The organism is Paraburkholderia sp. UYCP14C (assembly GCF_004197395.1).
Taxonomy (GTDB): Bacteria; Pseudomonadota; Gammaproteobacteria; order Burkholderiales; family Burkholderiaceae; genus Paraburkholderia.
In genome coordinates, this window is the sequence record NZ_SELS01000005.1 from 56,922 (window position 1) to 113,458 (window position 56,537).

Here is a 56,537-nt window from a genome sequence, read left to right on the forward strand (position 1 = left end):
CCGAACGTGCCGAGCCCGGCGAGGATGACGACCACTAGCGCGGCAAGCGCCACGCGGCGGCGGGAAAGAGGAAGGATAGTCATGTGTAGCTCCCGGTATCGTTGCTTGAAGTTCTGTTTATCGATGAGCGCGCGCATCGAAGCGCCACTGGAAAAAGCGCACCGCTTCCTGCAAAGCGGGCGGATGATCGGCGAGCGCAGCGTGCGACACGCTCGGAAAGCGCACCACCTGGGTCTGCACGCCCGCGTCGATCAGATTGCTTGCATACTTTTCGGCCTCGACGTGCAGCACGTCGTTCTGCGCCGTCGCGATCAGCGTGGCCGGCAAGCCGGCGAGCCGCGACGACTCGAGCGGCGCCGCGTACGGATGCATGCGCTGCGACGCTTGCGGCAGATACGCCCGATAACACGCGGCGCACTCGCGCGCGGTGATGTCCGAACCGAGACGCTTCTCGTCGCCCAGCCGCGTCAGGCTCGGATCGAGCATCGGCCCGAACAGTGCCTGCGCGCTGATCTGCACGTCGCCCCGATCGCGCGCGATAAAGGCCAGACAGTTGGCGAGCTGACCGCCCGCGTCATGGCCCGCCACGCCGATCTTTCTGCTATTGCCACCAAACGCGCGCGCCCGCGTCTGCACCCACAGTGCCGCGCGATGCGCGTCTTCGGGCGCGGCTGGAAACGGAAACCGCGGCGCGAGCGAATAGCCGACCGACACCACGAGCGCCGGTAAGTGTTCTGCGAAATACCGCGCGGCAAAGTCCGCGCATTCGATCGAGCCTTTCGTAAAACCGCCGCCGTGAAAATAAAGCAGCACCGGCAATGCGGTTTTTTTCGTCAGCCGATACAGGCGCAGCGTAATGGGCTGAGCGTGCCCATCGATACCCACGTCGGTGACTTCGAGTGTCGTGACATTAGCCTCGGCGCCAGTGTCTTCGGCGCAAACGCCGGTGGAAACAGGCGGGAACGGCAATTTGAATGCAACCATGTCGAGCCGCGCAAATGCGCATAGAACTTCAATGGTGCGAATTGTGGGTTCGGCAGACTCGCAAATAAATACCTATAATGCGGCAACACAATTCGGTGCCTTTGAACAATCCCGTTGCGATTGTTTTCGCGGACTCCATTCCCGCCCTGCGCACCTGCCCCTTCTGGAGGTTTGCAATGGACCGGCTTCAGGCCATGCAAGTGTTCACGCGCGTCGTCGACACCAACAGCTTTACCCGCGCAGCGGAGACGCTCGATCTGCCGCGCGCGTCGGTTACTACGATTATTCAGAACCTCGAAGCGTTTCTCGGCACGCGGCTGATGCACCGGACCACCCGCCGTCTGTCGCTGACGCCCGATGGCGCCGCGTACTACGAGCGCTGCGTGCGCATCCTCGCGGACGTCGAAGAGACCGAGGCAAGTTTCCAGAGCGGCAACAAGAAGCCGCACGGCAAGCTGCGCATCGACATGCCGGGCTCGATCGGCCGTCTGCTCGTGATTCCCGCGCTGTGCGAATTCCACACGCGCTATCCGGACATCGATCTGCAACTTGGCCTGACCGACCGGCCCGTCGATCTGTTGCAGGAAGGCGTCGATTGCGTGGTGCGGGTCGGCGCGCTGCAGGATTCGTCGCTGGTCGCGCGCCGCATCGGTCTGTTCGAGGGCGTGACCTGCGCGGCACCCGACTACATCAAGCGCGCGGGCATGCCCACTTCGCTCGAAGATCTCGACAATCACAAAGCCGTCAATTATTTCTCGAGCCGCACGGGACGCACGATCGATTGGGCGTTCCTCGTGAACGGCAAAGAAATGGAAGTGAAGATGAAGAGCATCGTGTCGGTCAACGACGCGGATGCCTACGTGACCTGCGGACTCGAAGGCTTCGGCCTGATTCAGCCGGCGCTCTTCATGGTGCTGCCGCATCTGCGCTCGGGTCAACTCGTCGAAGTACTGCCGGAGTTGAAGCCCTTGCCGATGCCGATTTCGGCAGTCTATCCGCACAGTCGTCATCTGTCGCCGAAAGTCCGCGTTTTCGTAGACTGGATTGCGGAGCTATTCGATCGTTGCCCATTGCTGAGCGGACGCGGCAGTCTCGACGCCACCTGCTCGAAGCGCACGTTCGAGGAGCTCGAGTCGGCGCCGGCACTCGACACGCCGGTGATGACCGAATGGGTCGCCTGAAGTACGGTAAATGAAACAGTGAATTCCAGCCGCGGCGCCAATGCCGCGGCAATCGTGCGATTGCACGGCTTTTTGAAGCCCCTGCCCGCGATTGTTCCTGAATCGCGACAATTCATTTCGCAAAACCGCGATTTATCCGCACCGCGTTGACGTCTACATTTCACCCTGTCGCAGCGCCACCGCGCTGCCAGCGAATCGACAGGAGTGAATCATGAAACGCAATCTGTTGGCAGGCCTCGCCCTGTCGCTGCTCGTCAGTGTTCCGGCATTTGCGGAAGGCGGCGGTGGCATTGGCCGCGCGGGAACGTATGACACGCAACCGGCGCCCCGCGCGAGCACGAAGACACGCGCCGAGGTCAAGGCCGAACTGGTCGCCGCGTATCGCGACGGCTCGCTACCTTCGCTGAACCGCACCTCGTATCCGGACAAAGGCCTGGTCGGCCAGACGCAAGCCGCGCGCATCGCGTTGCAGGAAGGGACGAATGGTGAAGTGACGCGCGTCGCCAAAGCCCAGTAACTAGTTGGAACCCGGCGCGCTTGAGCGCGCATTTTGATCAAGGAGCACATCATGACCCCATCGGAACTCGATAACTGGGATACCGACACGCCCGTGTGGACACCGTATCGCCCGGTACAGCATTGAGCGTCAGCTGTCGTTCACAGCACTCGCCGTCATGCGCCCGCGAAGTGGCTTCGCGGGCGCATTTGCATTGAAGCGGTCGAAAGCGGGTGCGGCCCGTGACGACGCGCTTGCCGTCGTTTCCCTATAATCGAAGGTCCTTCCCTCGCAGAGGGATTGTGCGCTTCACCATAGGAGCAACACGATGGATTATGTGAAACTCGGCCGCACCGGCCTCGATGTATCGCGTCTCTGTCTCGGCTGTATGAGTTATGGCGTGCCCTCGCGCGGCACGCATGCCTGGACGCTCGACGACGAAGCCGCGCGCCCTTTCATCAAGCAGGCGCTCGATTACGGCATCAACTTCTTCGACACGGCCAACGTCTATTCGGACGGCACCAGCGAGGAAATCGTCGGCCGTGCGCTGAAGGACTTTGCGAAGCGCGATGAAATCGTGCTCGCCACCAAGGTCAATAGCCGCATGCATGCGGGGCCGAACGGCGCGGGGCTGTCGCGCAAGGCGATCATGGCGGAGATCGATCATAGCCTGCGGCGTCTCGGTACCGACTATGTCGACCTGTATCAGATCCATCGCTGGGACTACGGCACGCCGATCGAGGAAACGATGGAAGCGTTGCACGATGTCGTGAAGGCCGGCAAGGCGCGCTATATCGGCGCGTCGTCGATGTACGCATGGCAGTTCGCCAAGGCGCTGCAGGTGGCCGAGCGCCACGGCTGGACGCGCTTCGTGACGATGCAGAACTACGTGAATCTGCTGTATCGCGAGGAAGAGCGCGAAATGCTGCCCCTGTGCGAAAGCGAAGGCATCGGCGTGATTCCGTGGAGTCCGCTGGCACGCGGACGGTTGACGCGCGACTGGGACACCGAAAGCGCGCGCTCGGAAACCGATGAATTCGGCCGCACGCTGTACGCTCATACGCAGGAAGCGGACCGGCGTATCGTCGAGCGCGTCAGCGAGATTGCGAAAGAACGCGGCGTGCCGCGCGCGCAGGTCGCGCTAGCGTGGGTGCTGCAAAAGAAGCCGATTACCGCGCCCATTGTCGGCGCGACCAAGCTGCATCATCTCGACGATGCGGTCGCCGCGGTGTCGTTGAATCTCAGTGACGAAGAGATTCGCCGGCTCGAAGAACTGTATGTGCCGCACGCGGTGGCGGGGTTCAAATAAGCAACGGCATGCGTCCTCGCATCCAGTCAGGACAGGCGGAATGACGCGCGATTGCAGCGCACGTCGTTTCGCCCCATCTCTCCTTGTCTCGCCCCCAGCGTTCAAGGTCCCAGTTCATGCGCGCGCTGCCGTTCGGCTTGCGTCGGAAATAACTTCACCCGCAACGCCTGAAGCTGCGCGTTGCGCTGCGAGGCGTCGAGACTGGCATCGCCAACGATCTTTCGAGCGTCGTTCTGATAGCTCGAATAGCGCTCGGCCCAATGCTGTCCTTCCCGGCTACGCTCGCTGAAGCTCGTCACCGTTTTTTGCAGTAGTCCGAGCAGGTATTGGATGTGCTGCTCTTCGTCGTGGCTGTTTCGCCAATGAGGAACCGGATAACGCGGTTGCTCCCCGGCGGCGGCTATCCCGTCCTGATCGGCCGTGCGTTGCCGCCATTCGTCGATGGCCTGCGTCAATTGCGAATCGTCGTTCTGATACCACGCCTGCACGACCTGGTCGCCCAGCATCCGTTGCCGCAACTGGTCGCGCTGCTGACGCCACGTCACGATACGGTTGATGTCGACGTTCGATGCACTCAGGTTCTGCGCACTCAGGTTCTGCGCGGCGAGCAGATCGTCGTGCGCTTTCATATAGGCCACGTAATGCTCGGCGATTTGCACCGCTTGCTCCGAAGCAGGAGGACTCAGCCGGGTTCTCAGATACAACTCCAGTTGCTCCGCACGGTCGTCGGCCGTCTGTTCGAGAAGGTAGAAGTCGACCAGGTCACGCAATGCGTCGTTGACGATCAGATCGTGGCTGTCCGTCATCGCCAGACCGTTGGCGAGGCTCGAATCCCCGGGCCAGATGCGCAACGAGGTATCGGCATCGGCTGCGGGCGCGAGGACTGAAGCCGCGGCAGCCCGGTTGTTCTGACTATCCGCGACGACGTTCGTTGCTGCCGCCGTTGCTGGCGCCGCATGCCGGAAATACAGCACGCCGCTCGACAGACCCAGCGCCGCCGCGCAGATCACGCTAACAGGTCCCAGCCATTTTTCCGGCATGCCTATCCTTGACGACGATCGCTTGAGAGAGCGATGCGGATGAGCCGATGACGCGCCTCTCCGCACCGCTAGCCGCAACGCTACTCCGCCGTTAGAACGAGCAGCTCGGCACGCTGCCGCTCAGCGTGAAGCTCGACGTGGTCACACCCGTGCCGGATGGCGTGACGTTCGAGTTATACAGACCGACGTTCGCGTACTGGTCGCCGCTTTGCGCGGTCGCATCGAGGCTGACGTTGGCCAGATACGCCGTCACCGGAAAGCTCGAACTGCGTCCATCGATCTTCGTATAGGCACCCGATAGCGACGCCGTCGAGTAAGCGCCATTGACGATGATGTTGGACAACGTCGGCGTGCCGCCGGTACTGCAACTGCTGTAGTTGGTATCCGTCACGATCAGATGCTTCGCGTTGGTGATGCAGGTATTGACGTAGCTGACCTGCTGCACCGTCAGCGAACACGGATCGGCCTTCACGTTGATCGCGTTCGCGTCGGTCGAGGCCGTGCCGCTCAGATCGTTGCCGTACACGTAGTTGTTCTTGAACAGCACGTTCGACACGGTGTTCTTCGCGATGCTGCCGACCGACAAACCATGCGTACCGTGCAGCTTCGTGTTCGATACGGTGACGTTCGACAGGTTGCCCGAGTTCGTCTTGACCGCGACACCATCGTCGCCGGCTTCGATGTCCGAGTTGGTCACCGTCGCATTGGTCAGGCTGTCGATGTCGATCCCGTCGGCATTGGCCCGCGTGGCCGGCGTGCGAATCGACACGTTCCATGCGGTGAAGCCGCTGCCGCCTTCGACGTAGAGATTCGGATGGGCCGCCTGAGACAGCGTCACGTTATAGACGACGAAGTTCGTGATATTGCTCGCCTGCACGAGCCGCGGCGTGCCGCTGATGATATCGCCGCGGCCGTCGACGGTGCCCGGCCCCATCAACGACGCATTCGTGCCCGAGAACGACAGCAGGTTCGCGTTGCCCGAGTAGCTATTGTTGCCATACAACGTGACGCCCGAATTGACCACGATGCCGGCGCCGCTGATCGTCAGACTGTCGGTATAGAACGCGTTGTTCGATCCCGAAGACGCCAGCACGACGCTGCCGCCCGTACCGGCGCAGCTGTTCAAGGCCGCTTGCAGGCGGCTCGTGTCGTCGGTGGTCGGCGGCGATGCGCGTTGAGAACTCGTGAATTGCGCGGTGAGCGTGGTGCAAACGGTGGGATAAGCTGGCTGCGTCACGGTTCGGCTATCGCCGGTCGCCAGTGTTTGCGCATGAGCGGCAATGGCAAACAGACAGGAACATGTAAGTACAACGGAAGAAAAGGCGCGACTGATTTTTTTCATCGACATCTCCGATGTGACGCACGTTTTTATGGGAGCCTGAGACGGAAATTGGATAGGTGGCCTGACTACTGTGTAGTCGTATGACCAATTCCCGGACGAATACTAGGTTCCGGGCTCAGGCCTGTCAAGCAAACGGGATGTCGATAGGAGCGGCGCAATCGGCGTGGTGCGATGCGCCGGTTCAGCGAGTCGTTGCGGGCAAAGACAATCTGCATGCAACGAGCATTGAAACAGTGAGAAGGAAAACGCCGGGCGGCAGAACGCGCTGCCGTTATGAATGGAAGACGTTCTTAATTACGCGGCACATCCGGTTCGAAGAACACCCAGCGCACCTGCGGGAACGTGGCCTGGAGATCGGCCTCGATGATGTTGATCGCATCGACCATCGCGCGGCCGCTCGCGTAGTCGATCATTTCCGCCTGCACCGCCACCACCACATGACGTCCCCACTGTAGCGTGATCATGTTCATGATGCTGCGAATCTCGGGACGCGCGCGCAGATGCGCGTCGATGGCGCCGCGCACTTCCGGGCTCGCCGATTCGCCGACGATCATCGACTTCACTTCACGCGCGACGAGCCACGCGATCGTCATCAGCAGCAGACCGACCCCGACCGAGCCGAGCGCGTCGTACACGGGGTCACCGGTCAGCATCGTCGATAGCACCGCGACGAAGGCGATCGCGAGACCGAACAGCGCGGCGATATCTTCGCCGGCCACGACCAGCAGATCCGATTCGCGCGTCTCGCGAAACCAGCGCCACAGATTCTTATCCGGATGCGTCTTGCGAATCTCCTTGACCGCGCCCCACAACGATAGCGCTTCGAGCACCACCGATACCCCGAGCACCGCCAACGCGACGAACGCATACTGCAACGGCTCGCGCGCAATCAGTCGATGCACGCCCTCATACACCGAAAACGCACCGCCGACGAAAAACAGCAGCAGCGCCACCAGCAACGAATAGAAGTTGATTTCGCGGCCGCTGCCCATTGGATGCAAAGGGCTCACCGGCTTGCGCGCTTCGCGCAGTCCGAATAGCAGCAGCAGTTGATTGCCGCAGTCGGCGGTGGAGTGAATTGCTTCGGCGAACATCGAACCGGAGCCAGTGAACGCCGCCGCGGCGAACTTGCAGACGGCGATGCCGAGGTTGGCGGCGAGTGCGTAGAAAATGGCTTTCGGCGATTCTTCTGTCATCTGCGGGCGGGCGTCCGTGAGTGGTCCGGATATTGGCCGGGTATTGGCTGGTTACCGTTGGGTATTGCACGATCGAAGCTCTCGGCAAGTACCCGGTATTATGGATGACAACCACACACCAGGTCGCGGGAATCGGACCTGATGTGTCGTCGTGCCGCCACTTCCCCAGGCGTCCTCTACGCCATTCGCGCCGCTCACGCCCTCTCTAGCGCCGCCATCTCCCGCACCACCACCAGCAGCACCGAAAGACTCGCGCCGCCGGTCGCGCGCAGATCGGTCAGCAGACGCGTATAGCGCTCGAGCTGCGCCGCGCGTTTCTCGCGCCACGTTTGCACCAGCGAATCGGGCGTCGACGAATCGGTCGCGCCGGCCAAGGCGCTGGTGGTCAGCGCGCGCTTGAGCCGCGCGAGTTCGGCCAGTGCCGACGCGCGCGCGAGCATGTCCCAATGCGTCGGCGCCGGCAGCGACGCGGCGCGCTCGCTGATCCAGCTGTAGTTCAGCAGCGTGCCGAGCGCGAAGTAGACGCCCGCGACCTGTTCGAGATTGCGCCCGCAGGTCGACGCGACTTCGGCGATATCGAGCAGCGCGGCCGACACCTCGCCGCTCGCGATACGCACCGCGAGATCGCTATCGACACCCGCATCGACGAACACCCGTTGCCGCTCCGACAACGCTTCGAGATCGGCGGCGGGCAATAGCGCCGGCCATTGCGGCGCGAGACGCTGCGCGGCATCGCGACAGCGCGCGAGCAGGCCGGTCACGTCGCCGTTGGCCGCGCCGGTTTGCAGATGCCGCAGGAACCACAGCGCCGAGCGTTCGACGAGCCGCGCGACCTCCACGAACATGCGTGCCTGCACGTCGTCGGCGACACGGTTGTCCAGCGCGTCGATACTGCGCCAGATCTGATCGAGATCGAACACGTCGCGCGCCATGATGCACGCGCGCACGATGTCGCCGGGCTGGGCATCGGTCTCCTCCATCAGCCGATGCACGAACTCGCAGCCGACGCGATTCACGAGCGCGTTGGTCAGATACGTCGCGAGGATTTCACGGCGCAGCGGATGGCGCTGCATCGGCTCGCGGAAACGCTGCCGCAGAGGTTTCGGGAAGTACACGATCAACATGTCGCTGACGAGCGGGTCTTCCGGCATCGACGATTCGAGCAGCGCGTCATACAGCCACATCTTGCTGTACGCGAGCAGCACCGCGCGTTCCGGTGTCGTGAGACCCTGCTTCGCGGCCGCGCGCTCGGCGACGTCTTCGTCGGTGGGCAGAAACTCGATCACGCGATTGAGCCGCCCTGCTTTCTCCAGATAGCGCATCAAACGCGTTTCGGCATCGAGCAGCTCGACGCCGAAGCGGCCCGCGATCGACAAAGCCTGAGTCTGATAGTAGTTGTCCGTCAGCACGAGCAGACCGACTTCATCGGTCATTTCGGCAAGCAACGCATTGCGCTGCTTCTCCGTCATCTCACCATCGGCGACGACGAGGCCCAGCAGAATCTTGATGTTGACTTCGTGATCCGAGCAATCGACACCGGCCGAGTTATCGATGGCATCGGTATTGATGCGGCCGCCGCGCTGCGCGAACTCGATGCGCCCGAGTTGCGTCAAGCCGAGATTGCCGCCCTCGGCCACGACCTTGCAGCGCAGCTCCGCGCCGTTCACGCGGATCGCGTCGTTCGCGCGATCGCCCGCCTGCTGATTGGTTTCGCGACTCGCCTTCACGTAGGTGCCGATGCCGCCGTTATAAAGCAGATCGACCGGCGCCTGCAGAATCACCCGCATCAGCTCGGCCGGCGACAGCGCCGCCGCGCTGATGCCGAGCGCTGTCTGCACCGCCGCGGACAGTGGAATCGTCTTCGCGCTGCGCGGGAACACGCCGCCGCCTGCCGAGATCAGCGACGGATCGTAATCGGCCCAGCTCGAACGGTCGAGCATGAAAAGCCGCGAGCGCTCCGCCATGCTCGCGGCGGGATCCGGATTCGGATCGAGAAAGATATGCCGGTGATCGAACGCGGCGAGCAGCTTGATATGCGGCGACAACAGCATGCCGTTGCCGAACACGTCGCCCGACATGTCGCCGACACCGACCACCGTGAAGTCCTGGCTCTGCGTGTCGACGCCCATTTCGCGGAAGTGCCGCTTGACCGACTCCCATGCGCCGCGCGCGGTGATGCCCATTTTCTTGTGGTCGTAGCCGACCGAGCCGCCCGACGCGAACGCGTCGTCGAGCCAGAAACCGTATTCCTGCGAGATCGCGTTCGCGTAGTCGGAGAACGTGGCCGTGCCCTTGTCGGCGGCGACGACCAGATACGGGTCGTCGGGGTCGTGGCGCACCACGTCCGGCGGCGGCACGATGTCGGTGCCCGCGAGGTTGTCGGTGACGTCGAGCAAGCCGCGCAGGAAGGTCTGATAGCACGCGACGCCTTCGCGCATCCACGCATCGCGCTCGCTCTGCGGCGGCGGATTCTTGACGACGAAGCCACCCTTCGAGCCGACCGGCACGATCACGACGTTCTTCACCATCTGCGCCTTCATCAGCCCGAGCACTTCTGTGCGGAAGTCCTCGCGCCGATCCGACCAGCGCAGGCCGCCCCGCGCGACGCGCCCGCCTCGCAGATGCACGCCCTCGACGCGCGGCGAATAGACCCAGATCTCGAACATCGGTTTCGGCTCGGGCAAGCCGGGCACCTGCGCGGGATCGAACTTGAACGACAGATACGGCTTCGGTTGCCCCTGAGCGTCATAGCGGTAGTAGTTGGTGCGCTTGGTCGCCTTGATCACGCCGAGGAACTGCCGCAGGATGCGGTCTTCGTCGAGATTCGGCACCTGGTCGAGCGCACTGTCGATCGTTTCCAGGCAAGCGTTGACGCGCGCCTCGCGCACGGCGCCGAGCGCCGGATCGAAACGCGCGACGAACAGCTCGACGAGCATGCGCGCGATCGCCGGATTGCCGGTCACCGCGCGTTCGATATACGCGTCGCTGAAGGTCGAACCGACCTGCCGCAAGTACTTCGCATACGCGCGCAGAATCGTCACCTCGCGCGCATTGAGCTGCGCGCGCAGCACGAGGCGGTTGAAGTCGTCGCTTTCGATCGTGCCGGTCCACACCTGCTCGAACGCCTGTTCGAACAGATCTTTCACGCGCTCGATGTCGAACTCGGCATCGTCCGCGAGCTCGAGGCCGAAGTCGTGGATCCACGCGGGCGTCGCGCCGATTGCTTCGATCAGATAAGGCCGCTCTTCGTCGACACGCACGCCCAGATGTTCGAGCATCGGCAAGCTGCGCGACAGCGCGATCGGCAAGCCCGCGCGATACACCTTGAAGCGGAACGCGCGCGGCCCCGATTCGATCGGCCGGTACAGGTTCATGGCGAGCCGCTCGCTGCCCTGCACGCGCTCGATCAGTTCGATATCGCGCACCGCCGTGCGCGCCGGGTAGTCGTCGCGATAGCCAGCCGGAAACGAAGCGCCGTAATGTTGCAGCAAACGGTTGCCCTGCTCTTCGCCATAGGCGTCGAGCAACGCGTCGGCAAGATCGTCTTGCCAGCGGCGCGTGACCTGCACGAGGCGCGCTTCGAGCTCGCGCGTGTCGACGTCCGGCATCCCACCGGGTTTGGCATGGACAACGAAGTGAATTCGCGCGAGCGTCGACTCCGACAGCAGCGGTGTGAATTCGACGTTCTCGCCATTGAATGCGTCAGCGAGCAGGTTTGCGGTACGTTGCCGCATATCGGTGTTGTACTTGTCGCGCGACACGAACACGAGGCACGACACGAAGCGGTCGAAGCGATCGCGCCGCACGAACAGCCGCGTGCGCTGGTGCTCCTGCAAGCGCAGCACGCCGAGCGCGGTGTCGTACAGCTGGTCCTCGTCGGCCTGGAACAATTCGTCGCGCGGATAGGTTTCGAGCACCGTCACCAGCGACTTCGCCAGGTGGCCTTTCGGCAGGAAGCCCGCCCGTCTGACGATATTCGCGCATTTGCGCCGCACGATCGGAATCTCCGCGGCCGACACGAAATAAGCGGTCGACGTATACAAGCCGATGAAGCGCCGTTCGCCCGTTATCTTGCCATCCGGGCCGCTCAGCTTGATGCCGACATAGTCGAGGTAGCCCGGCCGGTGCACCGTGGCGCGCGAATTGGCCTTGGTCAGAAAGATCGGCAACGACCCGGAGATGATCTCCGTGGCCGCCGGCGGCAATGGCGTGACTTCGGCCGCGCTGCCCGGCTGCTGCGCATCGCGCAGAATGCCGAGACTGGAGCCCGTCACCGCCCGCAAACCGTAGCCGCCGCCGTGCTGCACCAGTTCGTAATCACGCTGGCCGAGGAAGGTGAAATGATCGGCGACCATCCATTCGACGAACGCGCGCGCTTCGACGCCCTCGGGCCCGGTCTCGCGCACTTTCATATCCTGAATCGTCTGCTTCGCGCGCTCGATGATCTTCGGCCAATCCTCGACCGCCGCGCGCACGTCGCCGAGCACGCGCGCGATGTCGTCGCGCAACGCGTCGAGTTTTGCGGCATCGCCACAACGATCGACTTCGAAATGGATGCACGAGGTCAGATGCGAGCCGGTATCGCCCGCCTCTTCGGCGCCCTGGCTCACGCGCGCGATGCTGCCGTCCGGCGCGCGCCAGATCCGGAACACCGGGTGCACGACCGAATGCAGCGCGAGCCCGTGCCGGTTGACCGTCATCGACACCGAGTCGACGAGGAACGGCATGTCGTCGTTGGCGATCTCGACGACCGTGTGATCGGAATGCCAGCCGTGCTGTTCGAGGATCGGGTTATACACCCGTAGCCGCTGCTGGCCCGGCACGAAGCGCTGCACGGTCTGCCAGTGGGCGAGCGCCGCGCCGTACAGATCGGCGATCGAGCGGCTTTGCAGATCGCCGGCGTCGCCGAAATCGTAGTAGTGCCGCAGGAAGGGTTCGACGATATTGAAGGTCGGTTCCGGCAACCGCCCCCGCGCAAATTCGACGACATCGTTCAGCAGGTGCGTGACGGCTTCTTCGTTCTTTGCTTGCATGATCGACTCCCCTGGCTGGCGGCAATGGTGAGTATCGCGTGATTCGCAGGCAACGTCTGAGTTCGAATTATGCGCCTGCCGTGCGCGATGCGGCCGATTCGCGCAGTCAGGTAATACCCGCTGACGAATCGTCGAAGCGTCGCAACAACTCCGCCGAACGAGGTTGCGTCGCTGCGGCGCGGCAACGCCGTCCGCGGTTCAACGAGCGGGTTTTGCCGGCGCCGGTGCCGGTGCCCTTGCTGCTGCATCCCTGTCTTCGGCGCGTTGCGTGAGCCACGCGTGAATCTGCGCGGCGGTCCACGCCGGATCGTCGTGCGGCAGATCGTGACCGGCCCACGGATGCTCGCGATGCGGCACGCCCCACGCCGCCGCCAGCTTCGCCGAGCAGACCGGGTTGACGAGCCCATCGGCTCGCGAAGACAGAAGCAGCATCGCGCAGCCCGGCGCGGCGGCCGCCGCGCGAAAACGTGCGGCAGCCCACAATTGCCGCAGCGCATTCGCGCGGCTCACCGGCGCGCTGTGGCGGATCGCGGTCCACGCGGCGAGATCCGCACCCAGGCTGTCGACGTTGTTGCATGTCAGGCGATGGATACCGCTTTCCGCATCGGCCGCATCGCCCCAATGCGCGGCGACGCCGAGCAGACCCGGCCACGCCGAGGGCCGCAGCCGCTCGTGTGCGCGGCTGAATGGCCGCATGCTCGTATTGATCAGCACGAGACGTCCGATTTCGCCGGGATGACGCTGGGCCCAACTGGTCGCGACCATGCCGCCGAGTGACATCGCGATCACGTTGTAGGGGCCCGGCACGCCGGTTTGCAGTGCAGCGCGCCGCACGAAGGCGACCATGCCCGCGACGCTTGCGGGTGCGCGCCGCTGCACGAACTCGCCGTTGCCCGGCAGATCGAGCAGCAGCAAACGCACGCCCGTCGCGCTCGTCGCAGTTGCCGTTGTGATTGCTTCGCGCAAACACCCGGCCGGGTTTTGACCCAGGGTTTCGCGCAACGCCGCCGGCAAGCGCCCCCAATGCCGTGTTTCGCGCGTGAGTCCGCGCAGCAGGATCCACGTGCTCATACGCTATCCGGCCTGTACCAGTGGTCGAGCGCGCGCTGCAGCAACTGCTCGCGACGATTGCCTTGCGGCAGCCAGCGCTGCGACGAAAACGCCGCGCGCGCGAGGAAGTCGAACAGGTTCGCATGGCGCCGCAGCACGCGCGCGGTGCGATGCTCCATCACCGGATTGAACATGCCCTGCCGTGAAAACAATTGGCGCGGATTCTTCTTGATCCACAGCCACGAGCCGAGCTCGAGCGTCATCGGCAGGAAGATGTTCGGCACCGGCGTGCGGTCATATGCGTAGTCCCACAGATCGCCGTGCAGCAGGTACTGATGGCTTTGCGGCTCGAACGTGTAGCCGTGATGCGGATGCGCGTGTTCGAACATGCTTTTCAACACGTACATTTCCGGCAGATGCGGCATCTGGCTGCGGGTTCGCGCGTACGGAAACCAGATGCTGTCGCTCCAGCCGTAGCCGGAATGGCAATCGAGCGCGATGCTGAGCGGCCGCGCGGCGAGTTGCGTTGCGACCACTTGCAGCAATGCCGCCGCCTCGGGCTCCATCGGCTCGCCCTCGCGGCCGCGATACCACGGCAGCCACGCGCCGACGCGCTGGCCGCCCGCAAGCAGCGGCACCCGCGCGTCGGCGTTCTGCGGCGCGTTGCGCATCAGATCGACACCGCGCGGATTCGCGCGCGTCGATGCCCACATGCCGCCGGGATTCGCGATCGGTAGAAAGATCAGCCGGACGGACTGCAATTGCCGCACCAGCAATTCGTCCCATTCGAGCCGCGCGAGCAGCGCGCGCATATAGTCGAGCACAAGTTGCGAGCCGATTCGCTCGAGCCCATGAATGCCGCCGAAAAACCCAATGGCCGGCGCGAGCGGATCGGATGAACCGATGCTCGCGGTGTAGACGGAAAAGTGCCGGCCGCGTACCTCGGTTTCGCAAACCGCGCGGATTTCGAAGCTCGCCCTGCCTTGGTCGAGTATCGACTTGAGATCTTCATATTCGGCAAAACTGTCCGGAAGAAAGCTCAAAGGAGTCGGCATGACGGCGTGACCGGAGTGTCGGGATTATTAATGGCGGCCGGAAAAGACGCACTATAGCCTGGCTGTGTGTCAGCACGCGCGAGCGCGCACGTGTGCAGGCGAATCGCGTCATCCGTATGTCATTTTTCGTTCAAGTTACTGACTTCGCGCTGACTTCGTTTTGCCATCCTGACGACACATGACACAGCGGAAAATTCGCACTCAAAGATGTAGTCGTCTAGACGTTGCGATGCCTTCACTCAACCGTCACAGTCGCTTCCTAGAATGAGCCCCACACATGCCGGCAGTGTCCGGATGCAGCGAGGAAACACAGATGGAAGCGATCCGTGAAGCTATTCGAATCGAACGTTTGAGCAAGACGTTTGGTAACGGCCGCAAAGCGCTCGACGAGATCGATCTGCGCGTCGCGCCCGGTGAGATGGTTGCGCTGATCGGCGCATCAGGCTCGGGAAAATCGACGTTGCTACGGCATATCGCGGGTTTTACCGCGTCCGACGCGCAGCCGTCGCAGATCGAGATTCTCGGCCGGCCGATCCAGCAGAACGGCCGCATCGTGCGTGAAGTGCGCAGCATTCGCCGCGACATCGGCTTCGTGTTCCAGCAGTTCAACCTGGTGAACCGGCGGTCGGTCGAAACCAACGTGCTGATCGGCGCGCTCGCGCGCCTGCCGTGGCGGCGCCGTCTGTGCGGCCGCTTCCCGCGTGCGGAACGCGCACTGTCGCTGGCTGCGCTACACGAGGTCGGTATCGGCGAACATGCGCGCGAGCGCGCCGCGAACCTGTCGGGCGGTCAGCAGCAACGCGCCGCGCTCGCACGAGCGCTCGTGCAGCGTGCGCAGATCGTGCTCGCCGACGAACCGATCGCGTCGCTCGATCCCGAGTCGTCGCGCCGCGTGATGGACATGCTGCAAGCGCTGAACGTCGAGCATCGGATCACGGTGCTGGTGTCGCTGCATCAGGTCGACATCGCAATGAAGTACTGCCCGCGCACGGTCGCGCTGCGTCGCGGCAAGGTGGTGTACGACGGCCCTTCGAGTGCGCTGACAGCAGCGCTGCTGAAAAAACTCTACGGCGACGACGCGCGCGAACTGCTCGACGACGCGACGCACGGCGCAGACCACGCTCACGATGCGCCCGACGCGGCCAACTCCGCCACCGCGCCGGCACGTCCGGACACCGGCCCCGCCGCCGCGCGCCACGCGTTCGCGCTAAGCGCCGCGCCGTCGAACTGAACCGCGCGCGCTATCGCGCGCTCCTGATTCTCTCCGTCCACCAAACCGGATCTCAACCGATGAAATTCCTGCGCTCCCTGATCACGCTCGCGGCCGGCGCTGCCGCTTTCGCCTGCGTCGCCGCGGCCCACGCCGAGGACATCAACCTCGGCATCATCTCGACCGATTCGTCGGCGGTGCTCAAGCAACGCTGGGAACCGCTGATCGACGACATGAAGAAACAGACCGGCCTGGACGTGAAGGCATTCTTCGCGACCGACTACGCCGGCATCATCGAAGGCATGCGCTTCAACAAGGTGCAGGTCGGCTATTTCGGCAACGCGTCGGCGATCGAAGCCGTCGATCGTTCGGGTGGCGAAGTATTCGCGAAAGCGCAGCACGCGAACGGCGACAGCGGCTACTACTCGCTGCTGATCACCAACGTAAACAGCCGCTTCAAGACGCTCGACGACGTGTTCAAGGACCCCAGGAGCGTGACGCTCGGCTTCGGCGATCCGAACTCGACGTCGGGCACGCTGGTGCCGGGCTACTACCTGTTCGCGAAGCACAACACGCCGGTCAATACGTCGTTCCGGAGCGTGCTGCCGTCGAGCCATGAGGCGAATCTGCTGGCCGTCGTCAACAACAAGATCGATATCGCGACCAACAACAGCATGATGATGGAGACGCTCAAGCGCGAGCACCCGGACAAGTTCGCGCAGGTGCGCGTGCTGTGGACCTCGCCGCTGATTCCGTCGGATCCGCTCGTGTGGCGCAAGGATCTGCCGCAAGCGACCAAGGACAAGCTGCGCAAGTTCTTCCTGAACTACGCGAAAACCGATCCGCACGAAAAAGCGGTGATGGCCGGCATCACCGAGTACAGCGGCTTCGAGGCATCGTCGGATCAACAACTGCTGCCGATTCGCGAGATCGTGCTGTTCCAGCAGAAGCAGAAGATCAAGAGCGATACGCATCTGTCCGATAGCGACCGCAAGACGCAATTGGCCGCGCTCGACGCGAAGCTGAGCGCGCTCAGCAACGCACAGTCGAAGCAATGAACACGGCCGATCTGATCACGTCGCCGGCGCACGCGAGCGAAGCGGCACGGGCCGAGCAGGCGAAACAGCAAGCCGGCAAGCGCAGCTGGCGCTCGCTGCTCGGCTGGATCGCGGTGCTCGCCGTACTCGGCGGCGCGTGGCACGGCGCCGACATGCGTCCGCTCGATCTGCTCAGCGACTCCGCGAACATGGGTCAGTTCGCGAAAGACTTCTTCCCGCCCGACTTCACCGAGTGGCGCAGCTACGTGCACGAGATGTACGTGACGCTCGCGGTCGCGATCTGGGGCACCGCGCTCTCGCTCGTCTGCGCGGTGCCGTTTGGTCTGATGTCCGCGCACAATCTCGCGCCGCAGTGGGTCGTGCAACCGGTGCGGCGTCTGATGGACGCATGCCGCGCGATCAATGAAATGGTGTTCGCGATGCTGTTCATCGTCGCGGTCGGGCTCGGTCCGTTCGCCGGCGTGCTCGCGCTGTGGGTGCATACGACGGGCGTGCTCGCCAAGCTGTTCGCCGAAGCGGTCGAGGCGATCGATCCGCGCCCGGCCGAAGGGGTGCGCGCGACCGGCGCGACGCGTCTCGACGAAATCGTCTATGCGGTGCTGCCGCAAGTGCTGCCGCTGTGGATCTCGTTCGCGCTGTACCGCTTCGAGTCGAACGTGCGCTCGGCGATGGTGGTCGGGATGGTCGGCGCGGGCGGCATCGGCGTCGTGCTGTACGAAGCGATCCGCTCGTTCAACTATGCTCAGACGGCCGCCGTGATGATCATGGTGATCGTCGTCGTGACGGTGATCGATCTCGGCTCGGCCTGGTTGCGTGAGCGGGTGATTTGAGGACGACGCACGGCGCGCCGGGCACGAACCCCGGCCGAAGTCAGGACGGCCAGCACGGGCGAAGCGCACTGCCGCTCCGCCCGTTTCTTTTTGGCGGCGATCAGCGGCACGACGGCAACACTTCTTGCGAGCCGCCAAACGCCGCGTTCTTTCACGCAAAAGCCCTTCGCTTTAGTCATCCACTCCCCATTCCGGCGTTCTGCTGGAATAATCACCGGCTTGCGACCGCCTTACGGTCTCCCCTTGCCCCCTTGGTCCAATCCCGTTGTCGATGGAACCCTTTGTCGTCCTGCTGGTGTTGTTCTCCGCGCTGCTTCACGCGACCTGGAACGCGTTTCTGCATCTGTCCGAAGACCGCGTCTGGCTGCTCGGCATGATGGCGATGCCGTATATCACGGTCAGCGCGATCGGTGTGCTGGCGCTGCCGCTGCCGGCGCCGGCGGCGTGGCCGTATATCGTTGCGTCGGCGGTGCTCGAATGGGGCTATCTGCTCGCGCTGATTCGCGCGTACAAGAGCGGCGATTTCGGCCAGATCTATCCGATCGCGCGCGGTCTTTCGCCGATGCTCGTGTTCGTCGGCGCGCTCGTGTTCGCGGACGAAGTGCTGAAGCCGCTCGCCGCGCTCGGCGTCGCGCTGGTGTCGTGCGGCATCGTCTCGCTCGCGTTCCGGCGCGGCATGCGCTTTTCCGGCGAGAGCGTGCCGTTCGCGCTGCTGACGGGTCTGTTCATCGCGACGTACTCGGTCGTCGACGGCGTCGGCGCGCGCGTCGCGGGCAATGGCCTGAGCTACATCATGTGGGTGTATCTGATCTGGAACATCCCGCAGTTCATGCTTGCATGGCATTGGCGCGGCGGCGCGAAGGGGCTGTTCATCGGCCGCGCGCTGGTGGTAAAGGGCATCGCGTCGGGTGTGCTCGCGCTCGGCGCGTATTGCCTGATCATCGAGGCGTACCGCTATCTGCCGATCGCGATGGTGTCCGCGTTGCGCGAGCTGAGCTCGATCTTCGCGGTGCTGATCGGCTGCATCTTCCTGCGCGAGAAGCTCACCGCGCGACGCATCGTGGCGTGTTTGCTCGTGACGCTCGGGGCGGTGTTGATACGGATTTGATGGCTTGCGGCGACGAGCGCTGAAGCATGCGGCAGCAACAACGCGCCGCATGCTTCATGCGTCAAACAGAGCGCGACGCGATCAAGCCGTCGCGCGCGGCATCAGAACCGATGCCGAATCCCCGCTTGCACCAGCGCTTGCGACTGACCACTCGAAGCGTTCGTCGTATAGATCTGCGCAAACGCACCCGGCCCGCTCGCGCGCTGACAGATGCCGGTGAGGAACAGATCGGTGCGCTTCGACAGCAGGTAGTCGGTCGCGAGCGTCACCCGGTTGTAGTGCGGCGAGCGGCCACCCGAATAATCGCCGGCCGTATACACGTACGACACGCCGATCTGGAGCGTCGGCGTAAAGCGCTTCCACACACCGATTTCGCCGTTCTGCAAGCGCAATCCCGTCGAATCCGAGTAGTTGAACAGCACGTTCGAATAGCTGACCAGCACGTTGACGAAGCCGAAATCGTAGGTCTCTCCGGTACCGATGATGCGCTGCTGGTCGGTATCCGCGCCAGTCGGGCTCACGACGAACGGTGAGCCGAAACCCCAGCCGGCGCTATCCACTGCGCCGTTCGTCAGGTTCGACGGCGTCGCGTTGCTGCACCGGTTGAACTGCGTGAACGCCACACCGGCCTTCAACGCGCCCTTCGCATACACAGCGCTGCCGGTGAAGCCGTTGTTGTTGGAGAACTGCGTCGAGTTCGAGAACGCGTAGCTGCCTGCGAACGTGAGCCCCGAGAACGTCGGCGACACGTAGCGCACCGAGTTGTTGAAGCGGTTCGTGAAGAACATGTTGTCGTTGTCGCCGATATGCGCGCCGAAACCCGCGAAGAGATTGGCGGACTCGGCCCACCACAGGCTGTTGGTCATTTCCTCGTATTGATGGCCCATGGTCACCGTATCGTAGCGTTGATTGCTCAGGCCGACGAACGCCTGCCGTCCGAACATGCCGCCGACCGATCCAGTCGCCGCTCGATGCGCTGCTCACGTTGCGCAAGCAGTACGACCTGACACCGGACAACGTGCGCAGCATCGTCGTAAGGATTCCGACCGATGCGGAGGGGATCGTCGGCGACAGTGCGATGCCCAATGTCAATTGCCAGCGCCTGGTGGCGCTGGCGCCCGTGAAGGGTGCGGTGTCGTTCGCCGACAGTCATGACCTCGCGTTGCTGCACGATCCGCGCATCGTCGCGCAACGCGCGAAGATCACGGTGACGCCCGACGCCGCGCTGATGGACCCGGCCGCGCCGCGCGGCGCGATCGTCGAAGTCACGCTCAACGACGGACGCAAGCTCGAACATTTCACGAAGTATCCGCCTGGCACCAAAGAAAACCCGCTGAATACCGAGGCCGTCAGCGCCAAGGCGCGCGACCTGATGGCGCCGGTCCTCGGTACGGGCAAAACCGAGCAATTGATTGCGCGGATCAACGGGCTCGAGGCGCTGGACGATGTCCGGGAGTTACGTGTGTTGTATACGCTGTAATCAACGCGAGTAATTCACCACCGGCACGGAATACGAAGTCGGCGCGAAATTAGTACGGCCACTGCGCTGCGACGAACCATTCGCCGGCGCACCGTAGCCGCTATTCTGCGCAGCCTGGTTTTGCGCCGCGACCTTTGCTTCGGCCGCCTGGATATTGGCCGGATAGTCCAGCGGATTCGCGGTGGACGGATCGTAACCGGCCTGTTCGAGCTGAATCAGTTCGGCGCGCACCTGCGCGCGCGAGATCGGCTGACTGGTCTGATTCGACTGCGCAAACACCGCGAGCGGCGTGGCAATGAGAGCGGCGATAACCCCTGCTTCGATCAGCGACCTGATGGACTTCATGATTTCCAACCTCCAGACATGGCTTCGTGCGATTGCCGCGGAGACTCGTGCGACCGATGAGCCATCCGCAGCGGTGAGGCCAGTTTAGGAGCGGGTCAGGCCGCGCAGTAAGCCCTGAACCATGAATTCACTATTGCTGTAACGACCACAATTCTCGGCCGCCACGTTCCGGCGCAGCCTCGTCGCGATGAACTACACTGATGACGCCAAACGAAGCGCCGCAGCCATCGCATTCGATCGAGGAGATAGACGCTCATGTCGCATCCCGTTGCCCTGCCGTGTTACCGCGACAGCGTGCGCGCCGAATGGGTCGATTACAACGGCCACATGCGCGACGCGTTCTACCTGCTGATCTTCAGTCTCGCCGTCGACGGGCTGATCGATCTGATCGGCCTGACCGAGGCGGTGCGCAAACAGCGGCATCGATCGATCTACACGCTCGAAGCGCATCTCAACTATCTGCATGAAATCAAACTAGGCACGCAGGTTCGCGTCGACATGCGCATGCTCGGCTACGACGCGAAACGTATGCATGTCTACTTCGAAATGTTCGCGCTGGCCCCGACGCAAAGCGAACGTATCGGCCCCGTGGCCGCGGGCGAGCAGATGCTGCTGCACGTCGATACCAGCGGACCGCGCGGCGTCGCTTTCGATCCCGACGTCAAAGCGCGCGTGCAAGAACTTGCGCAAGCTCATGCGGCATTGCCGCCGGCGCGTTTCGCGGGGCGTGTGATCGCTTTGCCGTGCGCAGCGCAACCGCAAACGCCACCCGAACGGAGTGACCGTGCTTGAGCCGGAAATCGCCGCTACTGGGAAACAGGCGGGACGACCCGCTACGCGACGACGCGCGCGTGTTCGTCGAACGGATTTGCGAGGCTGACGGAGATACCCGGCTGCTGATCGGCACGGGGCTCGTATATGGAAGCTGGGGTGCGCTTGAAACTAGCCCCGGCGTGCGGGCGATGCACAGGGCTGTATGCGATTTTCTTCGCGAACAGACTCACCGTTAGCGCGGCGATACGAACCGCCGCGCCCCGCCGCGTTATCGCGGCTCAACGATTGCGGTCGCTGCGCCACTGCGCAAACGTGACGAGATCGACGCCGACCTCCGCCGGCTCGATGCGGGTCCAGCCGAAGAACGCGTCGTCCCAGCCGGGAATGCTTTGGGGCTTCAGCGACCGGAACTTCATGCCGGAACGATACGCGAGGTCCGGCCAGAACAGCGGCATCACCTCGCGCGTGGCGAGCTGGCGCAGCAGATCGGACGGACCACCCTCGTCGGCGACGATCTCGCCCTGCGAGATCCAGTCGTTCTCGGCCCACGCGACAAACACGCTCGGGTTGCCCGCGGCGTCGAACATCAGGATCACGTTCTGGTCAGGCCGCCAGTAATACTCGACGATGCCCTGAGCGGCCACCACTTCATCGATCACCTTGCGCGTGCGCGGATCGCAGTAGGTCATGCCGTTTTCGCCGAGGGCGAGCCAGCCCGACTCCCCGCAATGGCGGCTCTTCGCGTCCTTCAGGAAATGCGTGAGGCGATTGGCCGAATCCGCGTCGGTCTTGCGCAGGTACAGGTCGACGATGCCGGCGTTGAACGCCTTCACCGCGACGGTTTCATCGGCGACACCGGTGAGCAGCACCTTCGCGCAACGCAGATGCGAGATCGACGACAGAAACTCGACGCCGCCGATGCCCGGCATGTCGTAGTCGACGACGACCGCCGCCACTTCCTCGAAGCGCGACGGCCGCGCGACGATGTCGCGCTCCGCCGAGGTCTCGACGAAGCGCTCGACGCCCGGCTCGCTCAGACACGCCGATGCCGCCGCGAATTCGAGCGAATTCTCGCGCGCGTGCTGGCGGATATAGTTGAGCGCCGCTTGCGGGCGCGTGAAAAACAGGTTCGTGTACGTGCCCGGGAAAAACCGGCGGAGCGCATCGAGGTAGCTGTCGTTGTCGTCGACGAAAACCACCGTGGACGGATAAAAAACGGGAGGTCGAATAAAGTTGTTCATTATCTTCACGTGTTTCCCACGCCGCCGCGAACGCCACGGACCGACCGGTCGTTCTGGCGTCTCGCAAAGCGACTGCCCAAGGAATGCCGGGCGATGTCTCGCCCGCGGGTCCGCATGATCAATGGGTTCTTGTCGCTACTTCCGGTCACCGCCTGCCGTCGCCGCGGTCGACGCGTTTTCACGCGTCCCGGTGGCGCAGTTTGGCGGGCCCGCCGGCGTGTGGATCGTGAGCCAGTCGCTGCAAGTCACTTTTACACGCCGGATCATCGAACCGGGGCTGCCGGTCGTCTGCAACGGTTCGTATAGTACAGGCTCCACGCATCGGCGGCACAACTTAAATCGCTTTCCTGCAGACGCCTGTCGCGCAAATGCGGCGCACATAATTGGTCGAAAAAGAAAGGCGCAATAACCGGAAAAAATGTCCGTTTCCGGCGTGGCGACGAATGGCGATAACGGCAACCGTGCGCCGTTTTGGTGCCAGCTCCATTCGGACATCAACCATCGTGTTGCGCCGCAATATGCGGGCGAAAAGCGTCGCTGGAGATATGGTCGTTTATCATCAAGCCATCGTAGTTGCTTAGTGGTTGTTGCTTAGATATGACGAATACCGGCAAGTTGATGATAGTCGGGCTGCTCGTGGTCGATGCGGGCGTCGCGGGCTACCTCCTTTACCCCAGGGACGATCAGGCGCCGGCCGTGACCGGCGCGGTGACCCGCAGCGTCACCGGCGAGGTGGAATCGGAACCGCAGACCGACACGACGCGCGCCGCCGGCGCCAGCTTGATGCCGGCGCAACCGGTGAGCCCGCCCGCACCGCGCGCGGACATCGCGAACAACGCCGCGATCGCGCCGCAATCGGCGCTTCCGCAGACGGAGTCGGCTGCTCCGGCGCCGGCACCGGCCCAGGCAATCGCGCCCGCACCGGCCCAGGCGATCACCCCGGCCCCTGCTCCCGCCCCATCGCTGCCCGCAACAGCGGCCGCGCCCGCGCCGGGCGTCACGCCCGATTCGGGCCAGTCCGCGAGCGGCCGCATCGATAACACGACGCCGGCCGCGGCCAATCCGGCCGCAGTCGCGCGCGCACCCTCGAAACCGCAGCCGTACGCCCAGCAAAAAGCCCAACCGAGGCCGCAATACGGGCCGCGCGTCGACCAGACCCAGGCGCGCCGGCGCGACGAAACGCATCCGAATGGCTCCAATCCCGTCGCCGCGATGCTGACCGACCAACTGGTCAAGGAATCGGCGAAACCCGATCCGTCGCTGCCGATGCCGCCCGGCGTCACCGTGCCGACGCCGTCTGCCAATGCCCCCGCGGCTGGCGCGGGTAGCGGCCGCGGCACGAACCCGGTCGGCTCGGCGATGACCGATCAGCTCGTGCGCGAATCGTCGAAAGTGACACCGACGCCGCCAGCGGCGCAGCCGCCGATCCTCAAGCCCTGAGCCGCGCCGGCCACTCCGCGCCTACGGCCGTGACGCCACCTCGTCGAGGTGCGCAAGCAGATCGGCCGGATCGTCATAGACGCGCAACGCCCCCGCGCGCTCCAGTTCCTCGGTGCCGTAGCCACCCGACAGCAGGCCAACGCCGAGCGAACGGCAGCGGCGCGCGGCAAGCATGTCCCAGATGCTGTCGCCGACCACGACCGTGTGCTCGATCGGCACGCCGAGCCGCTCGGCCGCGGCGAGGAACAGGTCAGGATCGGGCTTCGCGTATTTGACGTCGTCGCGCGTGACGACGACCGCCTTCGCCGGATCGACGCCGAGCGCCGCCAGATTCAGCGCGGCGGTTTCCATCCGCCCGCTCGTCGCGACGGCCCATGGCGTGCCGGCCTGCGTCAGCGCATCGAGCAGTTGGCGCGCGCCCGGCAGCGGGCAAACCTGGGCGCGCATGCGCTGATAGGCGGCCGCATGCGCGTGCCGCAGCCGTTCGGCGCGTTCGACGCTGATCTCGCCGTGGGTCTCCCGCAGCAACTGGTCCGTGAACAGGCCGCCGCTCATGCCGATCTTGCGATGGATGCGCCAGACCGATAGCGGGATCCCCTCGCTGTCGAGCGCCTCTTTCCATGCCAGCACGTGCTGATAGACGCTGTCGACGAGCGTGCCGTCGAGGTCGAAAAGAAAGGATGTCTGGATACGCATGCCGGCCTCCGGTGATGATGGGTTCGGTCACTATGCCATGTGTCGATGAAGCGGCCAGGACGGCTGGACTCGTTTCAGGGCGCTCCGGCATCTGTACGATTTGCGCGAATCACCACAGTTTCGCGCGTTCTTGCGGCTATTTCGCCCCGCCCCCTCCCGACGCCAGCCGGAACACGGTAAGCTTCGGCCCCTCGTTGTTTGCGTCGTCAACCGTTTTTTGAAAAATCCCCGCCTGATTTCCCCGCTGGACGAATGGAGCGCGTTTTCCGCGCCCCGCATCTGGCCCGAGCACGCTGCGTGCTCGCGGCTGATTCTCCAAATCATCCGGTAGCCCGCGCCGAATTGTCGGCTCGCAGTCATTCGCAATAAACAGCGGGGAAATAACCGGCATTTTTCTATTTTCGCAATAACGCGATATCGCAAGCGTAATACGCGCGCGCCGCCATCCGGCGAAGCGCGCAACGAGCCCAATTCAGTCCAAAAACACGTTTGTTAATCAAGGAATTCGCGATGAAAAAGACCCTGTTCGCCGCGGCGCTGTGTGGCGCCTTCACGATCCCGGCGCACGCTCAAAGCAGCGTGACGCTGTACGGCCTGATGGACGCCGGCATCGTCTACACGAATAGCCAGCTTGGCCACAGCAACTGGCAGCTCGCGAGCGGCACCACGCAGAACACGGTGTTCGGCCTGAAGGGTTCGGAAGACCTCGGCGCGGGCCTGCACGCGGTCTTCAAGCTCGAACAGGGCTTCATGATGAACAACGGTGCGCAGGCCTTCGCCGGCAGCGCGTTCGGCTCGCAGGCGTGGGTCGGCCTGCAAAGCGATACCTACGGCACGCTCACGTTCGGCCGCCAGTTCGACGTGATGAACGATGCCGTCGGTCCGCTGACAGCGGCCTACAACACGTGGGGCGGCAGCCTCGCCGCGCATCCGTTCGAGAACGACAATCTCGCTGCGAACTCGGTCGTGATCAACAACTCGGTCAAGTACGCGAGCCCGCTGTACCGCGGCCTGACGTTCGAGACGATGTACTCGTTCAGCAACAAGGCGGGCGACTTCGCGAACAACCGCACGTACGGCTTCGGCCTTTCGTACGCGCAGGGCCCGCTGAATCTGGCGGCCGGCTACCTGCAGTTCAACAACGCGGGCAACGGCACCGGCGCCGTGACCGCCGGCGACACCAGCGCGAACTTCATCGCCGAACGCCAGCGCGTGTGGTCGCTCGGCGGCAACTACACGTTCGGACCGGCAACCGTCGGCCTCGTCTGGAGCCACACGCAGATTGACAACGTCGCGGGCGTGTTCTCGTTCGGCACCGGCAGCTATCTCGGCGCGGCCGGCGACGCCACCGGCACGCTCGGCGGCTCGCTGCGCCTCGACAACTACGAGGTCAACGCGAAGTACGCGCTGAGCCCGGCCTGGAGCGTGTCGGGTGCGTACACCTTCACGCATGGCGCGTATAACGGCTCGTCGCCGGCATGGAACAGCGCGATGCTGCAGACCGACTACGCGCTCAGCAAGCGCACCGACTTTTACCTCGAAGGCGTGTACCAGAACGCGCACGGCGCGCCGGCCGATTCGGTGTTGTCGCACGCGATGATCAACACGCTGTCGCCGTCGTCGACGAATACGCAGGTCGCGGTGACGGTGGGCATGCGTCACGCGTTCTGATGCTGCGCGGCGCGGGCGTGGGTGGCCGCGTGGGTGCGATGCCCTCACGACGGCGCCGCCGCGATCACCCGCGACGCGAGCGCATGATGCTGGCCGCGTCGCGAGCGGATCGCGTGAATCTCCTCGATCACGCCGTCCGCGCGGCCGAGCCAGCGCAAGCCCCTCAATAGCGTGAGATCTTCGGCGCCGAGCTCCGCGAGCGGAAACACGCCGAGCCCGCGCGCCGCGAACACCGCCATCAACGCGCTGTCCTCGAATTCGCCGACGACGCGCGGCCTGATTCCCTGAGCCTCGAACCATCGGTCGAGCCGCGCGCGCAGTGCGCCGTGGCGGGTCGGCAGCAGCACGGGCAGCTCCGCGAGACAGTGCGGGAAGCCGTCGCGCGCCGCTTTGCGGACGATCTGCGCGGGCCCGTACCAGTCGACCGGCGAGCCCGCGACGCGCTGGCTCAGCACGCGCAGGTCCGCCCCGTGCGGTGCCGGCTGACAGGCGAGCACCAGATCGAGCCGATGCAGCGCGAGCTCCGACAACAGCTGCGCGGGCTCGCCCTCGTGACACAGCAGCCTGAGCGACGGCGTGGCCAGCACCGGCGCGAGCAACGCATGGGCGGCGAGTTTCGAAATCCCATCCGACAGACCGACCGCGAGCCGCACCGATTCCGTGCCGCTCGCTTCGCGCATCTCGTCGAGCAACGCCTCGCCCAGCTGGAAGATCTGCTCCGCGCGATCGAACGCCTGCTCGCCGGCCTCGGTCATCGTGACGCCGCGCCCGGCCGGCTTCAATAGCTGGCGCCCGAGCGCTTTCTCGAGTTCGCGCACCTGCGCGCTGATCGTCTGCACGGCCATGTCGAGCCGGCCGGCCGCGCGCGCGAAGCCGCCCTCCTTCACGACGATCCAGAAGTAGTATAGGTGACGATAGTTGAGCATACGGATCCGATACTTCGAAAAAACCGAAACGTCGTTCAGGTTATCACTGGTTCATTCGAACCGCGAACAGGCCCATCATGGCTGTTCCGCCGCTCGCGGCGCACCCGGTTGCCCCACCTCATGGACTCCCTGTTCGCACTCGTTGCCGATCCCGCCGCCTGGGCCGCGCTCGTCACGCTGATCGTGATGGAGATCGTGCTCGGCATCGATAACCTGATCTTCATTTCGATCCTCAGCAACCGCTTGCCGGAAGCACAACGCGCGCGCACGCAGCGCATCGGGCTGCTGCTCGCGCTGGTGATGCGGCTGCTTCTGCTCAGCACCGTCGCGTGGATCGCGAAGCTGACCGCGGTCGCGTTCACGCTGTTCGATCATGGCTTTTCGTGGCGCGATCTGATCCTCGTCGCCGGCGGCCTGTTCCTCGTGTGGAAGGCGACCACCGAAATCCGCCAGCATCTGATCCCCGATGACGAAGCCGCCGCGAAAACCAGCTCGACCGCGCAGCTGACCGTGGCGGCCGCGATCGGCCAGATCATCGTGCTCGACATCGTGTTTTCGGTCGACAGCATCATCACCGCGGTCGGCATGACCGAGCACCTGCCGATCATGTTCGCCGCGGTGATCGTGTCGATCATGGTGATGCTGTTCGCGGCGCAGCCGCTCGCGCGCTTCATCGATCGCAATCCGACCATCGTGATGCTGGCGCTGAGCTTCCTGCTCGTGATCGGCATGACGCTGATCGCCGATGGTTTCGGCTCGCACGTGCCGAAGGCCTATATCTATGCGGCGATGGCGTTCTCCGCGTTCGTCGAGTCGATGAACATGCTCGCGCGGCGCGCGAAAACCAAACGTCTGGCCAGCAACGAGGAGTGATGCCGTTATGAAATGCCCAGTCTGCAAAACGACCGATCTGCTGATGACCGAGCGCCGCTCGATCGAAATCGACTACTGCCCGGACTGCCGGGGCGTCTGGCTCGATCGCGGCGAGCTGGACAAGCTGATTGCGCAGGATGACGTCGACGGCTCGCGGCGCGGCGAGCGTGCCGTTGTGAGCGAGCGGCAACGTTACGAGGAGGGTCGCGATGAGCATCGCGGGTACAGAAAGAAGCGCTCGATTTTCGATGTGTTCGATTTCGACTGAACGCTTCGGCGCCTGGGTGCAAGCAACTGCCAGCCGCCGCTAGCGCGTTAGCGCGCCTTCTTGCGAGCGCCTTTGCCGGTCGTCGCGGCGCGCGGCGCTTCCTTCTCGACCGGCGCGCCGCCGTTCATCTGCTCGAGCCACGACAGCGTATCGACATAGGACAGAAACTGCTTCAGATACCCCGGCGACAGCTCGCGCATCAGCGACAGCGCGCGATGCACGAGGCTGCTCGAATTCAGCGGCCCCGCGTTGCTGCCGGGCACCTGTGCGAGCGACTGGCGCAGCTGCTTTTCGGTGCGGACTTTCGACCAGACTTCGCGGAAGTAGTCGACCGCCGGCAGTTCGGGATAGGCGGCGGCGTGCGGAGCATCGGCGCGCGCGTGGTGGCGGCCGAGATGTTCGATCAGCGCCGCGAGCGTGGCGTCGCCGGCTTCATCGGTTTGGCCGGAGGCGGCTTGCGACGCACTCCCGGCCGCAGCGGCACGCTCGACCACGTCCGCATATTCGGCCAGTAGTCCCGACAATCGTTGCCCGAGCACTCGACGCGTCTCGCCGCTGTGCTGCGCGGCGCGCCGCGCAAGCGCGTCGAGCAGATGAAAGCGCATCGGATCGAACCGATCCGCCCCACTCGCGCGCCATGCATCGAGCGTCGCGCGAGCCGCCTGGATCGCGTCGTCGTCGGTCATGGCGTCGGCGTCACGCCCGTTCTCAAGCACCGGACTTCTCCGCTGCCGCCGCACCCGACGGACGCGGCACCGGCGCGATTTCGACGCGGCGGTTTTTCGCGCGGCCGGGTTCGTCGGAATTCGGACTGACCGGCTGCTCGGAGCCGAACGCCGCCGCAAACACCGACGACGCCGGCACGCCCTCGTCGATCAGCGTGCGCGTGACCGTCAACGCGCGCTGCGCCGACAGCTCCCAGTTATCGGCGAAGCGTCGGTTGCCTTCGCGCAGGCGTTGATCGTCGGTGAAGCCGCTGACCATCAGGATCTGGTCGCTCGCGCGCAGATACGCGGACAGCGGCCCGGCGAGACTCTTCAGCAGCGCGCGGCCCTCGGGCTGCAATTGGGCGGAATTCAGCGCGAACAGCACGTTGCCGCTAATGCCGATGCGGCCATTGACGAGCGTCACGCGGCCCGCCGCGAGCGGTCCCGCGAGCGCCTGCTCGAGCGTCTTGCGGCGCTGCGTTTCGGCCTGGCGCTGCTTGACCTCCTGCTCGAGCTTGCTCGACAGTTCGAGCTGCACGCCGATCACGCTGACCAGAATCAGCACGAACGCGCCGACCAGCACCGACATCAGATCGCCGAACGCGGCCCAGATCGGCGCGGATGTTTCCACGCCGCCGTCGATGTCCTCGCTCATACCGCGTCGGCTCCGGCGGTCGCGCGCTGCGCGGCCAGCAACTGCAGGTCTTCGACGATCTGCTTCTGCGACATCACGCTGAGGTCGACCACGTCGCGCGCCTGCGCGACGTAGTACGCGAGCTGTTCGTCGCTGCGCGCAAGCGATTTATCGAGCGCCGCTTCGATCCGTTCGAGATGCGCGACGAGCTTGTCGTTCGCTTCGCCGAACATGCGTACGGCCGCACCGAATGCTTCGCCGAGGCTCGCGACTTCGACCGCGCTGCCGGTGACCTGCGCGGCGACCGTGCCGAGCTTGCCGGTCTCGTGCTCGAGGTGCTCGGTGAAGCGATTGCCGACCCGTTCGAGCAGATCCGCCGACGTCGAAACCAAGCCATCGACGGCCGTGCGCTGTTCGGTCGACGCGTGATTGACCGCGTCGAGCAGCGTTTCCAGCGTGGCGAGCAGACGACTGCGCTCGTCCAGCATCGCGGTGTCGCGGACCATGCTGTCGGAGAGCCTCTGGCGCAGTTCCGCGACGACTTCGGCAGCAACCTTCGGCGCTTCCGAGGCCGCCTGCACGAGGCGCTCGATTTCGGCGATCGTCGCGTTGGCATGCGTTTGCGTCTGCGCGGAGATATCGCGTGCGGTTTGCGCGAGTGCGTCGCAGATTTGCTGCTGACGGGTCGCCGTTTGCGAACCCGTTTGCTGCCATTGTTCGTTGAGCTTCGCTGTCATCGAACCGAGCGCTTCGGTCCATGCGGCGAAGCGCTGTTCGTCGCGCGCGGCGAGGTCGGCTTGCAGGTTCGCCGCCGCCTTCGGTGCTTCGGCCGCGGCCTGCACCAGTCGATCGATCTCGGTGATCGTCGCGCTGGCATGCGTTTGCGTTTGCGCGGAGATATCGCGTGCGGTTTGCGCGAGTGCGTCGCAGATTTGCTGCTGATGACTTGCGGCCTGCGAACCCGTTTGCTGCCATTGTTCGCTGAGCTTCGCTGTCATCGAACCGAGCGTTTCGGTCCATGCGGCGAAGCGCTGTTCATCTCGTGCGGCGAGTTCGGCTTGCAGGTTTGCCGCCGCCTTCGGTGCTTCAGCCGCTGCCTGCACCAGTCGATCGATCTCGGCGATCGTCGCGCTGGCATGCGTTTGCGTCTGCGCGGAGATATCGCGTGCGGTTTGCGCAAGCGCGTCGCAGATTTGCTGCTGATGGCTTACAGCTTGCGAACCCGTTTGCTGCCATTGTTCGTTGAGCTTTGCAGTCATCGCACCGAGCGCTTCGGTCCATGCGGCAAAGCGCTGTTCGTCACGCGCGGCGAGTCCGGCTTGCAGGTTTGCTGCCGCCTTCGGCGCTTCAGCCGCCGCTTGCACCAGTCGATCGATTTCGGCGAGCGTCGCGCTGGCATGCGCTTGCGTCTGCGCGGAGATATCGCGGGCTGTTTGCGCGAGCGCATCGCAGATTTGCTGCTGATGGCTGGCGGCCTGCGAACCCGTTTGCCGCCACTGTTCGCTGAGCTTCGCCCCCATCGCATCGAGCGCGTCGGCCCATGCGCCCAAACGCTGCTCGTCGCGCGCGCTCAGTTCCGTCTGCAAGTTCGTATGCGAGCTGCCGACCGCGCCCAGCAACGCCGCGGCATGCTGTTCGAAGGTCGCGGCGGCGCGCGCCAACGCCTGCTCGTTGTTGGCGGCGAGTTTGTCGCCCGTGCTCTGCTGCTGCGCCAACGCGTCGCCCCAGGCCTGCGACATGCCGCTCGCCGTCGCTTCGAGCCGCGCGGACACGCCGTCCAGCAACGCGGCCGAGCGCTGTTCGAACGCTTCGGCGACGCGTTCGACCGAAGCGCGCTGCTGCGCGGCCAACTCGTCGCTAGCCTGCCGATGTCCGGCCAGCGCGTCGTTGCAAATCTCGGCGACGTTCGCGCTGGTCGCCGCGAAGCCACTCGACATGCCGTCGAGCTGACGCTGCACCGCTTGAGTCACCACCTCGTGCAACGCGGCGGTTTCGCGGGACAGGCCGGCCATCGTTGCTTCGACGACCGGCTGCAGGGCTCTGCCCGCGGCCTGCGCGCTGCCGGCCACGCTCTCCTTCAGCGACTGCTCGATCACACCGGCCAAACGCAGATAAGCGGCTTCGGTGCGGCCGTAAAACGCGTCGAGGCTCGCGATCTGCCGCTCGTTCGACGCGGCGCTCTGCTGTTCGAGCGCGCTCATCATCGTCTGCAAACGTTCGACCAGCAGCGGCGTCGCTTCGGCCTGGCGCTGCAGCAACCGGAAGCTCTCGTCGCGCTGATGGCTCTGCGAATAGACCCGCAAAGTCGTCGCGATCTTCACGTCGAGCCGTTGCGCCGCTTCGAGCCGCTCGCGGCGGCACAGCGCGGACAGCAGCCCGAGCATCGCCGATGTCGCGACACCCGCGATCGACGTGCCGAACGCGAAGCCCAGCCCCTTGACCGGCGCGGCCAGCGACGCGCGGATCGCCTGCAGGTCGCTCGCGCTCTCCAGCGCAAGGCCGGTGCCGCGCAGCGTCATCGCCATGCCGAGCAGCGTGCCGAGCATGCCGAGCAGCACCAGCAAACCAACCAGATACGGCGTCAGCGCGGGTCCCGGCAAACCGACGCGCTCGCCTTCGACGCGCAGCCGCACGCTATTGCGCAGACTCGGATGGACGGGTTCGAGAAACGCGGCAAGGCTCGCCGGTGGTCCGGACAGTGCGGCGAGCGCGCCGGACAGCGAGGCGGTCGCCTGGCTGTAGCGGCGAAGTTCGAGCGCGCCCAGCACATAGAAGACGCCGATCAGCAGCGTGACGGCCAGCGCGAGCGGATTGGAGACGGCATAGCCGATGGCGATCCAGCACGCCGCGGCGAGCCCCGCGAGAAATACGACGAGATCGATACGATATCTGGACATGGGGTCCCAGTTAGCAGGCGCGAAGAGCTGCGAGCAGCCCTTCGACCGGTTGAAAACGAACATCCAGCTCGGCCAGCAAAACGCTCTGCATGTCCTTGCGGAAGGCGTCGAGCCACGCGTCGGACGCGAGCGGCGCGGCGGCGTTGTTGGCATCCATGGCCTTGGCGAGTCGCGTGGCTGCGGCGCTTGCGTTGACTTGAGCCAAGGGTGACGCCGGCGGCGTGGCTTGAGCGCCGGCCTTGGCTTCGGCTTCGACTGCGGCCGACTGCTGCCGCGTGGTATCGGCAGCGGCGGCAGCCTCGGCCTCTGCTTCCGCCACCCTGCGCTTCTCACCCTCGCGCAAGCGCTCGTAGTGGCCGCCGAGCAAGCCCGGCACCGCGCCGAGCAACGTCCGCTCGCGCTCGCCAAGCGCACGCTCCATCACCGCATCGACAACCGCGAGCCGCGCGAGCGCCGGTGCCTGCGTCGCCAGCAGCGCGCGCAGTCGGCCGCGCAACGTGCCGATCGCCGTTTCCATCGACTGCTGGAGCGCGAGGTAACGCTGTCGGAACACCGCGTAGTCGGCCTGCGTGTCGACGGCCACGCGCGGCGCCGCGATCCGGACGGACGACGGCGACGGGCCACGCCGCCGCGAGCCGGCGAGCACGCTATCGCTGGCGATTGCGCTCACCAGCGAGCGGCGCACGCGCATGCACTCTTCCTCTTCCGCACGACCGAACGCGCGTGCGCCACCAGCGACGGCCGGAGGCTTGCCATCCAGCGCCGACGACAACGCGATCGCGTCGGTCCAGCCGAGCCACTGGCTCAGCCGATCCGCAAGCGATTGGCGCGCTTCGGCGACGTCGGCCTCGCCGAGACGGGCCAGTAAGCGAACGAGCGCGGGCCCGCTGAGGGCGCTGCGCTGAGGGGCTTGCAACATACCACCGGACGCAAAAAAGTCAGCAGTTTACACGCTGACGCATGTGAGTCCGAAGTCGGTCGCTCGATCGTGCGTCGAAAGACAAGGTTTCGCCCGATCGGAGCTGGTCTTAGCGCGTTTTCCCGAGCGCGGTTTTTTGCCGATAGCGAAGCGGGCCTATCCCTGTATAAGATGAAAGCTGGCGCCTCGCCGCGCGCTTGAACGCGGCGCAGCGTCGACAACACACAGAACACACGCAAGGCGGACAGGGAGCATGAAATTCGATACCGTGGTGCTCGGCGCCGGCATCGTCGGGGTATGCGTCGCCGTGCATCTGCAGAAGCGCGGGCGCGCGGTTGCGCTGATCGACCGAAAGCAGCCGGGCAACGAGACGTCGTTCGGCAACGCCGGGCTGATCCAGCGCGAAGGCGTCTATCCGTACGCGTTTCCGCGCGGGCTCGGCACCCTGCTGCGCTACGCGCGCAATCAGTCGCCCGATGTGCGCTATCACGCCGATGCGATGCTCCAGGTCGCGCCTTTTCTGTGGCGCTACTGGCGCAACTCGCATCCGGCGACGCATGCGGAAATCGCGAAGTCGTACGCGACGCTGATCGAGCATTGCGTCAGCGAACATCGCGCGCTTGCCGCCGACGCCGGTGCGAGCGCGCTGCTGCGGCCGATCGGCTGGATCAAGGTGTTTCGTCACGCCGCCGCCCGCGACGCCGAATCCGCGCTCGCCGAACGGTGGCATCGCGAGTACGGCGTCGAGTTCGAAACGCTCGATGCGCCGCGCCTGCAACAGCTCGAACCCGATCTCGACAAGCGCCTGCAAGGCGGGCTGCGCTATCCGCAATCCGATTCGGTCAGCGATCCGAACGCGCTCGTCACTGCGTACGCGCGGTACTTCGAAGCGCTCGGCGGACGGCTCTTCATCGGCGATGCCGATACGCTGCGCGAAGGCTGGCAGGTCGATACGCAGGACGGGGCGATCACGGCCGCGGCGGCGGTGATCGCTCTCGGACCTTGGTCGGATCGCGCGAGCACGCGGCTCGGGTACCGGCTGCCGCTCGCGGTCAAGCGCGGCTATCACATGCACTACGCGCCGCGCCGAAGCGCGCGGCTCAATCATCCGATTCTCGACGTCGAACACGGCTATGTGCTCGCGCCGATGGCGCGCGGCATCCGTTTGACGACGGGCGCCGAGATCGCGCGGCCCGACGCCGCCAAGACGCCGGTGCAACTCGACGCGGTCGAGCCGATCGCACGCACGCTGTTTCCGCTCGGCGAGCGACTGGACGCCGAACCGTGGATGGGACGCCGCCCATGCACGCCAGACATGATGCCGATCATCGGGCCCGCGACGAAACATCAGGGACTGTGGTTCGCGTTCGGCCATGCGCATCACGGTTTGACGTTGGGACCAGTAACCGGGCGGCTGATCGCCGAAATGTTGACCGGCGAGCAGACCTTGGTCGATCCGCGGCCGTTTCGGGTCGAGCGGTTTTAGCCGGATTCGGCATTACGGACACGATCGCCGGTTGCCGAAATCCCTGCTGCGATACCCCGTCAGCCTGTCTCTGCGCTTACAGGCAAAACGTTATTTATCCCCTAAGTAGCATTCTTCATCGCGCAATTATCGCGCATCGCACACTCAACCCCTTCTCCTCGCCCATCTCCCAGAGCGACTCGCGCCAAAATTCCTATTGAGAACGCTTCTCAATTACGGAGTGTTTGCATACAATCCGGACCGCAAACACTTTGTAATAAACATGGAATGCTCGGGTAAGGAAACGAACCTCCGCCCCGGCTTCCCGAACTCGACGGGGATGAACATGAAGTTGCGGTCCGACGATCCGAAGCTCGGCAAAATCAGCACGACACTATGCGGCGTACTGGCCGCCGGCCCCGCCCTCGCGCAGGGCACCACGGCCGCCGCGCCGCCCGAGCGCGAAGGCCAGCTCGCGCCGATTTCCGTGCAAGGCCAGTCGGACGATGGCTTCAAGACCGATCACTCCGCGTCGGTCAAGTTCACCGCGCCGCTCGTCGATACGCCGAAGTCGGTCACCGTGGTTCCCGAGGAGCTGATTCGCAGCACCGGTGCATCGACGCTGACCGAAGCGCTGCGCACCGTGCCCGGCATCACGTTCGGCGCCGGCGAAGGCGGCAACCCGCTCGGCGACCGGCCGTTCATTCGCGGCTACGACGCGCAGGGCAGCACGTTCGTCGACGGCATGCGCGATGTCGGCGCGACCACGCGCGAAGTGTTCAACATCGACAGCATCGAAGTGACGAAGGGTTCGGACGGCGCGTTCGGCGGCCGCGGCGGCGCGGGCGGCAGCATCAACCTGATCACGAAGACCCCGCATCTGGGCACCACCGCCGACGGCAGCGTCGGCCTCGGCACCGACCGCTATCGCCGCTTCACCGCCGACGGCAACTGGCAGATGGCCGACCACGCGGCATTCCGCCTGAACGTGATGAGCCACAACAACGACGTGGCCGGCCGCGACGCGGTCAACAACGAACGCTGGGGCATCGCGCCGTCGTTCACGTACGGTCTCGGCACGCCGACCCGCGTAACCGCGAGCTACTACCACCTGAGCTCCGACGACCTGCCCGACAGCGGCATTCCGTACTACTACACGACGACCAACAAGCCGGCGAGCGTCAGCACGATCTACCCCGCGCCGGTCGATCGCCACAACTTCTACGGCCTGATCGACCGCGACTTCCGCAACACGAGTTCGGATATCGGCACCGTGCGCATCGAACACGACATCAACAGCGATCTGACGATCCGCAACACGACGCGTTACACGAAGTCGAGTCAGGACTACATCTGGACCCAGCCCGACGACAGTCAAGGCAACGTCGTCAACGGCATGGTGTGGCGCCGCGCGAATACGCGCGCGAGCGACGTGTACAGCCTCGCGAACCAGACCGAACTGTTCGGCGAGTTCAGGACCGGCTTCCTGAAGCACAGCTTTACGACCGGCATCGAGTTGTCGCGCGAAACCAGCGTCAACGATTCGTACACGGTGGCGGCCGCCACCGGCGCGATCTGCAGGACCAATGGCATCGGCGCGGCATCGGGCTATAACTGCACGAGTCTCTGGACGCCGAATCCGAACGATCCGTGGGCCGGCTCGGTCAGGCAAACCAACGACCCCAGCGAGCAACGCACCACCACCAAATCGCTCTACGCGTTCGATACGATCGAATTCACGAAACGCTGGCAGGCCAACGTCGGCCTGCGCGTCGACGATTACTCGACCGATCTGCGCAACACCGTCGCCAACGGCGCGACGCGTGTGTCGCGCGACGACACGCTGTTCAACTACCAGCTAGGCCTCGTATTCAAGCCGGCGCCGAACGGCAGCGTCTATGCGTCGATTGCGACGTCGTCGACGCCGGCCGGCGCGCTGCTCGGCCAGGGCAGCGAAACGCAGTCGCTGATGCCGGGCCGTGGCGGTGTCGGTCTGAACGCGGCGCAGTTGTCGCCGGAAAAGAACCGCAGCATCGAAGTCGGCAGCAAGTGGAACGTGCTCGACAACAAGCTGTCGCTGACCGGCGCGCTGTTCCAGATCGACACGACCAATGCGCGCGTGACCCTGCCGGACAACAGCTACGCGATGGTCGGCAACAAGCGCGTGCAGGGCTTCGAATTCGGCGTGGCCGGTCAGCTGACCAGCAAGTGGCAAGTGTTCGGCGGCTATTCGTATCTGAAGAGCGAATTGCGCAACAACGGCAAGACCACCGCCGATAACGGCCATCAGTTCCCGAACACGCCGAAGAACAGCATCACACTGTGGACCAACTACGACGTGCTACCGAAGTTCACGATCGGCGGCGGCGCGTTCTATATGTCGCAGGTGTATGGCGATACTGCGAATCTGCGGGCGGTGCCGTCGTACTGGCGCTTCGACGGCATGGCGACGTATCGCGTGAACAAGCACGTCGATCTGCAACTGAACGTGCAGAACATGTTCAACCGCACGTATTACGACCAGGCGTACGCGGCGCACTACGCGTCGATCGCCCCGGGCCGCTCCGCGTTCCTGACGCTCAACGCGCACTACTGATGCCGCGCGCGATGAACGAGGTCACAGTCCGTGCGCTCGCCAGCGTGTCGCGCGATGAACTCGCCGCCATCCTCGCGGGGCCGCCCGAGCGTGCCGCCGCATGGGTCGCGGCGGCCGCGCGCAACGGCATCGTCGAGGCGCAGGCCGTGTACGGTCAGTACCTGCTCGACGGTCACGGCCTCGAGCGCGACATCGACGAAGCGTTCGTCTGGTTCCGGCACGCGGCGCGGCGCGATCATCCGATGGCAATGAACATGCTCGGCCGCTGCTACGAACATGGCTGGGGTACCGCCGCGTACGCGCCGGTCGCCGTGTACTGGTATCGGCTCGCCGCGCGGGCTGGGCTCGACTGGGGCATGTACAACTATGCATCGGCGTTGGCGCTGGGTCATGGCATCGAATGCGATCGCGGGCGGGCATTGCGGTGGTTCCGGCGCGCGGCCGAACTCGGGCACGCGAAGTCGCTGAACTTCGTTGGCAGCTTTTACGAGGACGGCTGGACGGTCGATGCGGATGCGGATCTCGCACTCGACTACTATCGACGCGCCGCGCAAGGCGGCGACTTTCGCGGGCAATTCAACTATGCGCGGCTGCTAGCGGAACGTGGCGAAATCGCCGAAGCGTTGCAATGGTTGCAGCGGGTGCCGCGCACTGCCACGGCCGCGTTTATCGTGAAGATGCAGGGATGGCTGGCGGCTTCTCCCATCGCCGCTTTCCGCGCGCTCGAACGGAGCATTGCCGCAAGCGCGAATGCGCCCCCCAGCGCAAACACGCAGATCAACGCCACGCCAAATCTGACGCAGGAGCCGCACACATGATGCTGCATCTGCCAGCCGTACTCAGCAAACAGCAGGTCGCGCATTGCCGCGAAGTGCTCGACGCGGCGCAATGGATCGACGGCAACGCGACCTCCGGCCAGCAATCGGCGCAAGCCAAGCGCAACCAGCAACTGCCCGAAGGCTCGCCTGCAGCGCGCGCGATCGGCGATGCGATTCAGGACGCGCTCGGCCGCAATGCGCGCTTCTTTACGGCCGCGTTGCCGCTGAAAGTCTTCCCGCCGCTCTTCAATCGCTATACAGGCGGCGACGGTTTCGGCACGCACGTGGACAATGCGATCCGCCAGCTGCGCGGTACTGATTTCCGCATCCGCAGCGACCTGTCGGCGACGCTGTTCCTCGCCGAGCCCGACACCTACGACGGCGGCGAGCTTTGCATCGAGGACACCTACGGCGTGCATCGCGCGAAACTGCCGGCCGGCGACATGGTGCTCTACCCCGCTTCGAGCCTGCATCACGTGAGCCCGGTCACGCGCGGCGTGCGCGTCGCATCGTTCTTCTGGATCCAGAGCATGGTGCGCGACGACAGTCAGCGCGCGACGCTTTTTCAGCTCGACAACGACGTGCAGACGCTCGCGGCCGAACGAGGGTCGAACGACGCGACCGTCGTGAGCCTCACCGGCATCTATCACAATCTGCTACGTCGCTGGGCCGACGCCTGATTGACGCAAAGCCACAAGCAAGCGAGCCCAATAAAAAAACGCCGCGGACCAATGGCCCGCGGCGTTCTTTATTCAGCCGGACAAACCTCGATCAGGCCGTCACCGCAGCCCGTCGCGGCGACACTGCCGACACCGCGAAGCTCACGACGATATTCGCGACCAGCGCGATCATGCCGATATACAGCGGATAGTTCTCGTGGCCGAAATGCAGCCCGTACACCGGCTTGAGACCTTGCGAGATCGCGAGGCCCGTGCCGAGCACGATACCGACGAGCCAGCCGAGGAACAGACCGGTCGTGTTCAGACGGCGCGTGTACAGCGTGAACACGATGGCCGGGAAAATCTGCAGAATCCACACGCCGCCGAGCAGTTGCAGATCGATCGCGTACTGCGTCGGCAGGAACACGATGAACAGCAGCGCGCCGAACTTGACGACCAGCGACACGATCTTCGCATTGGCCGCTTCCGCTTGAGGCGTGATGTTCGGCGACACCAGCGGACGCCACAGATTACGCGTGAACAGATTCGCCGCGCCGATCGACATGATCGCGGCCGGCACCAGCGCGCTGATCGCAATCGCGGCGGCCGCGAAACCGACGAACCACGACGGGAACAGCGTGCCGAACAGGGTCGGCACCACGTCGCTGGCCGACTTCACGTTCACGCCCGCGGCGATCGCCATATAGCCGAGCAGAGCGATCAGGCCGAGCAGCACCGTGTAGGCGGGCAGGAAGATCGCGTTCTTGCGCACCGTCTTCGCCGACGCCGACGACAGCACCGCCGTCATCGTATGCGGATACATGAACGCGGCGAGCGCCGAGCCGAGCGCGAGCGATGCGAACGCGGTGTACTGATTCGGCTTCAGCAGGATGCCGGTCGCGCCGCCCTTCGCCTGGAAGTGCGCGTCGGCCAGTTCGAACACGTGCCCATAGCCGCCGAGCTTCACCGGGATCAGCCATACCGCCGCGATCACGACGATATAGATCATGATGTCCTTGACGAACGCGATCATCGCCGGCGCGCGCAGGCCGCTCGCATACGTGTAGAGCGCGAGGATCACGAACGCGACGATCAACGGCAATTCGCCGCTGACGCCGAGCCCTTTGATCACCACCTGCATGCCGACCAGCTGCAGCGCGATATACGGCATCGTCGCGACGATGCCGGTCAGCGCGATGGCCGCCGGGAACCACTTGCCGCCGAACTCGCCGTGCACGTAGTCGGCCGCGGTGATGTGGTTCTTCGCGTGCGCCACCTTCCACAGCTTCGGCATCACCGCGAACACGAACGGATAAACGATGATCGTGTACGGCAGCGCGAAGAAGCCATAGGCACCCACCGAGTAGACGAGCGCCGGGACCGCGATCACCGTATAGGCGGTGTAGAAATCGCCGCCGACGAGGAACCACGAAATCACCGTGCCGAATTGCCGGCCGCCGAGACCCCACTCGTGCAGTTGTGTCAGATCGCCGCGTTTCCAGCGCGCGGCAAAAAAGCCGATCACCGTGACGAGCACGAAGAACGCGATGAAGACCGTCATCGCCACCGGGTTCACAGGAATCTGATCGCTCATTTGATACCTCGATACACGATGTAAATCAGCAGCGAGGTCAACGGCACCCACAGAAACTGATACCAGTAGAAGAACGGAAAGCCCGCGAGCGACGGATGCGTGTCGTTATAGAACGGCAGCCACAGCAGCGCGATATAAGGGATCAGCAAAATGAGCCAGAGCCATGAACGGCCGGCCGAGGGGGAGGTCTCCACGAACGTCTCCTGAGTATTATCGACAGCACGCGCGATGGCTCGTGGCCCGACGCGCGGATGCCCGGTTGCCTGAGGTCAGGCGGGAAATCGGGAACGTCGCAAACTCGCTCGCCAAGCCTCACGCAGCGCGGTATGCGACGGGCATGTAGTATTCGCCTTCACGCGCTTCCTTACAAGCGCGCAACTACGTAAGCCTTCTACGTAATAATACGTAGCCCGTTGACTGGTCTTTTTCAACGATGAAACTCAAAGCGAAGATTGTGCTGCTCGCGATCGTGCCCTTTCTGGTGGCGATCGCCAGCATCGAGACCGGCGTGCGCCGTGAAGCGACGGCGCTCGCCGAGCGGCAGCACGCGACCACCCAGGCCGCCTACATGGCCAGCAAGGAGGTCGAGCTCAAGCACTACGTCGAACTCGCGACCACCGCGATCGCGCCGCTCTATGAAGCCGGCGGCGACAACGCGCGCGATGACGCGCTGCTGCGCACCCGCGCGCTCGCGGTGTTGGAGAAGATGAATTTCGGCGAGGACGGCTACTTCTTCGTCTACGACATGCACGGCCGCACGCTGATGCATCCGCGCGAGCCGAATCTGGTGGGCCAGGATCTTTGGTCGTTGCGCGATAGCCAGGGCACGCCGACGATCCAGCAACTGCTCGCCGCAGCCGCGCGCGGCGGCGGCTACGTGCGCTATCTGTGGCATCGGCCGTCGACCGGCAAGGAGGAGTCGAAACTCGGCTACGTGGTGCCGCTCGAACGCTGGGGCTGGATGCTCGGCACCGGCATCTATCTCGACGACGTCGACACGGCGCTCGCGCATATCGACGCCGAGGCCGCGGCCAATATCGATCGCACGATGAAATGGATCGACGCGATCGCGGTGGCCGGCCTCGCGGTCATCGCGCTGTGCGCGCTGGTGCTGAACGTAACCGAATATCGCAGCGCCGACGCGAAGCTGAAGCGGCTCGCGCAGCAGGTCGTCGAGTCGCAGGAAAACGAGCGCGCGCGCCTGTCGCGCGAATTGCACGACGGCATCAGCCAGATGATGGTGTCGGTGAAGCTGCTGCTCGAATCGGCGCTTGCGCGGCTCGAACGCGGCGACGCGCGCGTGCCCGCCGCCGAGGCCGCGTTGTCCACCGGACTCGCGCGACTCGGCGATACGCTGCGCGAAGTCCGGCGCATCTCTCATGCGCTGCGCCCGTCGATGCTCGACGATCTCGGCGTCGCCGCCGCGCTCGAACAGCTGACGCGCGAACTTGGCGACGAGTCCGGCATCGCGATCGGCTTCACGCAGATCGCGCACACGCATGCGGCCACCTTGCCCGATACCGTCAACACCGTGCTGTTTCGCATCGCCCAGGAAGCGCTGACGAACATCGTGCGACATGCGCAGGCGTCGAGCGCGGCGCTGGCGCTCGAAGTCTCGCGCGATGCGGTCACACTGACGATCTCCGACAACGGCCGCGGCTTCGATGTGACCGAAGCATTCGTCGGCGGACGCGAAGGTGTCGGCCTGCGCAACATGCGCGAACGGCTCGAAGCGCTCGGCGGCACGCTATCGTTGAACTCGGAGGCAGGACACACCGTCGTCGCCGCGCGCGTGCCGTTGCCGACGACGCATGTCACGGCGCCGCCCCTGCAGGAACTCTCTTCATGAACGACACGACCTCTCCTTCCGTCGCGCGTCTGCTGCTCGTCGACGATCATCCGCTGGTGCGCGACGGCTTGCGCGCACGCCTCGAAGCCGTGCGTCATTTCGAAGTGGTCGGCGAAGCGGGCGACGCGCAGGAAGCGCTCGCACTGGCCGAAAGTCAGTCGCCGCATCTGGCGCTGATGGATGTCGGCATGAAAAGCGGCATGAACGGCATTGCGTTGGCCGGCCTTTTTCATGAGCGTTTTCCGGCGATTCGCGTGCTGATGCTGTCCATGCACGACAACCTCGAATACGTGACGCAAGCGGTGCGCGCGGGCGCGAGCGGCTACGTGCTGAAGGATTCGCCGGCGCTCGAAATCATTCAGGCGATCGGCGCGGTGCTCGACGGCAAGACGTTCTTCAGCGCGGAGTTGAGCGCGCGGCTGATCCAGGCGTCGGCGACGCAATCGCCGGTCGAACGTTTGACGCCGCGCGAGCGCGACATTCTCGACGCGCTTGCCGAGGGACTGTCGAGCAAGCAGATCGCGCAGCGCACCGATCTTTCAGTGCGAACCGTGGAGACGCATCGACTGAATCTGAAGCGCAAGCTCGATATCGAAGGACAAGCCGAATTGATCAAGTTCGCGGTCGAGAATCGGCGCAACAAGCGTTGAGCTTCGCGGGCGCGCGATAATGGTCGCTCCACACCTGGAGCGACCACAGCATGAAACGCGTGTTCGGACTGAGTCTCGCCACCCTGATGCTGTGCGCGGCCACGGCTCGCGTTTCCGGTGAACCGGCAGCGCGCGTCAATCGCGGCCACGATCCATTCCTGCAGATCTCCAAAGCGATTGCCGATTGCCCGACACCGCTCGGCCCATTCGAAACCGAAAAGGAATGGCTCGACGATAGCCATTACCGCATTGAACGCGGCAATAGCTGCTGGATCGAGGGCCGTTGCCGTTTGCCAAATGCGTATCTATACGACGCGGAAATTGCCGAGAGCGTGCAACGGCGTCTCGCGAATCTGAACGTCGCGACGCACTGGCGCGAACAATCGACTCTGTGGCTCACGCTGCAACGCCGTTTCATTTACGTCGAAGGCTGTGTCGCGCCTGGCTTCGACAAGAAGACTTTCCTCGGCGAACTCGCGAAAACGGCGGACGTGGAGCGCGTAATCGACAACACGATCACCGATCCTCACGCCGCGCGGTTGCCGTACCGCACCCAGGCGGACCCGGACAAGCCGGTGTTGGACCCGGGCAATTAATACGCTAACCTTACGTCCAGGTACGTCTGGGAAGAGTCACAGGAATCGACACCTCCACCCGCGAAGTGGAGACGCTCGCACATTTGAAGACGACCGCCACAAAGATGCCGGAATGCCCGGGAGGCCTTGCCGGGCAAAAGGGAGCAGGATCGCACTGCCGGCTCCAATGCCCCGCCAGTTTTGACTCGTACAGTTACGGATCGTCCCCTACCGAATGATCCTACCCATTTTTCCCGCCAGATCGCTTGCGACCGACTCGGCCTGATTTTCTGGTGCAGCATGGATCGGGAGTAGAAGCATTCCCACTCAATTAACAACCGCCTGCCGCAAACCCAACGCTGGGCCTGTGACTCGGGTCCCATCGCGCCCCTCTGATACCGTCAGCGATATCAGCTCCCGCCCGGCACTCAACGGCCTTAGGTGGGCCGCATCGGAAAATCAGCGCCGCCCGCTTAAGAAAGATCGTCTAAGCCATGCATTTCCAGATGACTTCGGAGGTTGATACCGTCAGGTCACGGTGCTCAACTGAGACCGCCAGCGGCTGCTCGGCCAATGCAGACGCTCAGGTGTTGGCATTGGTCGGTCAGCTTCGGAACACTCTCCGGCCATTCGCATCTCAGCGGTCGTGAGTGACGCGTCTCGCAGTCGCCAACGCGTACTTCCGACGCTGGAACGGTCATCCGGTACCGTCACTTGTTTGCATCGGAGCAACTGATCTCAATCTACGAGAATCTGGCCCATTGCGCAGGTAAGATTAGATGGTCCGCGGATTCAGCGTTCGTCGGACGGGTTCGCCGCAAAACCCCATATGAAGTTCTACGTTACGTGAACATTGACAGTAGGAAAGGATCGCCTGCCCGCGCGTCGACGCCTTCGACCGCGCAGCTGCGACCGGCGTGACGACAGAACGCCCGGCGCGCGTCGTGGAGGGCTGAGGTTCGACGCTACCTGCTCAAAGGTGGCAGGATGCCTTGTTCTTGTAGCGGTTCGACGCTGTTTTCTGGTGCTGGCTGGTCCTCTTCTTTCGAAGGTGGCTCGACGCCCTCCGCGGCGGCCGGCGATATGCCCTTGACCACGACGGGCGGCTCAACTCCCCTCACGGCGGCTGGTGGATGGCTGTCGCCCAAGCCAGGCGCCTCAACGATCGGCACCGGGGCTCTGCGCTGCAGTTCGGTGCTCAGGCCCGTTCCGACGTTCGAGGTGGTGGTGTTCGCACTCTTGAGGACGCCGCGCGCATCGAACAGGAACACCGCCGCCGATGTGTGCGTATCGGACCCACCGACCAGCGATCCGATAATCGGAATGTAGTTTTCGGGGTGCGGCCTCGACGTCACATACGTGTACACGAGCAGCATCGAACCATCGTCGAGCGCGGTCTGCACTGATGCCGGGCCGAGCGTGGTCGTCACTTCCTGAATCGTCGTCACGCCACGCCTGAAGGTCGCCATCTGTTCAGGCCTCACTTCGACCCCGGCGGACATGCAACCGACCAGCAGCGCACCGCTCAGCAGCCCGAGTACCAGTCCGTGTTTCATGTCGCCCCGCCCCCGCTTTATTTAATTCTAGGACGACGCAATGCGGTCGGCACGCGGCGAGAAATCGGTGCCGGACCACCTGACCTTGCCAGTTATGCGGTTGTGCCCTGCAATCCCGTCCCGGCGTGCGATACCGATTTCCGCCACGGCCGCGCACGCACAAGCTGTGGTGGCCTTACGCCGGCGGCTCGTGGCACAGCATCAGCGACAGACCTCCATGCCGGTGCCAACGCCAACGTCGGCGGATGTGGTCGTACCAACTCCGACGCGCGATTTCCGTTCGCGTAGAGCGCAAGAGAATTTGCGACTGGCGCCACAGTTTTGCGACTCTGCGACGGAGTAGTGCAGCTGGCCTTCGCCTGTAGCCCTGCGGCGGCTCGCGGCCCATCAAGCGACCTTCGTGAGAGTTCGCCAAACGGCTGGTCAGCAGGCCGTAGGCGTCGCTCACCCTGGAACCCCAATGGACGAAAAGCGATGGACCATGCGCGGCAGACTGCATTTCGCGATGCTAGCCAAACTGGTCGAACCCAAATGCCGACAGCCGGGAAGAAATTGGTGTGTGGGTCGGTGATACGGCTGCGGGGGCACTCGGATTGTCGATCCCGCCGCAGTCCAACCTTCACGCGACACCTCTAGCGGTTAATCGTGACGATCTGAGTCCGTATCGGTGCCGGTAGACCAAGCATTTGCGCGGCGACAGCAATGACGCTGCTTGCCGGCAGGTCGATCAGGCAATCGCTCACGCTTTCCTTATGTTCGTCGCATCCTTCGCGCCTGCACGGAACGCAGGCTTTCTCCCCTTGCAGAAGGTACACGTTGCCGCGCCGGTTTGAGCCGTGTCGAGGCCATGGTGTTTCAACCAATGGCCAGTCGCATGGCCACGGCCCCCAGCGAACCGGGTCCGACGAACCGAATAGCGCGATCGTCAGGGTGCCGCATGCGGCAGCAATATGCGTGACACTCGTATCGGGACCGATGAAGAGTTTCGCACGCCGGATCACTTCCGCGGTTTCGCCGAGCGTCAGCTCACCGACAAGATTCAGAACCGGCTCGCCTGCTACCGCAATAACCCGTGAGGCATATTCGCGCTCGGCTTGCGCCGGCCCTCCGCTCAGCACGACGGCGAAGTCTTGCTCGCGCAGCCAGCGGATCGTTGTCGCCCAATTACCGATCGTCCATTGTTTATACGCGAGTATGGAATGCGGGTGCAGCACAACCAATGGCTGCCCCTGCCTCGCGGCGGGGAGCGCGCTGAACCGCGCCGCGAACCGGGCCCAATGTTCCGGGTCGGGACCGATGCCCGGCGGGACCACTTTGGCGCGCGGAGTCGCGCCGACCAGTTGCGCCAGTTCGAGCGTGCTCGACACCACGTGTGCGTCCAGCTGCCTGTCGAGCGCCATCCGGTGAAGCATGGCGCGCGCGAACCACTTTACGCGCTCGGCGTCGACCAGCCCGATCCGCTTGCGGCCGGCAACCCACGCATAAATCAGTGCGCGATCGGAGTCGACGGCCGCACACGCAAGATCGTATCGCCGCCAGATCTTTGCCGCGGTGACAAGTCGCGCGCGTAGCGGGGCGCGTGGAGCCTCAACGGTGACGCGGCGCAGGTCCGGGTTGTGCTCAAGGGCTCCCTCTGTTCCTCGTAATACGAGCATGTCGATGTTGGCCTCGGGCCATTGCGCCTTCAGCGACCGGACAAGCGGCGTCACCAGCAACACATCGCCTATCCGACGTGGGCAGACCACAAGAACCGTTCGCGGATACCGCTTCGAGATCAGCGCTCGCGTCTTGCCCTCCTCGCCGGTTTCACGCTTGCGCGCCTCGATCCACGCAAGCAGTGTTGCAACACTCAGTGCAAAAAAAGCTGCGCTCATCACGAGCGTCAACGCGTCGATCGTCAACCCGAAAATGACCGTACCGCCGACCACCGTGAGTCCCTGATACGACGCGGTAGCGGTTTCGCGATCCTCGCTGAGTCTGTTCTGCCAGAATGATGTGAAGGTCCCGACGTACAGAAGCAGCAGTGCAGCCACGCCGGCCGTTCCCATCTGGGAAAGCGCGGAAAAAAACTCACTATGTGCGCCCGCATTGACGATCGCTCGCGGCGCCTCACCACGTTCGGCGAGCCCGTTTAGCGCCTCTTCCAGACGCCCGCGTCCCACGCCAAACGCGGGATGGCGCAGGTATAGAAGCGCGGATGCGCGCCATAGTTCAAGGCGCAGGCCAAGCGAAGAATCGATCTCGCCTTGCTGCATCCTCCTGGCGTCGGACACGATTGCGTCGACCCGCTGTACGACAATGCGCGTAGATGCAAGCGCCACGAAAACCGTCAAGATTGCACAGCCCAATGCAATGCGCGCCCGCCTGCTGTTCAGCCGGTGCAAGCCACCGACTGCCGTCCAGACGAACAGCGGTAGCGCTATCCAGCCGCCGCGCGAGCCCGACAGATACGACGCATAGCCACCGAGCAGAAATGCAGTGATCCTGATCGCCGTCTCAGCTGCGCGCATGCGCCCGCCCAGCGTGATCGGCACAATCGACAGGAAACCAAGCAGCAATGCTGTGTCGCCGAAAGGGATCGGGTTGGTGAATGAATTGCCGAGCCGACCGGCAAGAATCCAGACTTCTGGATGAAACTGCGCGTAAATGGCCCATGAACCGGCGCCCATCGCGCCCGCCACAAATCCCCATTGCACGAGGCGCAGTCGCCGCGATGGGAGCGATTCCAGGTAGAAAAAAATTGGCACGGCGAGAACCAGCCGCAGGAATGGGTCGAGCGATGGGAACGTGCCGCTTCGAAAAATCGCTATCTGGAAAAGTATGACAGCCGGCATCGCGGTCAGACCCAGGACGAACAGGGGGTGTTCGCGAAACAGTGCTGCCGCCCGACGCCGACTCCCAGCTTTGCACAGGTAAGCCAGAGCGAGCGCAAAAACAACGAAGAAACAGTAGCCGGTGCCACCTCTTATCGAAAGCATGACCGCCGGCGATAACACGACAGCTAGGGTAGCGACACTGTCTGATAGTGGCGTGATGCGCATCGGATCGACTCCTGAGACTCGGGCCAATCATCCCTTCCGGGCCGTACGGACAGGCTTGTCTCGAAGCGGCTCGAGTTGTCGAATGACGCACGACAACGTTGCAGTCGGATTGCTGCCCATTCTGCCTGTCAAATGGGGATATTGACAATCGTTCTTCCGATGCTGTTCTGGCGATAAACGCCAAAGCGGCTGCGCATGTTGGCCACCGATGGATGGTCGCAGCCGGAAGACGAACCACTTTCCGTAGTCACACCATTTGACGTCAAATAGTCGTACGCAATCCCTGTAGTGAAGGCAGGGTGAACTGATATTCGACGCCAACGCTTCGTCGACGAAAAGTGGCCGCCGATTTGCGTTAGCGTTGATTCTGTCAAAGGCCTATCGGCTGCGCACGATCATGCTCTGGATTGCCTATTTCACGGGTCTGATCGTGTACTAGCTGATGACGAACTGGATGCCGACCTTATTCCGCGATCCTGGCTTCAGCACGGAACATGCGAGGTTGATCTCGTCGTTGTTCCCATTAGGCGGGCTGCCTGGTAATCCGGTTACCGGTTGGCTGATGGATCGCCTCAGTGCAAACCGGACGATTGTGGTCTCCTACGTGCTGGTCGCTGTGCTGATAGCGCTGGTCGGACACAGTGTTGGCAGCGAGAGAACTCTCGGCGCGCTGATATTTCTTTGCGGCGCACCGGCGACGAGCGCGGCTACCTCGCTGTCATCTTATGTTGCACGAATCTATCCAACCGAAGGCCGTTCTACGGGCGTTGCCCGGATGCAGGGCGTTGGCCGACCCGGAGGCGTTGCAGGCCCCCATCCGGGCGGCCCCGGCGGCACTCTCGACGGCAAGATGGATTCATCTGCAAGGCAAGCCGCTGACCTGCGAAGTAGTGCCGCTCGACCCGCTCGTACCGGACAGCCTGCAACACCTGGTACTAGCGCAACGCGGCGATAGCGCCGTCTATGTCGGCAGCGCATGCATCCAGCAAGGCAAACGCGACGATGCGCCATTGCTGGTCGACGCGGGCCGCATTGCCGATCCGCATGCGCGAGACGCGCTCGCGCGGCGGCGTCGCGCGCTCGAACAGGAGCGCGCATTCTGGACGCAAGCCGTGTTCGACGCATTGCGCGCCGACCTGTTCGATTCGCCCGCTGCACTCGCACGCATTCCCGCGGGCGGCTTTCTGACGATCTCGCTGGCGCCGGCACTGCTGAGCGTCGCGGCGGCATCCGCGCGCCGCCGCGAGTTGTGTATCGACTATATCGACAGCCAATTGGCGTTGATCGAACGCAGCATCGCGCAAGCGCTCACGCGACGCCGGCTCGACGATCGCCCTGCCACGCAGCAATTGCGTGGTTTTGCCAATGCGTATCAACACGCGAAAGCGCGCCTCGCCGATGCGGCTGCCGTCGAAGACATCAGCGTCACGCGCGCTGCGCGCCCCGACATCGAAGCGTATCTGCGCGGCGCCGTTCACTGATCCGTCGGCGCCTCGACAGGTTCGCAGCGCTTTTCAAAGCTGCGTGTCCAGCAGCCGCACGAACTTTTCGATGATCTTCTCGGTGAGCGGGCGCCGCGTCCATGCTTCCAGCGAGACGCGCTTCGACTTCGCGATATCCTCGTCGAACGCGGAGGTCTGCTGCCTCGCGAAATCGCGGTCGTAGATGTTCAGGTTCGCTTCGTCGTTCAGCTTGAACGAGCGGTTGTCGAAGTTCGTCGAGCCGACCGACACCAGGTACTCGTCGACCACCAGCAACTTGCAATGGAACATGGTCGGCTGGTACTCGTAGATCTCGACGCCCGCCTTCAATAGATCGCCCCAGCAAGCACGTGAAGCTTCGCGCACCGTGTGCGTGTCGATGCGTTTGCCCGGCGTGACGATCTGTACTTTGACGCCGCGTTTCGCCGCTTCGACGATCGCGTTGATGGTGAGCTTGTCGGGCACAAAGTACGCGCTCGCAAGCTGCATACTGCGCGTCGCGGCGGTGATGGCCATCAGATACATCAACTGCATGTCGTCGCTGCCACCCGACGGCGAACTGCTGAACATATGCGCGAGACCCTCGCCCTCTCCTTTCGGCTCGGCATCGATGTGCGGGAAATAGTCGGGACCATGCAATACGCTGCCGGTCGTCTTGATCCAGTTGTCCATGAACACGGCCTGCATATGACCGACCACCGGACCCGTCACGCGGAAATGCGTATCGCGCCAATGCTTTTCGTCCTGTGCATTGCCAGTCCACTCCGGCGCAATGCCGACTCCCCCCGTAAAACCGATCCGGCCGTCGATCACTAGTAGTTTGCGGTGCGTACGATCGTTCATACGACCGAGTCCGGTCCAATGCGGCTTGTGATACTTGACCACTTCGGCGCCGGCCTCGCGCAGCAGTTGCAGATAGCGCTGATCCATTTTCGACGAACCGACCCAGTCGAGCAGTATATGGACGACGACACCTTCACGCGCCTTATCTGCAAGCGCACGTGCAATCTGTTCGCCGATCTCGCCAGACCAGTAAATGAACGTTTCAAACGTGATGGTTTTGCGCGCCGAGCGAATGCCTTCGAGCATCGACGGAAAGATCTGGTCGCCGTTCAGGAGCATCTCGAAGCGATTACCCGATCCCACGGGCGGACCGAGCAATAGACCCATCGAGCGGAGGAATTGCGGATCTTCGCTCTTATAGAGCCGCTCGATCCTGTGTTCTATTTTCTTCTCGCCACTCGACAGATTGGCGATCACGAGAACGATCACGAGCGTGACGAACGCGGTAATAAGAATAGTCAGCATGCGTGGCCTCGATGGCAAGCGGCGGAACACGATATGCGCGTCCCGCGTTCGACGGAAGAGTGCCGGATTCGTACCTGGCTTTCATTATCCTCACGTCGTGCACGGCGCGTGCCCGGGCCGGGACCGCGCCTTGCTTGCCGGCTTCCAGCGCTTTATCTGACCAATGCAAATGCCTCGCGACTTGCTATTTCGCCCGCGCCGAATACGCCGATGACCGTAGAGTCCGACGCCACGCATTCGAACGTGGACGCCTGAAACGTAATAACGAAATGCCGCCGCGCGGGTGCCTCGGGATCAACGGCCATGGAACCTGTCGCCACGGCGGCAAGCTCCGCGCATAACGACGAATTGACCACTTCATGCACCGAGCAGCCGGTGAGACCGTGCGCCGCGAGCGGATGAATGGCGAGATCGTCATCACCCGGCGGCCCCAGACGATGAAACACGGTGTCGGCAAACAACACCGCGCAAAAAGGATCGTCGTCGGGATCGAATGGCCCGAATCGTTCAAAGTCCGACTCCGCGATCGGATAAGTGAGGATCACCCGGCGATCGCTGGCGACGATGAATGGTTCGGCGGCGTCGTCTGCCGGATGAGGAGCGAAGTCCAGCAGGAAGACCTGATCTTCCTGCCGGGATACATCGAACGTGCTAACCATCTACTTCACGACTCCGCGGCTATTACGCGCTTGCTTGCGCCTCGGGCGCTTGCGGAGCTGCCGCCACGGGCGCAGCCGTGCTCTTTGCGGCAGCCTTGCGCGCCGGTGCTTTTCTCGCCGTCTTCAAAGCGCTTTTGCGGCCAGCGGTTGTCTTCACCGTGGCTTTCCGGCTTGCCGGGGTCGCTTTTTTGGCTGCGGCCTTTTTCACGGCTGTTTTGCGAGTTGCCTTTTTCGCCACTGCTTTTTTCGCCGTGGTCTTCTTGCCTACCGCACTCGCGGTTGCTTTCGGCTGGCCGCTCTTTGCCGCCGCCTTAGCCGCTTTCGGAGCGGCGGCCTTCGCCGCGCCATCGATCAGGAATTTGCTGCGGTCCTTGACGGCGGCGAGCCATGCCGGCGCCGGACCGCGGCCGCTCCAGGTCGCGCCGGTTTTCGGATCCAGGTACTTCGGCGGCTGTGCGCCTTTCGGCTGACCTTTGCCGCGCTTCGCGGCGGGACTCGCCGCGGCTTTGCTTTCGCTCGCAGCGTCGATCAGGAACACAGTGCGGTCCTTCACGCCGGCAATCCAGCCAGGCGCGCGGCCATGACCCGTCCAGGTCGCGCCGGTTTTATGGTCGCGGTACTTCGCCGGCGTTGCCGATTTGGCGGCTTTGCTCGCGCCAGCCGGCCTTCCCCGACGCTTACCCGCATTGCCATTCAGACCTCGCGCGGCACGTCGTGCCTTCGCCTGTGCTTCGATATCGGCAGTCGTGAGACCGTGCTTCAGCATCAATTCGCGAATCTGATCGACCGCGGCTTGTGCTTTTCTGGCAATGAGAACGTCAGCTTGCTCCTGGAGCTTCTTAAGCTTTGCTTGGATTTGCTCTAACGAAGGCATTTGATTGCTCCTTATGTGGTAATCGTCGAACTATGCCATGAATGAAGGAAGAAAGGCAGTCTATTGACCTATCCCTGGCTTCAATACATCGATACGGACGCCGATGCAGCGTTCAAATAACAAAAGCTTTCGGGTTTTCAACCAGCTCTTCGAAGCTTTCTTCCTTTTCCTTCCCTCCTGATTCTTCTTTTTCATTTCGGTTCCACCACTCAGATCGGCGTAAAAACGACGACCTGGCGATCGGCAATGTACCTCACACTCCGTATAAAGCGGTAGCGTTGACCGTCCGCGGTTATCCGGTTCAGGCCCAGGCAGGTCAGTAGCAGCATTTCGTCTGCCTGGAAAGCATCGACGACACCGGAATCCGTTAAATCCTCCAATGCACCGGATGGATTGCCGACATATACGCTGCGCGCCTGCTTGCCGATCCTCATGACGACCACGCTTTTTCCCTCGTCGAGGGCCAATTCGAGAAAGCTCGCGAGCGTGCGCAACGACTCCGGTGTGCAAGTCCTGGTCTGATAGATCGCTGCATTCGATGGCGTCATTTGTGTTTCCCCGTCATCCGCATCGGCTGCAAAAAAAGGGCGCCGCCGTGCTTTCCGGCATTAGTCGCTTCTACTATAGCCCGGCATTTGGATATTCAAAGGAGAGTAGTCCACTTTTTATTTGAATTCGGTCTTTTTTCGTGGTCGGCTTTAGCGACCCGATTCAAACGTGCGCGAAACGCTACGGACGATGCGTGCAAACACGCCGCGTCCGTAACGTGCCGTTACCGATCTTGCAGGACCTGTTGCGCCTGCACCGGCGCCTTCCATTTAGACTTCATGTCCGTAGCCGGCGGCGGATGTATCGCCAATAGAGAGTCCAATGCCAGCCGCCGTGCTCGCGGCGCCTATTGAAAACGACGCCGAACCACCCTATTTGGGATCCACACAAACACGAAGGTACTTCCAATGAACACTTGCTTTATTCGAACCGCCCTCGGGGCAATGGCAGTCTCTTTGGCAATGGCCGGCACCGCGAACGCGGCCGGTTGCCTGAAAGGAGCGGTAGTAGGCGGCGTCGCCGGGCACTATGCGGGACATCATGCGGTGGTCGGCGCAGTCGGCGGCTGTATCGTCGGACGGCATATGGCCAAAAAGCACGCCGAAGAACAGCAGGCGGCGGCTCAGGCCGCGCCGCATCAGCAAGCCAGAATGCAGTAACTGGAGAACTGCGGGCGCTGCCGCAAAGGTTCGCACGAGAGACCAACCGACAATGTTAGAACCTCTATACACGGCAACGCGCCCTGCTCCGATCACTCAGGCAATGCGTAATCCGCGCGCCGGCAAGATCTCCTGAGTGATCACGAACCGGTGTTGTTTGACCGCGTCGTGAAAGAGCCGGTAGTCGCTCTTCTCGAAGGCGGTCGTCCACTCCGGTCTGTCCCCGGTGTCGTCATCGCACAACAAACCGGTGGCCAGGTACTTCCACGACCCGTGTCCTTTGGCGATATAGCCGGGCACGGGTTCTTTCAAACCCGGAATACGCCCGGCGTTCACCCATTCACAAACGGTTCCCAAACGCAGGTTGTCGTCGGGTTCGCGGTTCGTATCGAGCAGTCGGGTCAGCGCGTCTTTTACGTCGTCCGGCAGGCCGGGCTGGCTTTCGAAATCTTCGCGCCCGGCCAGATAAGCTCGCACGACACGACAACTCATGTCCGCCGCTTCCACGAAATCCGGCAAATTGTGTCGCGAGATGAATTGATTGCGGCCGTCGATGTAATGCCAGCGTGCCCACGGCTGGTCGGGATAATGCAACGCGGCGCCGTGGCCGACCGGCAACGCGACCGTCAGAACGTCCTCCTCGACATGCTCGATCAGATGCGCGACCGCCAGTTCGAGGCTCGCGATCCAGCCTTTGCGCGTGCAATCCTGCGCTTCGAGAAGATGCACGCGATTCCACGAGCTTTCGATGCCCGCGAATCCCTGGTGCGCCCAGGTATCGACATAGGTATGAAGCGTCACGCCGAGCCGGTGCAACCCGGTCTCCGAATCGTGCTGCCGGATCCCGCGCCGCACGACTTCGCGCGCGACTTCGCTATCGGGCCGGCAAACCGCCTTTTCCTCGAGAGTGTCGCCCACGCCGGCCGGCAGAAAATGGAACGGGGTCCAGACGAGCCGATTCTGGTCGTTCTCGGTATTGACGTAATCGAATAACTTGTGCGCGGTCGCGAATCGCTCGAATGTCTCGCCCCCTTTGAAGCGAAGTATTCCGCTCGTGGTTGCGTCGTCGACATATTGACAGGCATGCGCGACGGTTTGCGCATCGCCGGCCGTCAGGCCGCCGACGCGCGCGGCAATGTAGACCACGCCGTAATGGAAGTCGATATTCATGGCAGGCGCTCCTGGCGCGCGTAATCACGGCCGGTTTGTGGCCGGCGATAGGGCGAGACGAATACGGGGAGCTGCGCGTGAGTAGATAGTAGACGAGCGAGCGGCGCGCGCCTTTAAAAAACATGCGTTTTGAACGCGTTTTTCCACGTTTCGCGCCACGCGACTATTCGGGCTACTGAAGGAAGGGTGGGCGGGGCGGGCAAGATGAAACCTGCCGGCCCGGAATGCCGCGGCGGGATGAGGCGAAAAAGAGAACCCGTCCTGACCGACGCCGCTCAGGTCAAATGTGTAACGGACAGACGACTATTCCACTGCTGGTTCAGATACTCCAGCGCGAACATCCGGTGACAATGATGTGGTAAATGTTCACTGCAAAGCAGGCAACCCGAGTCGAATAGCGCGATATCCAGATTGCTTTCGACGCGGCGGCGGGCAATCAGGTCGAAATACTCCTCGCGAAAGTTCTCCCAGCTCAACTGCTTGCCCTGGTAGCGTTTGAGCAGTTCCGGTTCGGGAGCCAGCTCCGGTATTTCCACGTACGCCGCATTGCACAACTGCTCGAGAAAGAAAGGCAAATCCTGCTTTTTCGCAAAGCCAGCCAGCTGCGACGTGTTGTTGAGGCGAATGTCGAGCACCGTGCGCACATGGGCGTCCTTCAACAAACTGAAGAACTTCTGGGCGCTCTTGCCGGTAAAACCGATGCTCGCCACCTGCACGGCACTTTTGCTGCTTTTCATGGTGAATCCCCTGGCGGGCCATTCGGCGCCCATAAAAAAGCCTCGCTGCGATGCGCGCAGCGAGGCTCGGGTCTCAGTGCATTTTTAGCGCCGCTCGCGCGCATTTACTTGACGATGTCGACCAGTTCAACTTCGAAGGTCAGATCGGTATTCGGCGGAATCGGGCCAACGCCGCGATCGCCGTAGGCGGTCGCCGCCGGGCACGTGAGTCGCGCCTTGCCGCCGACTTTCATCTTCTGCACGCCTTGCGTCCAGCACGGAATCACGCGATTGAGCGGGAACGTGGCCGGGCCGCCATGCTTGGCCGAGCTATCGAATTCGGTGCCGTTCGGCAGCGTGCCGCGATAGTTGACCTTTACCACGTCGGTCGCGGACGGTTGCGGGCCCGTGCCTTGCGTCAGATGTTCGACGATGACGCCGGACGGCAGTTTCTCCGTGGCCGGCGCGGCAGCCATCGCGGTCGAGGACAGAACGGCTGCGGCCAGCAAAGCAACGAGTGATTTCAAAGCGAATCTCCAGTGGGGTAACCCGGCT

49 protein-coding genes and 4 pseudogenes (1 of these 53 only partly in view) are annotated in these 56,537 nt (G+C 63.6%); 24 read left to right on the forward strand and 29 right to left on the reverse strand.

Features of this window, described 5'->3' with window-relative positions:
* Positions 1-83, reverse strand: partial view of an efflux RND transporter periplasmic adaptor subunit gene (locus tag EVC45_RS05990; protein ID WP_129957112.1) — the 5' portion only. The gene continues 1,138 nt to the left of window position 1, outside the view; the window shows 83 of its 1,221 coding nt (coding positions 1-83); its start codon is at positions 81-83; its stop codon lies off the left edge, out of view.
* 34 nt (positions 84-117) lie between these two features.
* Positions 118-984 carry an alpha/beta hydrolase gene (locus EVC45_RS05995; protein ID WP_129957113.1) on the reverse strand — a complete coding sequence of 289 codons (867 nt, stop codon included), beginning with the start codon at positions 982-984 and terminating at the stop codon, positions 118-120.
* 176 nt (positions 985-1,160) lie between these two features.
* Between EVC45_RS05995 and EVC45_RS06000 the strand changes: the two genes are divergently transcribed.
* The 3 genes from EVC45_RS06000 (at position 1,161) to EVC45_RS06010 (ending at position 3,970) form a co-directional block, all read left to right on the forward strand.
* On the forward strand, positions 1,161-2,165 hold the full coding sequence (locus EVC45_RS06000; protein ID WP_129957114.1) for a LysR family transcriptional regulator: 1,005 nt from the start codon (positions 1,161-1,163) through the stop codon (positions 2,163-2,165).
* A 211-nt stretch (positions 2,166-2,376) separates the two neighbouring features.
* Positions 2,377-2,682, forward strand: a complete 306-nt coding sequence (locus EVC45_RS06005; RefSeq protein ID WP_129957115.1) for a DUF4148 domain-containing protein — start codon at positions 2,377-2,379, stop codon at positions 2,680-2,682.
* Positions 2,683-2,989: 307 nt separating this feature from the next.
* Complete coding sequence (locus EVC45_RS06010) at positions 2,990-3,970, forward strand: aldo/keto reductase (protein WP_129957116.1); 981 nt, start codon at positions 2,990-2,992, stop codon at positions 3,968-3,970.
* A gap of 101 nt (positions 3,971-4,071) precedes the next feature.
* Here the strand turns inward: EVC45_RS06010 and EVC45_RS46140 are convergent, their stop codons facing one another.
* The 6 genes from EVC45_RS46140 to EVC45_RS06040 all read right to left on the reverse strand — a co-directional run bounded on the left by EVC45_RS46140 (position 4,072) and on the right by EVC45_RS06040 (position 14,686).
* Positions 4,072-5,010: a hypothetical protein gene (locus EVC45_RS46140; protein ID WP_211193375.1), complete on the reverse strand. Its 939-nt coding sequence runs from the start codon at positions 5,008-5,010 to the stop codon at positions 4,072-4,074.
* 91 nt (positions 5,011-5,101) lie between these two features.
* A complete protein-coding gene (locus tag EVC45_RS06020; RefSeq protein ID WP_129957117.1) occupies positions 5,102-6,352 on the reverse strand; it encodes a glycosyl hydrolase family 28 protein in 1,251 nt (416 codons plus the stop codon).
* Between the two features lie 290 nt (positions 6,353-6,642).
* On the reverse strand, positions 6,643-7,548 hold the full coding sequence (locus tag EVC45_RS06025) for a cation diffusion facilitator family transporter (protein WP_129957118.1): 906 nt from the start codon (positions 7,546-7,548) through the stop codon (positions 6,643-6,645).
* Positions 7,549-7,742: 194 nt separating this feature from the next.
* Entirely contained in the window at positions 7,743-12,581 is a 4,839-nt protein-coding gene (locus EVC45_RS06030; RefSeq protein ID WP_129957119.1) for an NAD-glutamate dehydrogenase, read from the reverse strand.
* A gap of 198 nt (positions 12,582-12,779) precedes the next feature.
* Entirely contained in the window at positions 12,780-13,652 is an 873-nt protein-coding gene (locus EVC45_RS06035; protein WP_129957120.1) for an alpha/beta fold hydrolase, read from the reverse strand.
* Complete coding sequence (locus tag EVC45_RS06040) at positions 13,649-14,686, reverse strand: M14 family zinc carboxypeptidase (protein WP_129957121.1); 1,038 nt, start codon at positions 14,684-14,686, stop codon at positions 13,649-13,651. Before EVC45_RS06040 ends, EVC45_RS06035 begins: the two co-directional genes overlap by 4 nt.
* A 313-nt stretch (positions 14,687-14,999) precedes the next feature.
* Here EVC45_RS06040 and phnC point away from each other — a divergent pair, with 313 nt between their 5' ends.
* From phnC to EVC45_RS06060, 4 genes are all read left to right on the forward strand, one after another.
* Positions 15,000-15,917 carry a phosphonate ABC transporter ATP-binding protein gene (gene phnC / locus EVC45_RS06045; RefSeq protein ID WP_129957122.1) on the forward strand — a complete coding sequence of 306 codons (918 nt, stop codon included), beginning with the start codon at positions 15,000-15,002 and terminating at the stop codon, positions 15,915-15,917.
* A 59-nt stretch (positions 15,918-15,976) separates the two neighbouring features.
* A complete protein-coding gene (gene phnD, locus EVC45_RS06050) occupies positions 15,977-16,954 on the forward strand; it encodes a phosphonate ABC transporter substrate-binding protein (RefSeq protein WP_129957123.1) in 978 nt (325 codons plus the stop codon).
* Positions 16,951-17,784 (forward strand): phosphonate ABC transporter, permease protein PhnE, encoded by an 834-nt coding sequence (gene phnE / locus EVC45_RS06055; RefSeq protein ID WP_168991417.1) that lies wholly within the window; start codon positions 16,951-16,953, stop codon positions 17,782-17,784. The genes phnD and phnE overlap by 4 nt, the downstream gene beginning before the upstream one ends.
* Before the next feature lie 271 nt (positions 17,785-18,055).
* On the forward strand, positions 18,056-18,892 hold the full coding sequence (locus EVC45_RS06060) for a DMT family transporter (protein WP_129957124.1): 837 nt from the start codon (positions 18,056-18,058) through the stop codon (positions 18,890-18,892).
* A gap of 101 nt (positions 18,893-18,993) precedes the next feature.
* On the opposite strand, the pseudogene EVC45_RS06065 reads toward EVC45_RS06060, so the two are convergent.
* Positions 18,994-19,848: pseudogene (locus EVC45_RS06065) on the reverse strand (porin); the annotation flags it as partial.
* A gap of 29 nt (positions 19,849-19,877) precedes the next feature.
* On the opposite strand from EVC45_RS06065, the gene EVC45_RS06070 reads away from it, so the two are divergent.
* Positions 19,878-20,372, forward strand: coding sequence for a hypothetical protein (locus EVC45_RS06070; RefSeq protein ID WP_248295039.1), 495 nt, complete (start codon positions 19,878-19,880; stop codon positions 20,370-20,372).
* Here EVC45_RS06070 and EVC45_RS06075 read toward each other — a convergent pair whose 3' ends face one another.
* A complete protein-coding gene (locus EVC45_RS06075; RefSeq protein WP_129957127.1) occupies positions 20,373-20,717 on the reverse strand; it encodes a DUF4148 domain-containing protein in 345 nt (114 codons plus the stop codon).
* A gap of 255 nt (positions 20,718-20,972) precedes the next feature.
* On the opposite strand from EVC45_RS06075, the gene EVC45_RS06080 reads away from it, so the two are divergent.
* Both EVC45_RS06080 and EVC45_RS46575 read left to right on the forward strand, forming a co-directional pair.
* Positions 20,973-21,509: a thioesterase family protein gene (locus tag EVC45_RS06080; protein WP_129957128.1), complete on the forward strand. Its 537-nt coding sequence runs from the start codon at positions 20,973-20,975 to the stop codon at positions 21,507-21,509.
* Between the two features lie 35 nt (positions 21,510-21,544).
* Positions 21,545-21,727: pseudogene (locus tag EVC45_RS46575) on the forward strand (alpha/beta hydrolase); the annotation flags it as partial.
* Positions 21,728-21,769: 42 nt separating this feature from the next.
* On the opposite strand, the gene EVC45_RS06090 reads toward EVC45_RS46575, so the two are convergent.
* The gene (locus tag EVC45_RS06090; RefSeq protein WP_129957129.1) at positions 21,770-22,732 is read right to left on the reverse strand and encodes a response regulator; all 963 of its coding nucleotides are present in this window, start codon (positions 22,730-22,732) and stop codon (positions 21,770-21,772) included.
* A 618-nt stretch (positions 22,733-23,350) separates the two neighbouring features.
* Here EVC45_RS06090 and EVC45_RS06095 point away from each other — a divergent pair.
* Positions 23,351-24,172 carry a hypothetical protein gene (locus EVC45_RS06095; protein WP_248295040.1) on the forward strand — a complete coding sequence of 274 codons (822 nt, stop codon included), beginning with the start codon at positions 23,351-23,353 and terminating at the stop codon, positions 24,170-24,172.
* Between the two features lie 21 nt (positions 24,173-24,193).
* Here the strand turns inward: EVC45_RS06095 and EVC45_RS06100 are convergent, their stop codons facing one another.
* On the reverse strand, positions 24,194-24,868 hold the full coding sequence (locus EVC45_RS06100; protein ID WP_129957131.1) for an HAD family hydrolase: 675 nt from the start codon (positions 24,866-24,868) through the stop codon (positions 24,194-24,196).
* A gap of 510 nt (positions 24,869-25,378) precedes the next feature.
* Here EVC45_RS06100 and EVC45_RS06105 point away from each other — a divergent pair.
* Positions 25,379-26,539: a porin gene (locus EVC45_RS06105; RefSeq protein ID WP_129957132.1), complete on the forward strand. Its 1,161-nt coding sequence runs from the start codon at positions 25,379-25,381 to the stop codon at positions 26,537-26,539.
* A gap of 44 nt (positions 26,540-26,583) precedes the next feature.
* Here EVC45_RS06105 and EVC45_RS06110 read toward each other — a convergent pair whose 3' ends face one another.
* Positions 26,584-27,465 (reverse strand): LysR family transcriptional regulator, encoded by an 882-nt coding sequence (locus EVC45_RS06110; RefSeq protein ID WP_129957133.1) that lies wholly within the window; start codon positions 27,463-27,465, stop codon positions 26,584-26,586.
* A gap of 120 nt (positions 27,466-27,585) precedes the next feature.
* Between EVC45_RS06110 and EVC45_RS06120 the strand changes: the two genes are divergently transcribed.
* Together EVC45_RS06120 and EVC45_RS06125 are read left to right on the forward strand one after the other, a co-directional pair.
* Positions 27,586-28,338 (forward strand): TerC family protein, encoded by a 753-nt coding sequence (locus EVC45_RS06120; protein WP_129957134.1) that lies wholly within the window; start codon positions 27,586-27,588, stop codon positions 28,336-28,338.
* 7 nt (positions 28,339-28,345) lie between these two features.
* Entirely contained in the window at positions 28,346-28,606 is a 261-nt protein-coding gene (locus tag EVC45_RS06125) for a zf-TFIIB domain-containing protein (protein ID WP_129957135.1), read from the forward strand.
* Between the two features lie 47 nt (positions 28,607-28,653).
* On the opposite strand, the gene EVC45_RS06130 is transcribed toward EVC45_RS06125, so the two are convergent.
* The 4 genes from EVC45_RS06130 to EVC45_RS06145 are packed head-to-tail and all read right to left on the reverse strand — an operon-like array spanning position 28,654 to position 33,763.
* Complete coding sequence (locus EVC45_RS06130) at positions 28,654-29,292, reverse strand: DUF2894 domain-containing protein (RefSeq protein WP_129957288.1); 639 nt, start codon at positions 29,290-29,292, stop codon at positions 28,654-28,656.
* Positions 29,293-29,314: 22 nt separating this feature from the next.
* Positions 29,315-29,968 carry an OmpA family protein gene (locus tag EVC45_RS06135; protein WP_129957136.1) on the reverse strand — a complete coding sequence of 218 codons (654 nt, stop codon included), beginning with the start codon at positions 29,966-29,968 and terminating at the stop codon, positions 29,315-29,317.
* Entirely contained in the window at positions 29,965-32,844 is a 2,880-nt protein-coding gene (locus EVC45_RS06140; RefSeq protein ID WP_129957137.1) for a DUF802 domain-containing protein, read from the reverse strand. The genes EVC45_RS06135 and EVC45_RS06140 overlap by 4 nt, the downstream gene beginning before the upstream one ends.
* Before the next feature lie 10 nt (positions 32,845-32,854).
* Positions 32,855-33,763, reverse strand: coding sequence for a DUF3348 domain-containing protein (locus tag EVC45_RS06145; protein WP_129957138.1), 909 nt, complete (start codon positions 33,761-33,763; stop codon positions 32,855-32,857).
* 253 nt (positions 33,764-34,016) lie between these two features.
* Here EVC45_RS06145 and EVC45_RS06150 point away from each other — a divergent pair, with 253 nt between their 5' ends.
* From EVC45_RS06150 to EVC45_RS06165, 4 genes are all read left to right on the forward strand, one after another.
* On the forward strand, positions 34,017-35,249 hold the full coding sequence (locus EVC45_RS06150) for an FAD-binding oxidoreductase (RefSeq protein ID WP_129957139.1): 1,233 nt from the start codon (positions 34,017-34,019) through the stop codon (positions 35,247-35,249).
* A gap of 325 nt (positions 35,250-35,574) precedes the next feature.
* Entirely contained in the window at positions 35,575-37,824 is a 2,250-nt protein-coding gene (locus tag EVC45_RS06155; protein WP_129957140.1) for a TonB-dependent siderophore receptor, read from the forward strand.
* 11 nt (positions 37,825-37,835) lie between these two features.
* A complete protein-coding gene (locus EVC45_RS06160; RefSeq protein ID WP_129957141.1) occupies positions 37,836-38,642 on the forward strand; it encodes a tetratricopeptide repeat protein in 807 nt (268 codons plus the stop codon).
* Entirely contained in the window at positions 38,639-39,322 is a 684-nt protein-coding gene (locus tag EVC45_RS06165) for a Fe2+-dependent dioxygenase (protein ID WP_129957142.1), read from the forward strand. Before EVC45_RS06160 ends, EVC45_RS06165 begins: the two co-directional genes overlap by 4 nt.
* Positions 39,323-39,413: 91 nt before the next feature.
* Here the strand turns inward: EVC45_RS06165 and mctP are convergent, their stop codons facing one another.
* Complete coding sequence (gene mctP / locus EVC45_RS06170; RefSeq protein ID WP_129957143.1) at positions 39,414-40,895, reverse strand: monocarboxylate uptake permease MctP; 1,482 nt, start codon at positions 40,893-40,895, stop codon at positions 39,414-39,416.
* Positions 40,892-41,089: a DUF3311 domain-containing protein gene (locus tag EVC45_RS06175; protein WP_129957144.1), complete on the reverse strand. Its 198-nt coding sequence runs from the start codon at positions 41,087-41,089 to the stop codon at positions 40,892-40,894. Before EVC45_RS06175 ends, mctP begins: the two co-directional genes overlap by 4 nt.
* A gap of 239 nt (positions 41,090-41,328) precedes the next feature.
* Between EVC45_RS06175 and EVC45_RS06180 the strand changes: the two genes are divergently transcribed.
* The 3 genes from EVC45_RS06180 to EVC45_RS06190 are packed head-to-tail and all read left to right on the forward strand — an operon-like array spanning position 41,329 to position 43,990.
* The gene (locus tag EVC45_RS06180) at positions 41,329-42,744 is read left to right on the forward strand and encodes a cache domain-containing protein (protein ID WP_129957145.1); all 1,416 of its coding nucleotides are present in this window, start codon (positions 41,329-41,331) and stop codon (positions 42,742-42,744) included.
* Positions 42,741-43,394: a response regulator transcription factor gene (locus EVC45_RS06185; RefSeq protein WP_129957146.1), complete on the forward strand. Its 654-nt coding sequence runs from the start codon at positions 42,741-42,743 to the stop codon at positions 43,392-43,394. Before EVC45_RS06180 ends, EVC45_RS06185 begins: the two co-directional genes overlap by 4 nt.
* Positions 43,395-43,444: 50 nt before the next feature.
* Positions 43,445-43,990 carry a hypothetical protein gene (locus EVC45_RS06190; protein WP_129957147.1) on the forward strand — a complete coding sequence of 182 codons (546 nt, stop codon included), beginning with the start codon at positions 43,445-43,447 and terminating at the stop codon, positions 43,988-43,990.
* Between the two features lie 944 nt (positions 43,991-44,934).
* Here the strand turns inward: EVC45_RS06190 and EVC45_RS06195 are convergent.
* The 3 genes and pseudogenes from EVC45_RS06195 to EVC45_RS47575 all read right to left on the reverse strand — a co-directional run.
* The gene (locus EVC45_RS06195) at positions 44,935-45,525 is read right to left on the reverse strand and encodes a hypothetical protein (protein WP_129957148.1); all 591 of its coding nucleotides are present in this window, start codon (positions 45,523-45,525) and stop codon (positions 44,935-44,937) included.
* 632 nt (positions 45,526-46,157) lie between these two features.
* Positions 46,158-47,399, reverse strand: a complete 1,242-nt coding sequence (locus tag EVC45_RS46580; RefSeq protein WP_373682998.1) for a glycosyltransferase family 9 protein — start codon at positions 47,397-47,399, stop codon at positions 46,158-46,160.
* 159 nt (positions 47,400-47,558) lie between these two features.
* Positions 47,559-48,566: pseudogene (locus EVC45_RS47575) on the reverse strand (O-antigen ligase family protein); the annotation flags it as partial.
* A 454-nt stretch (positions 48,567-49,020) separates the two neighbouring features.
* On the opposite strand from EVC45_RS47575, the pseudogene EVC45_RS46590 reads away from it, so the two are divergent.
* Positions 49,021-49,320: pseudogene (locus EVC45_RS46590) on the forward strand (MFS transporter); the annotation flags it as partial.
* A 31-nt stretch (positions 49,321-49,351) separates the two neighbouring features.
* A complete protein-coding gene (locus EVC45_RS06210) occupies positions 49,352-50,047 on the forward strand; it encodes a hypothetical protein (RefSeq protein ID WP_248295041.1) in 696 nt (231 codons plus the stop codon).
* A 33-nt stretch (positions 50,048-50,080) separates the two neighbouring features.
* On the opposite strand, the gene cls is transcribed toward EVC45_RS06210, so the two are convergent.
* The 4 genes from cls to EVC45_RS06230 form a co-directional block, all read right to left on the reverse strand.
* Positions 50,081-51,355 (reverse strand): cardiolipin synthase, encoded by a 1,275-nt coding sequence (gene cls, locus EVC45_RS06215; protein WP_129957150.1) that lies wholly within the window; start codon positions 51,353-51,355, stop codon positions 50,081-50,083.
* 152 nt (positions 51,356-51,507) lie between these two features.
* Positions 51,508-52,014: a hypothetical protein gene (locus EVC45_RS06220; RefSeq protein ID WP_129957151.1), complete on the reverse strand. Its 507-nt coding sequence runs from the start codon at positions 52,012-52,014 to the stop codon at positions 51,508-51,510.
* 22 nt (positions 52,015-52,036) lie between these two features.
* Entirely contained in the window at positions 52,037-52,888 is an 852-nt protein-coding gene (locus EVC45_RS06225) for an H-NS family nucleoid-associated regulatory protein (RefSeq protein ID WP_129957152.1), read from the reverse strand.
* Between the two features lie 209 nt (positions 52,889-53,097).
* Positions 53,098-53,436, reverse strand: coding sequence for a hypothetical protein (locus tag EVC45_RS06230; RefSeq protein ID WP_129957153.1), 339 nt, complete (start codon positions 53,434-53,436; stop codon positions 53,098-53,100).
* Positions 53,437-53,844: 408 nt separating this feature from the next.
* Here EVC45_RS06230 and EVC45_RS06235 point away from each other — a divergent pair, with 408 nt between their 5' ends.
* Entirely contained in the window at positions 53,845-54,096 is a 252-nt protein-coding gene (locus EVC45_RS06235) for a hypothetical protein (RefSeq protein ID WP_373682993.1), read from the forward strand.
* Between the two features lie 96 nt (positions 54,097-54,192).
* Here EVC45_RS06235 and EVC45_RS06240 read toward each other — a convergent pair whose 3' ends face one another.
* From EVC45_RS06240 to EVC45_RS06250, 3 genes are all read right to left on the reverse strand, one after another.
* The gene (locus EVC45_RS06240) at positions 54,193-55,266 is read right to left on the reverse strand and encodes a DUF6765 family protein (protein ID WP_129957154.1); all 1,074 of its coding nucleotides are present in this window, start codon (positions 55,264-55,266) and stop codon (positions 54,193-54,195) included.
* Positions 55,267-55,541: 275 nt separating this feature from the next.
* Positions 55,542-56,003, reverse strand: a complete 462-nt coding sequence (locus EVC45_RS06245) for a DUF488 family protein (RefSeq protein ID WP_129957155.1) — start codon at positions 56,001-56,003, stop codon at positions 55,542-55,544.
* Positions 56,004-56,107: 104 nt separating this feature from the next.
* The gene (locus tag EVC45_RS06250) at positions 56,108-56,458 is read right to left on the reverse strand and encodes an FKBP-type peptidyl-prolyl cis-trans isomerase (protein ID WP_233856687.1); all 351 of its coding nucleotides are present in this window, start codon (positions 56,456-56,458) and stop codon (positions 56,108-56,110) included.
* Positions 56,459-56,537 lie beyond the last annotated feature (79 nt).

What these genes read in the sequence shown, in the direction of transcription:
- EVC45_RS05995 (WP_129957113.1), bottom strand. Translation starts at nt 984, where the DNA reads ATGGTTGCATTCAAATTGCCGTTCCCGCCTGTTTCCACCGGCGTTTGC.
- EVC45_RS06000 (WP_129957114.1), top strand. Translation starts at nt 1,161, where the DNA reads ATGGACCGGCTTCAGGCCATGCAAGTGTTCACGCGCGTCGTCGACACC.
- EVC45_RS06005 (WP_129957115.1), top strand. Translation starts at nt 2,377, where the DNA reads ATGAAACGCAATCTGTTGGCAGGCCTCGCCCTGTCGCTGCTCGTCAGT.
- EVC45_RS06010 (WP_129957116.1), top strand. Translation starts at nt 2,990, where the DNA reads ATGGATTATGTGAAACTCGGCCGCACCGGCCTCGATGTATCGCGTCTC.
- EVC45_RS46140 (WP_211193375.1), bottom strand. Translation starts at nt 5,010, where the DNA reads ATGCCGGAAAAATGGCTGGGACCTGTTAGCGTGATCTGCGCGGCGGCG.
- EVC45_RS06020 (WP_129957117.1), bottom strand. Translation starts at nt 6,352, where the DNA reads ATGAAAAAAATCAGTCGCGCCTTTTCTTCCGTTGTACTTACATGTTCC.
- EVC45_RS06025 (WP_129957118.1), bottom strand. Translation starts at nt 7,548, where the DNA reads ATGACAGAAGAATCGCCGAAAGCCATTTTCTACGCACTCGCCGCCAAC.
- EVC45_RS06030 (WP_129957119.1), bottom strand. Translation starts at nt 12,581, where the DNA reads ATGCAAGCAAAGAACGAAGAAGCCGTCACGCACCTGCTGAACGATGTC.
- EVC45_RS06035 (WP_129957120.1), bottom strand. Translation starts at nt 13,652, where the DNA reads ATGAGCACGTGGATCCTGCTGCGCGGACTCACGCGCGAAACACGGCAT.
- EVC45_RS06040 (WP_129957121.1), bottom strand. Translation starts at nt 14,686, where the DNA reads ATGCCGACTCCTTTGAGCTTTCTTCCGGACAGTTTTGCCGAATATGAA.
- phnC (WP_129957122.1), top strand. Translation starts at nt 15,000, where the DNA reads ATGGAAGCGATCCGTGAAGCTATTCGAATCGAACGTTTGAGCAAGACG.
- phnD (WP_129957123.1), top strand. Translation starts at nt 15,977, where the DNA reads ATGAAATTCCTGCGCTCCCTGATCACGCTCGCGGCCGGCGCTGCCGCT.
- phnE (WP_168991417.1), top strand. Translation starts at nt 16,951, where the DNA reads ATGAACACGGCCGATCTGATCACGTCGCCGGCGCACGCGAGCGAAGCG.
- EVC45_RS06060 (WP_129957124.1), top strand. Translation starts at nt 18,056, where the DNA reads ATGGAACCCTTTGTCGTCCTGCTGGTGTTGTTCTCCGCGCTGCTTCAC.
- EVC45_RS06075 (WP_129957127.1), bottom strand. Translation starts at nt 20,717, where the DNA reads ATGAAGTCCATCAGGTCGCTGATCGAAGCAGGGGTTATCGCCGCTCTC.
- EVC45_RS06080 (WP_129957128.1), top strand. Translation starts at nt 20,973, where the DNA reads ATGTCGCATCCCGTTGCCCTGCCGTGTTACCGCGACAGCGTGCGCGCC.
- EVC45_RS06090 (WP_129957129.1), bottom strand. Translation starts at nt 22,732, where the DNA reads ATGAACAACTTTATTCGACCTCCCGTTTTTTATCCGTCCACGGTGGTT.
- EVC45_RS06095 (WP_248295040.1), top strand. Translation starts at nt 23,351, where the DNA reads ATGATAGTCGGGCTGCTCGTGGTCGATGCGGGCGTCGCGGGCTACCTC.
- EVC45_RS06100 (WP_129957131.1), bottom strand. Translation starts at nt 24,868, where the DNA reads ATGCGTATCCAGACATCCTTTCTTTTCGACCTCGACGGCACGCTCGTC.
- EVC45_RS06105 (WP_129957132.1), top strand. Translation starts at nt 25,379, where the DNA reads ATGAAAAAGACCCTGTTCGCCGCGGCGCTGTGTGGCGCCTTCACGATC.
- EVC45_RS06110 (WP_129957133.1), bottom strand. Translation starts at nt 27,465, where the DNA reads ATGCTCAACTATCGTCACCTATACTACTTCTGGATCGTCGTGAAGGAG.
- EVC45_RS06120 (WP_129957134.1), top strand. Translation starts at nt 27,586, where the DNA reads ATGGACTCCCTGTTCGCACTCGTTGCCGATCCCGCCGCCTGGGCCGCG.
- EVC45_RS06125 (WP_129957135.1), top strand. Translation starts at nt 28,346, where the DNA reads ATGAAATGCCCAGTCTGCAAAACGACCGATCTGCTGATGACCGAGCGC.
- EVC45_RS06130 (WP_129957288.1), bottom strand. Translation starts at nt 29,292, where the DNA reads ATGACCGACGACGACGCGATCCAGGCGGCTCGCGCGACGCTCGATGCA.
- EVC45_RS06135 (WP_129957136.1), bottom strand. Translation starts at nt 29,968, where the DNA reads ATGAGCGAGGACATCGACGGCGGCGTGGAAACATCCGCGCCGATCTGG.
- EVC45_RS06140 (WP_129957137.1), bottom strand. Translation starts at nt 32,844, where the DNA reads ATGTCCAGATATCGTATCGATCTCGTCGTATTTCTCGCGGGGCTCGCC.
- EVC45_RS06145 (WP_129957138.1), bottom strand. Translation starts at nt 33,763, where the DNA reads ATGTTGCAAGCCCCTCAGCGCAGCGCCCTCAGCGGGCCCGCGCTCGTT.
- EVC45_RS06150 (WP_129957139.1), top strand. Translation starts at nt 34,017, where the DNA reads ATGAAATTCGATACCGTGGTGCTCGGCGCCGGCATCGTCGGGGTATGC.
- EVC45_RS06155 (WP_129957140.1), top strand. Translation starts at nt 35,575, where the DNA reads ATGAAGTTGCGGTCCGACGATCCGAAGCTCGGCAAAATCAGCACGACA.
- EVC45_RS06160 (WP_129957141.1), top strand. Translation starts at nt 37,836, where the DNA reads ATGAACGAGGTCACAGTCCGTGCGCTCGCCAGCGTGTCGCGCGATGAA.
- EVC45_RS06165 (WP_129957142.1), top strand. Translation starts at nt 38,639, where the DNA reads ATGATGCTGCATCTGCCAGCCGTACTCAGCAAACAGCAGGTCGCGCAT.
- mctP (WP_129957143.1), bottom strand. Translation starts at nt 40,895, where the DNA reads ATGAGCGATCAGATTCCTGTGAACCCGGTGGCGATGACGGTCTTCATC.
- EVC45_RS06180 (WP_129957145.1), top strand. Translation starts at nt 41,329, where the DNA reads ATGAAACTCAAAGCGAAGATTGTGCTGCTCGCGATCGTGCCCTTTCTG.
- EVC45_RS06185 (WP_129957146.1), top strand. Translation starts at nt 42,741, where the DNA reads ATGAACGACACGACCTCTCCTTCCGTCGCGCGTCTGCTGCTCGTCGAC.
- EVC45_RS06190 (WP_129957147.1), top strand. Translation starts at nt 43,445, where the DNA reads ATGAAACGCGTGTTCGGACTGAGTCTCGCCACCCTGATGCTGTGCGCG.
- EVC45_RS06195 (WP_129957148.1), bottom strand. Translation starts at nt 45,525, where the DNA reads ATGAAACACGGACTGGTACTCGGGCTGCTGAGCGGTGCGCTGCTGGTC.
- EVC45_RS46580 (WP_373682998.1), bottom strand. Translation starts at nt 47,399, where the DNA reads ATGAGCGCAGCTTTTTTTGCACTGAGTGTTGCAACACTGCTTGCGTGG.
- cls (WP_129957150.1), bottom strand. Translation starts at nt 51,355, where the DNA reads ATGCTGACTATTCTTATTACCGCGTTCGTCACGCTCGTGATCGTTCTC.
- EVC45_RS06220 (WP_129957151.1), bottom strand. Translation starts at nt 52,014, where the DNA reads ATGGTTAGCACGTTCGATGTATCCCGGCAGGAAGATCAGGTCTTCCTG.
- EVC45_RS06225 (WP_129957152.1), bottom strand. Translation starts at nt 52,888, where the DNA reads ATGCCTTCGTTAGAGCAAATCCAAGCAAAGCTTAAGAAGCTCCAGGAG.
- EVC45_RS06230 (WP_129957153.1), bottom strand. Translation starts at nt 53,436, where the DNA reads ATGACGCCATCGAATGCAGCGATCTATCAGACCAGGACTTGCACACCG.
- EVC45_RS06235 (WP_373682993.1), top strand. Translation starts at nt 53,845, where the DNA reads ATGAACACTTGCTTTATTCGAACCGCCCTCGGGGCAATGGCAGTCTCT.
- EVC45_RS06240 (WP_129957154.1), bottom strand. Translation starts at nt 55,266, where the DNA reads ATGAATATCGACTTCCATTACGGCGTGGTCTACATTGCCGCGCGCGTC.
- EVC45_RS06245 (WP_129957155.1), bottom strand. Translation starts at nt 56,003, where the DNA reads ATGAAAAGCAGCAAAAGTGCCGTGCAGGTGGCGAGCATCGGTTTTACC.
- EVC45_RS06250 (WP_233856687.1), bottom strand. Translation starts at nt 56,458, where the DNA reads ATGGCTGCCGCGCCGGCCACGGAGAAACTGCCGTCCGGCGTCATCGTC.